54 protein-coding genes and 2 pseudogenes are annotated in these 56,365 nt (G+C 71.3%); 10 read left to right on the top strand and 46 right to left on the bottom strand.

Going from position 1 to position 56,365, the window contains the following annotated elements:
* Positions 1-261 precede the first annotated feature (261 nt).
* The 5 genes from AB0M27_RS29410 to AB0M27_RS29390 all read right to left on the bottom strand — a co-directional run bounded on the left by AB0M27_RS29410 (position 262) and on the right by AB0M27_RS29390 (position 4,061).
* Positions 262-585, bottom strand: coding sequence for a hypothetical protein (locus tag AB0M27_RS29410; protein WP_365725868.1), 324 nt, complete (start codon positions 583-585; stop codon positions 262-264).
* A gap of 14 nt (positions 586-599) precedes the next feature.
* Complete coding sequence (locus AB0M27_RS29405; RefSeq protein ID WP_365725866.1) at positions 600-1,430, bottom strand: hypothetical protein; 831 nt, start codon at positions 1,428-1,430, stop codon at positions 600-602.
* A 604-nt stretch (positions 1,431-2,034) separates the two neighbouring features.
* Positions 2,035-2,628, bottom strand: coding sequence for a hypothetical protein (locus tag AB0M27_RS29400; protein WP_365725865.1), 594 nt, complete (start codon positions 2,626-2,628; stop codon positions 2,035-2,037).
* Between the two features lie 696 nt (positions 2,629-3,324).
* Positions 3,325-3,543, bottom strand: a complete 219-nt coding sequence (locus AB0M27_RS29395) for a hypothetical protein (RefSeq protein WP_365725864.1) — start codon at positions 3,541-3,543, stop codon at positions 3,325-3,327.
* Positions 3,540-4,061, bottom strand: a complete 522-nt coding sequence (locus tag AB0M27_RS29390) for a hypothetical protein (RefSeq protein ID WP_365725862.1) — start codon at positions 4,059-4,061, stop codon at positions 3,540-3,542. Before AB0M27_RS29390 ends, AB0M27_RS29395 begins: the two co-directional genes overlap by 4 nt.
* A 132-nt stretch (positions 4,062-4,193) precedes the next feature.
* On the opposite strand from AB0M27_RS29390, the gene AB0M27_RS29385 reads away from it, so the two are divergent.
* Positions 4,194-4,457: a sigma-70 family RNA polymerase sigma factor gene (locus AB0M27_RS29385; RefSeq protein WP_365725860.1), complete on the top strand. Its 264-nt coding sequence runs from the start codon at positions 4,194-4,196 to the stop codon at positions 4,455-4,457.
* A 46-nt stretch (positions 4,458-4,503) separates the two neighbouring features.
* Here AB0M27_RS29385 and AB0M27_RS29380 read toward each other — a convergent pair whose 3' ends face one another.
* Positions 4,504-6,084, bottom strand: a complete 1,581-nt coding sequence (locus AB0M27_RS29380) for a recombinase family protein (RefSeq protein WP_365725858.1) — start codon at positions 6,082-6,084, stop codon at positions 4,504-4,506.
* Positions 6,085-6,105: 21 nt separating this feature from the next.
* Between AB0M27_RS29380 and AB0M27_RS29375 the strand changes: the two are divergent.
* A pseudogene (locus AB0M27_RS29375) lies at positions 6,106-6,483 on the top strand (DUF5995 family protein); the annotation flags it as partial.
* A gap of 104 nt (positions 6,484-6,587) precedes the next feature.
* Positions 6,588-7,517, top strand: a complete 930-nt coding sequence (locus tag AB0M27_RS29370) for a TIGR03619 family F420-dependent LLM class oxidoreductase (protein ID WP_365725856.1) — start codon at positions 6,588-6,590, stop codon at positions 7,515-7,517.
* A 40-nt stretch (positions 7,518-7,557) separates the two neighbouring features.
* Here the strand turns inward: AB0M27_RS29370 and AB0M27_RS29365 are convergent, their stop codons facing one another.
* Entirely contained in the window at positions 7,558-9,270 is a 1,713-nt protein-coding gene (locus AB0M27_RS29365) for an NAD(P)/FAD-dependent oxidoreductase (protein ID WP_365725854.1), read from the bottom strand.
* A 55-nt stretch (positions 9,271-9,325) separates the two neighbouring features.
* Complete coding sequence (locus AB0M27_RS29360; protein ID WP_365725852.1) at positions 9,326-10,114, bottom strand: carbon-nitrogen hydrolase family protein; 789 nt, start codon at positions 10,112-10,114, stop codon at positions 9,326-9,328.
* 361 nt (positions 10,115-10,475) lie between these two features.
* On the opposite strand from AB0M27_RS29360, the gene AB0M27_RS29355 reads away from it, so the two are divergent.
* A complete protein-coding gene (locus AB0M27_RS29355; protein ID WP_365725895.1) occupies positions 10,476-11,027 on the top strand; it encodes a Repetin in 552 nt (183 codons plus the stop codon).
* A gap of 6 nt (positions 11,028-11,033) precedes the next feature.
* Here AB0M27_RS29355 and AB0M27_RS29350 read toward each other — a convergent pair whose 3' ends face one another.
* The 9 genes from AB0M27_RS29350 to AB0M27_RS29310 form a co-directional block, all read right to left on the bottom strand.
* Complete coding sequence (locus tag AB0M27_RS29350; RefSeq protein WP_365725850.1) at positions 11,034-11,663, bottom strand: DUF4232 domain-containing protein; 630 nt, start codon at positions 11,661-11,663, stop codon at positions 11,034-11,036.
* A 117-nt stretch (positions 11,664-11,780) separates the two neighbouring features.
* Complete coding sequence (locus AB0M27_RS29345) at positions 11,781-12,161, bottom strand: DUF742 domain-containing protein (protein ID WP_356307476.1); 381 nt, start codon at positions 12,159-12,161, stop codon at positions 11,781-11,783.
* Between the two features lie 7 nt (positions 12,162-12,168).
* A complete protein-coding gene (locus AB0M27_RS29340; RefSeq protein ID WP_365725848.1) occupies positions 12,169-12,606 on the bottom strand; it encodes a roadblock/LC7 domain-containing protein in 438 nt (145 codons plus the stop codon).
* On the bottom strand, positions 12,596-15,409 hold the full coding sequence (locus tag AB0M27_RS29335) for a nitrate- and nitrite sensing domain-containing protein (protein WP_365725847.1): 2,814 nt from the start codon (positions 15,407-15,409) through the stop codon (positions 12,596-12,598). Before AB0M27_RS29335 ends, AB0M27_RS29340 begins: the two co-directional genes overlap by 11 nt.
* Positions 15,410-15,505: 96 nt before the next feature.
* A complete protein-coding gene (locus AB0M27_RS29330) occupies positions 15,506-16,972 on the bottom strand; it encodes an HAD-IA family hydrolase (RefSeq protein ID WP_365725845.1) in 1,467 nt (488 codons plus the stop codon).
* A gap of 14 nt (positions 16,973-16,986) precedes the next feature.
* Positions 16,987-18,063, bottom strand: a complete 1,077-nt coding sequence (locus AB0M27_RS29325; RefSeq protein WP_365725843.1) for an ABC transporter ATP-binding protein — start codon at positions 18,061-18,063, stop codon at positions 16,987-16,989.
* 8 nt (positions 18,064-18,071) lie between these two features.
* Positions 18,072-18,893 (bottom strand): ABC transporter permease subunit, encoded by an 822-nt coding sequence (locus AB0M27_RS29320; RefSeq protein ID WP_365725842.1) that lies wholly within the window; start codon positions 18,891-18,893, stop codon positions 18,072-18,074.
* Positions 18,878-19,777, bottom strand: a complete 900-nt coding sequence (locus AB0M27_RS29315; protein WP_365725840.1) for an ABC transporter permease subunit — start codon at positions 19,775-19,777, stop codon at positions 18,878-18,880. The genes AB0M27_RS29320 and AB0M27_RS29315 overlap by 16 nt, the downstream gene beginning before the upstream one ends.
* Positions 19,774-20,934: an extracellular solute-binding protein gene (locus AB0M27_RS29310; protein ID WP_365725838.1), complete on the bottom strand. Its 1,161-nt coding sequence runs from the start codon at positions 20,932-20,934 to the stop codon at positions 19,774-19,776. The genes AB0M27_RS29315 and AB0M27_RS29310 overlap by 4 nt, the downstream gene beginning before the upstream one ends.
* 203 nt (positions 20,935-21,137) lie before the next feature.
* On the opposite strand from AB0M27_RS29310, the gene AB0M27_RS29305 reads away from it, so the two are divergent.
* Both AB0M27_RS29305 and AB0M27_RS29300 read left to right on the top strand, forming a co-directional pair.
* Positions 21,138-21,878 carry a GntR family transcriptional regulator gene (locus AB0M27_RS29305; RefSeq protein ID WP_365725836.1) on the top strand — a complete coding sequence of 247 codons (741 nt, stop codon included), beginning with the start codon at positions 21,138-21,140 and terminating at the stop codon, positions 21,876-21,878.
* A gap of 20 nt (positions 21,879-21,898) precedes the next feature.
* Positions 21,899-22,195 (top strand): hypothetical protein, encoded by a 297-nt coding sequence (locus AB0M27_RS29300; protein WP_365725834.1) that lies wholly within the window; start codon positions 21,899-21,901, stop codon positions 22,193-22,195.
* A gap of 55 nt (positions 22,196-22,250) precedes the next feature.
* Here AB0M27_RS29300 and AB0M27_RS29295 read toward each other — a convergent pair whose 3' ends face one another.
* The 5 genes from AB0M27_RS29295 to AB0M27_RS29275 all read right to left on the bottom strand — a co-directional run bounded on the left by AB0M27_RS29295 (position 22,251) and on the right by AB0M27_RS29275 (position 26,840).
* Positions 22,251-22,703, bottom strand: a complete 453-nt coding sequence (locus tag AB0M27_RS29295; protein WP_031174468.1) for an Lrp/AsnC family transcriptional regulator — start codon at positions 22,701-22,703, stop codon at positions 22,251-22,253.
* A gap of 27 nt (positions 22,704-22,730) precedes the next feature.
* Complete coding sequence (locus AB0M27_RS29290; protein WP_365725831.1) at positions 22,731-24,221, bottom strand: amino acid permease; 1,491 nt, start codon at positions 24,219-24,221, stop codon at positions 22,731-22,733.
* A gap of 301 nt (positions 24,222-24,522) precedes the next feature.
* Positions 24,523-25,965, bottom strand: a complete 1,443-nt coding sequence (locus AB0M27_RS29285) for a GuaB1 family IMP dehydrogenase-related protein (protein ID WP_365725830.1) — start codon at positions 25,963-25,965, stop codon at positions 24,523-24,525.
* 132 nt (positions 25,966-26,097) lie between these two features.
* Positions 26,098-26,436: a barstar family protein gene (locus tag AB0M27_RS29280; protein ID WP_365725828.1), complete on the bottom strand. Its 339-nt coding sequence runs from the start codon at positions 26,434-26,436 to the stop codon at positions 26,098-26,100.
* Positions 26,433-26,840: a ribonuclease domain-containing protein gene (locus AB0M27_RS29275; RefSeq protein WP_365725893.1), complete on the bottom strand. Its 408-nt coding sequence runs from the start codon at positions 26,838-26,840 to the stop codon at positions 26,433-26,435. Before AB0M27_RS29275 ends, AB0M27_RS29280 begins: the two co-directional genes overlap by 4 nt.
* Before the next feature lie 94 nt (positions 26,841-26,934).
* Here AB0M27_RS29275 and AB0M27_RS29270 point away from each other — a divergent pair, with 94 nt between their 5' ends.
* Positions 26,935-27,315: a hypothetical protein gene (locus AB0M27_RS29270; protein ID WP_365725897.1), complete on the top strand. Its 381-nt coding sequence runs from the start codon at positions 26,935-26,937 to the stop codon at positions 27,313-27,315.
* A 263-nt stretch (positions 27,316-27,578) separates the two neighbouring features.
* Here AB0M27_RS29270 and AB0M27_RS29265 read toward each other — a convergent pair whose 3' ends face one another.
* The 4 genes from AB0M27_RS29265 to fmt form a co-directional block, all read right to left on the bottom strand.
* On the bottom strand, positions 27,579-28,622 hold the full coding sequence (locus tag AB0M27_RS29265) for a sugar-binding domain-containing protein (protein ID WP_365725826.1): 1,044 nt from the start codon (positions 28,620-28,622) through the stop codon (positions 27,579-27,581).
* A gap of 90 nt (positions 28,623-28,712) precedes the next feature.
* On the bottom strand, positions 28,713-29,399 hold the full coding sequence (rpe, locus tag AB0M27_RS29260) for a ribulose-phosphate 3-epimerase (protein ID WP_365725825.1): 687 nt from the start codon (positions 29,397-29,399) through the stop codon (positions 28,713-28,715).
* 155 nt (positions 29,400-29,554) lie between these two features.
* A complete protein-coding gene (locus tag AB0M27_RS29255) occupies positions 29,555-30,973 on the bottom strand; it encodes a transcription antitermination factor NusB (protein WP_365725822.1) in 1,419 nt (472 codons plus the stop codon).
* A 79-nt stretch (positions 30,974-31,052) separates the two neighbouring features.
* Positions 31,053-31,985 carry a methionyl-tRNA formyltransferase gene (gene fmt / locus AB0M27_RS29250; RefSeq protein ID WP_365725819.1) on the bottom strand — a complete coding sequence of 311 codons (933 nt, stop codon included), beginning with the start codon at positions 31,983-31,985 and terminating at the stop codon, positions 31,053-31,055.
* A 675-nt stretch (positions 31,986-32,660) separates the two neighbouring features.
* Here fmt and AB0M27_RS29245 point away from each other — a divergent pair.
* On the top strand, positions 32,661-33,209 hold the full coding sequence (locus AB0M27_RS29245; RefSeq protein WP_365725818.1) for a hypothetical protein: 549 nt from the start codon (positions 32,661-32,663) through the stop codon (positions 33,207-33,209).
* Positions 33,210-33,417: 208 nt separating this feature from the next.
* Here AB0M27_RS29245 and AB0M27_RS29240 read toward each other — a convergent pair whose 3' ends face one another.
* Entirely contained in the window at positions 33,418-35,577 is a 2,160-nt protein-coding gene (locus AB0M27_RS29240) for a primosomal protein N' (protein WP_365725816.1), read from the bottom strand.
* Positions 35,578-35,697: 120 nt separating this feature from the next.
* On the opposite strand from AB0M27_RS29240, the gene AB0M27_RS29235 reads away from it, so the two are divergent.
* The gene (locus tag AB0M27_RS29235) at positions 35,698-36,486 is read left to right on the top strand and encodes a S1 RNA-binding domain-containing protein (protein WP_365725814.1); all 789 of its coding nucleotides are present in this window, start codon (positions 35,698-35,700) and stop codon (positions 36,484-36,486) included.
* A gap of 68 nt (positions 36,487-36,554) precedes the next feature.
* Here AB0M27_RS29235 and metK read toward each other — a convergent pair whose 3' ends face one another.
* From metK to pyrR, 13 genes are all read right to left on the bottom strand, one after another.
* Positions 36,555-37,763: a methionine adenosyltransferase gene (metK, locus tag AB0M27_RS29230; RefSeq protein WP_365725812.1), complete on the bottom strand. Its 1,209-nt coding sequence runs from the start codon at positions 37,761-37,763 to the stop codon at positions 36,555-36,557.
* Between the two features lie 261 nt (positions 37,764-38,024).
* A complete protein-coding gene (gene coaBC / locus AB0M27_RS29225; protein ID WP_365725810.1) occupies positions 38,025-39,227 on the bottom strand; it encodes a bifunctional phosphopantothenoylcysteine decarboxylase/phosphopantothenate--cysteine ligase CoaBC in 1,203 nt (400 codons plus the stop codon).
* A 125-nt stretch (positions 39,228-39,352) separates the two neighbouring features.
* Entirely contained in the window at positions 39,353-39,625 is a 273-nt protein-coding gene (rpoZ, locus tag AB0M27_RS29220) for a DNA-directed RNA polymerase subunit omega (RefSeq protein ID WP_003982715.1), read from the bottom strand.
* 52 nt (positions 39,626-39,677) lie between these two features.
* Positions 39,678-40,235, bottom strand: a complete 558-nt coding sequence (gmk, locus tag AB0M27_RS29215; RefSeq protein WP_365725809.1) for a guanylate kinase — start codon at positions 40,233-40,235, stop codon at positions 39,678-39,680.
* Between the two features lie 60 nt (positions 40,236-40,295).
* Positions 40,296-40,619 (bottom strand): integration host factor, encoded by a 324-nt coding sequence (locus AB0M27_RS29210; protein WP_003977346.1) that lies wholly within the window; start codon positions 40,617-40,619, stop codon positions 40,296-40,298.
* Positions 40,620-40,886: 267 nt separating this feature from the next.
* Complete coding sequence (gene pyrF / locus AB0M27_RS29205) at positions 40,887-41,732, bottom strand: orotidine-5'-phosphate decarboxylase (RefSeq protein ID WP_365725806.1); 846 nt, start codon at positions 41,730-41,732, stop codon at positions 40,887-40,889.
* On the bottom strand, positions 41,729-42,835 hold the full coding sequence (locus tag AB0M27_RS29200; RefSeq protein WP_365725804.1) for a quinone-dependent dihydroorotate dehydrogenase: 1,107 nt from the start codon (positions 42,833-42,835) through the stop codon (positions 41,729-41,731). Before AB0M27_RS29200 ends, pyrF begins: the two co-directional genes overlap by 4 nt.
* 51 nt (positions 42,836-42,886) lie before the next feature.
* Positions 42,887-46,195 (bottom strand): carbamoyl-phosphate synthase large subunit, encoded by a 3,309-nt coding sequence (carB, locus tag AB0M27_RS29195; protein ID WP_365725802.1) that lies wholly within the window; start codon positions 46,193-46,195, stop codon positions 42,887-42,889.
* A complete protein-coding gene (carA, locus tag AB0M27_RS29190; protein ID WP_365725798.1) occupies positions 46,188-47,330 on the bottom strand; it encodes a glutamine-hydrolyzing carbamoyl-phosphate synthase small subunit in 1,143 nt (380 codons plus the stop codon). The genes carB and carA overlap by 8 nt, the downstream gene beginning before the upstream one ends.
* Entirely contained in the window at positions 47,327-47,887 is a 561-nt protein-coding gene (locus AB0M27_RS29185) for a hypothetical protein (protein ID WP_365725796.1), read from the bottom strand. The genes carA and AB0M27_RS29185 overlap by 4 nt, the downstream gene beginning before the upstream one ends.
* Positions 47,884-49,170 carry a dihydroorotase gene (locus tag AB0M27_RS29180; RefSeq protein WP_365725794.1) on the bottom strand — a complete coding sequence of 429 codons (1,287 nt, stop codon included), beginning with the start codon at positions 49,168-49,170 and terminating at the stop codon, positions 47,884-47,886. Before AB0M27_RS29180 ends, AB0M27_RS29185 begins: the two co-directional genes overlap by 4 nt.
* Before the next feature lie 5 nt (positions 49,171-49,175).
* Positions 49,176-50,153 carry an aspartate carbamoyltransferase catalytic subunit gene (locus AB0M27_RS29175; protein WP_365725792.1) on the bottom strand — a complete coding sequence of 326 codons (978 nt, stop codon included), beginning with the start codon at positions 50,151-50,153 and terminating at the stop codon, positions 49,176-49,178.
* Between the two features lie 90 nt (positions 50,154-50,243).
* Positions 50,244-50,825, bottom strand: a complete 582-nt coding sequence (gene pyrR, locus AB0M27_RS29170) for a bifunctional pyr operon transcriptional regulator/uracil phosphoribosyltransferase PyrR (protein ID WP_365725790.1) — start codon at positions 50,823-50,825, stop codon at positions 50,244-50,246.
* 253 nt (positions 50,826-51,078) lie between these two features.
* Here pyrR and bldD point away from each other — a divergent pair, with 253 nt between their 5' ends.
* On the top strand, positions 51,079-51,582 hold the full coding sequence (gene bldD, locus AB0M27_RS29165; RefSeq protein WP_014671524.1) for a transcriptional regulator BldD: 504 nt from the start codon (positions 51,079-51,081) through the stop codon (positions 51,580-51,582).
* Positions 51,583-51,735: 153 nt separating this feature from the next.
* Here the strand turns inward: bldD and nusB are convergent, their stop codons facing one another.
* The 6 genes and pseudogenes from nusB to AB0M27_RS29135 all read right to left on the bottom strand — a co-directional run.
* Complete coding sequence (gene nusB, locus AB0M27_RS29160) at positions 51,736-52,170, bottom strand: transcription antitermination factor NusB (RefSeq protein ID WP_365725788.1); 435 nt, start codon at positions 52,168-52,170, stop codon at positions 51,736-51,738.
* A gap of 2 nt (positions 52,171-52,172) precedes the next feature.
* The gene (gene efp, locus AB0M27_RS29155) at positions 52,173-52,739 is read right to left on the bottom strand and encodes an elongation factor P (protein ID WP_365725785.1); all 567 of its coding nucleotides are present in this window, start codon (positions 52,737-52,739) and stop codon (positions 52,173-52,175) included.
* A 56-nt stretch (positions 52,740-52,795) separates the two neighbouring features.
* The gene (locus tag AB0M27_RS29150) at positions 52,796-53,926 is read right to left on the bottom strand and encodes an aminopeptidase P family protein (RefSeq protein WP_365725783.1); all 1,131 of its coding nucleotides are present in this window, start codon (positions 53,924-53,926) and stop codon (positions 52,796-52,798) included.
* Between the two features lie 186 nt (positions 53,927-54,112).
* Positions 54,113-54,997, bottom strand: coding sequence for a Pro-rich N-terminal domain-containing protein (locus AB0M27_RS29145; protein WP_365725780.1), 885 nt, complete (start codon positions 54,995-54,997; stop codon positions 54,113-54,115).
* Positions 54,998-55,160: 163 nt separating this feature from the next.
* The gene (gene aroB, locus AB0M27_RS29140; RefSeq protein WP_365725778.1) at positions 55,161-56,252 is read right to left on the bottom strand and encodes a 3-dehydroquinate synthase; all 1,092 of its coding nucleotides are present in this window, start codon (positions 56,250-56,252) and stop codon (positions 55,161-55,163) included.
* Positions 56,249-56,365 (bottom strand): annotated as a pseudogene (locus AB0M27_RS29135) (shikimate kinase); the annotation flags it as partial. The gene aroB and the pseudogene AB0M27_RS29135, both read right to left, overlap by 4 nt.

Genomic DNA, 56,365 nt, shown 5'->3' with positions numbered 1-56,365 from the left:
TTCGTGGGCCCGGGGCAACCATGCCTTCTCCAATCGCCCCGCCCTGGGGCCGTGTTGACTGCTAATGTGTTGGTTGACGGGGGTCAAGGACGCATTGTGCTGCCCACGTTTTCTGAGGTCGTCAGCGCCTCCCCCATCGTTGTTGTCGCGTGCTACCTGATTGACCGACTCACGATCATCGTTCTCACTCGCGGCACCACGCCGTCACAGCGAGCGGCCATTGTCCGTGCGTGGCGGGGAGGTGAGAGGTAGCGGGGAGCGTCAGCGCTCCAGCGTGTATCCGCCGTGCTGGAACTTCTGTCCCTCCGGGTGCTTCGCGCGGTACCGCGCTTCGCCGGCGCCCATGCTGCCGTGTGCGGAGCCAACGTCGGAGCCGGATCCGGACGGAGGGCGGACGGTGCTGACGTTCAGCTCCGCTGCAAGCGTCCGTGCGTCGGCCGTCAGCTCCTCGTCAGTGGCGCCCTGAAGCCGGGCGCTCTGCTCCGGTGTCAGGCCGGCTGCCAGGCCAGCCTTCAGCCGGGCAAGCTCCAGTCGCGTCGACTCCAGCTCCACTCGGGTGGAGGCGAGTTCAGTCTCGAAGTCCATTGCCGTCATTCCTCTCAGTAGCGGGGCACGCGCGGCGTCGGGTCGCCGACCGTCGCGTTAGGGGTTGGCTTCGGTGGCGTGGGCGACGAGGCGTCGAGGTGCGGCGCCGTGCTGTGCTCGAAGGTCTTCGACGGCTCGTAGCCGCGCGCGGGCAGTTCGGCCGGTGTGATGTCCACGGCGTCGCCCCCAAAGGCGTCTGGTCGCGACGCTGCGATGTCCGCCTCAATCTCGTCGTCCGACCGTGGCACGTAGGCGCCTTCCTGCGACGCCGTCCAGCGCAGGAACTCCAGCGTCACGCGCCCCGTGATGATGGCGTCCCGTACGAACGCAGGAGCGTCGGCAGCGTTCAGTCCGCGCACATGGCCGGCAGCCGCGCGACGCCAGACGTGAACACGGGAGTCAGCGTTCCCCGCTCCGTGCCCCGGGGTCCGCGGTGCCAGCAAAGACCACTGCGCCTGGCGGATGTTCTCCAGATCCTGCGTCAGCTCACGGAGCCGCGTCCAGGCCGCTACGGCGTCGCCTCCCGCCTCGATGACGTCTTCCGCCGTGCGGGCTCCGCCGATGGCCTCAACGGCCGTCCTGGCGGCGCTCAGGACGTCGTCGAGGCGCTTGCCGAGATACGCAAGGGCCTTGCCGGCGTGGTCGCTCAGGGCGTCGTGGAGGAGCCATTCCGCCTTCGTGACGGCACGCTGCCTGGCCTGGCGCTCGACGAGTACGGCGTCAGCGTCGGCGTAGGTCTTCGCTGCCTTCGTTCCGACGTCCTTCGGCCAGGATCCGCCGGACAGGGAGCGTCTTCTCCGCGGCAGCGATCTCCGGTACCGACGCGCGTGCGGCGTCGAGTTCAACGTTCGTGGTCATACTTAGTCCTCTGTCTTCTCTGGAAATGAGTGAGGCCCCTGCCCACGCGGGGCAAGGGCCTCTCTGAAGTGAGCGGTGCGCTCCGCGTAGCGTTGCCGCATCCGTGCGCGCGTCGGCTCAGGGTCACGCGCGTAGGCTTCGCGTCGCTTAGCGCGATAGCACGTCAGGCAGTGGGGGCGTGTTCCGCCTCGTCCAAGGGGGTCACGGGGCCAGTAGTCGAGCGTGACGGGGAACGCTTCGCCACACGTGAGACAGGGCCGCGCGCCCGGACTCGGCACGTCAAGTGCGTGCATCGTCTCTCCGTCCGGTCGTCTTCGGTCTTTGTGTCGAATCGAGAGCATGGAAAATGGCTCCCGTCCGTGGAGTAGCGGCGCGGAGCAGCACGGCCAGAGGAGTAACCGGCGCTTCGACGCGCCCTTGAGAGGCACGGACGGGAGCCCTTCGGCGTGACGCCGCAGGAGGGAGACGCAGCGTCACGCGGTGCGTGGACCGTCAACGGTGAGAGGCACTCTGGGACCGGAGGTCACACGACGTAAGTGGGGAGGGAGAGGGGCAACCCCCTCCCCTCCCTTATGTACGTGCGCACAGGCGTCAGGCGGCGTCCTCGTCCGCCCGCACGGCGCGCATGCGCTCACGGTTCGCCGTTCGGCGTCGCTCCGTCGCGCACGCCGCCGAGCACAGCCGGCGCCACTTCCGACGCTGCGACGCGGGGCGGCGCTGCGTGAATTCCTTCCCGCACTCGATGCACGACCCAGCCCACTCCTTGAAATCCCCGACGACAGTCACTTGCCCACCGTCGACGACCCACGCCGGCCCCTCCGTCGCCTGCGCCTGGCTCTCCGCGAAGCGGCGGGCAATTTCCGGGTCTACCCGGACGGCCACCGGGGCGACGTAGGGCGGCTCGATGTCCATCGCGCGGCCCGTCGGCCGACGTCGCTGCGGGCGCTCCGGGTCGTCCTCGTCGTACATGCCGTCGTGCCAGTCCTCGAACATCCGCTCCCCGAACTCCTCGTCAGGCACGTCGTCGTACGGGTCGTGCCCGCTCAAGCCGCGCCACGGCGCGCGCCCACGACTCACGTAGGCCTCGTGCTCCGCCTCCAGCTCTAGCGCGAGATAGCGCAGCTCCTCCGCTTCGTCCGTCAGCCGCGCGCGGCGTCGGATCGGTGCTCCGTTGTCGTCGTACATACCCCTGCCCCTTGTCGTCAGGGGGCCGCGCCCTCCGCGCGTGCCCCCACACCTTCGTTATGGGGCGGCACACCGACGATGTGACGCCCTACTAGAGTTGTGGGGGAATTCATGGCGGATGTTCGGGTGCAAGTTGACGTCGAGCCGGACGGCACAGGACAATGATCACTTAGCGTGATTATCGATGGGTGCGGGCTCCTGACGCTGAAACAAGTGGCTTACCTGCGAGAAGCCCTGTACGGTCCTCTGCCGGTTTCCTGGCTCCCCGCGTACCCCGGAGGCGAGATAGGCGCCCAGATGGGCGCTCAGGGCTCTTCTCGGGCGCCCTCCATCTCACACCCTCCCCGTCAGCCGCCGTCCGCCTCCGTCAGATGGGCGCTCGACGTCCTCCCGGACAGACTTAGTGCCAAAGTGTCAAACTAACCCCCTTCTCAGCTTTCCTCTAACACGCGTTAAGGAGAGTTAGAAGTAGGGGCCTAATTTGACACTCTGGCCATAGTTGCAGCTCAGAGGCTCGCGGAGGAAGGTCAAACTCGACGAGGGCCGGAGCGGAAGGAGCGCGGAGTAACGAGCCTCGTAGGCTGTTACTCCTTACATGTCACGGAATAGAGCACTCCGATTCCCTCGCGCCATCTTCAGACAGCACGGAGGGCCCGCACCGGTCGATGCCGGCGGGGCCCTTTCCGTTACGTTGCGTTACTTGTTCCTGGCTTCCTCGGCCTCGATCTTCCGACGGAGATAGTCCGTGTTCCACCCGAGATCCGACGGGTCGTCGTCGAGCGCTCCATGGATGGTCACCCGCGCCCACAGTGCACGGTCCGCGATGCGACGGTTGTAGACGTCGCCATCCGGCACCGTGAGCGCCTCACAGACAGCTTCGAGGAGGGCGCGGAGGTCGCGCGCCTCGTCGCTCACTTGCCTGCCTCCAGGGCGACGAGGAAGCGGCTCGTCGACGTCGCACGGCGCAGCCCATCCCGGCAACCGGCGTGAAGCGGCACCCATGTGTCACCGCTCTCGACGATCTCCATCTCCTCCGTGTCGCTCCACTCGAAGCACCACGCGCAGGCGGACTCTCCGCGGCACTCCGCGCACCACACAGTCCCGTTCTCGTCGACGTCAGGGCGGGTGAAGTGGTGGACGAGGCCACAATCGCAGGTAACAGCCTCGTCGGCCGCGAGCGGCTCGTGGACGTCGATGCCGGCGGCGAGCGCTTCACCGACGAGCACGAGCGTCGACGCGTCGCGGAGCGACGTCACGTCGCCCGTGAGGTAAACCGCCGCAAAGTCGGTGACGCGGTAGTCGGCGTGTGAGGCGAAGGTGGCCGGCGCGCCAAGCTCATACGAGATGTTCCACGCCACGTGGCGGAGGTGCTCGACGTCGGAGGGGGTGGCGATGGGGCCGAGGACGAGAGCGCGAGCGGGGGAGGCGTGCATACTGGTGTCCCTTTCACAGGAGCGTCAACCCCGTCTTCGTCTGCCAGGACCGGCGGGGTTTTCGCTTGCGGGCGATGACTCAAACGTAAGGGGTCCCCTTGCACATGTCAACCCACCCCTTACACTGAGGCCATGACGACACCACCGGACCCGTTCGCCAACCTCGGCCGCCTGGCGGAGGAGAGCGACGCCACCCAACGCGCCAAAGGTGCCAGCACTGCACTCCAGGCCATTCCTGAGCTTCAACGATGGCTCCGTGAGATCCGCCAGGGTGCCGTGCAGGAGCTGCGCTCAGCCGGCATGAGCCACGCGCAGGTAGCCGCAGAGCTTGGAATTAGCAGAGCGCGTGCGCAGCAGATTGCCGAGGGACGAGCCACAGGCAAGCGCGCGGAGTAGCGAGGAGCCCCCGCCAGTGTCCCGGCGGGGGCTCCGTCGTGATCGGCTACAGCGACGCTTGATGGCGCGCTTCCTCCAGAGCGTCCGCCTCAGGGTCGGGGCGCGCAATCTCGAAGGTGAGACGCTCCTCGATGGGACGTCGCCACCCTGTGGGTGGCCATACGGTGACGCGTACGGATAGGGCGAGCATCATCTGTCGACGTTCCTCGTCGTTCGCCTCCCGGAAGGCGTCGCCCCACGTCGTGTCTAGCTCCACCTCCTGCACCTTCGGCGGCTCCACGGGGATGCTCCGGAGTTCCGTCAGCCTGGCGTCAATGCCGTTCATCTGACGGACGACGACGTCAGCAGCGGCGCCGCGAAGCTGCGCGAGCCGGTTGCCTAGCTCTTCGAGGTTGGACTCAAGCTCGGCAATCTCCGGCCGATGGTCCACGCCAGGCGTGCGGACAATCTGGGTCTGACGCATGAACCCGAAACGGCGCACGAACTCAGAGTGAACCCACTCCGTTGTGGTCGCTCGCGTCACCGTGGGTTTCGGTATTCCCCTGTCGTGGCGGGCGCTGTTGCACCGGAAGATACCGGCCCGCGTGCCGTCGTGCTCCGTGCGGTAGGCGGTGTGCAGGTTGCTCCCACACTCGTGGCACACGAGGATGCCGAGCAGCTCGTGTGCATCGCGCCGGCGCGGGGCCTGCAGCGCCTCCACTGCCCGGCTCTTCAACGCCTCTTGCAGCTCTCGCCACGTCTCATCGCTGATCAGGGCTACACCCTGCAGCACAGGGCTGCCGTCGGCGTTGCGTACCGTCGAGCCCTCCCGGGTGACGAGGTGCCCGCGATTCAGGGCGGACATGAGCATTGACCTGACGGTCGTCGCCATCCACACGTTGCCCGGGTCCTCGTCACGCCCTGCGAGCCGCGCCCGGTGGTTCGTCGGCGTCACGGCACCTGACGAGTTCAGCCAATCCGTGATCTCGTTGAACGACTGCCCGGCAATAGCACGCGCAATGGCGGCGCGACGGATGTCGGCCGTCTCCTTGTGCTCCCCCAGCCACCACCCCTCGTTGCCATCGGGGAACGTCTTGCGCTCAGGCTGGAATCCGTATGGCACCGGGCCGCCAGCCCAACGGCCTAGCGATTGGAGACGGGCCGCAGCACCCTGATTCCGCTCGACGATTGTCTGTCCTTCGAGCTGTGCCGCGAAGGCGAGAATGAGCATGATCAGCTCTGACATCGCTGAGCCGAAGTCGAGCTCTAGCATGTCGCCCCCGGGGCCGGAGGCGAATACCAATCTCTTCCCGTGTTTCTTAGCGAACCTGCCTAGATTCGCCATGTCGGCCATAGACCGTACGGCACGGTCCATGCGTTGCCAGACCATGACGTCCCACTCGTCTGGTCGTTCTAGCCAATGAAGGAGTTCTTCCCGTTCCCATGGGGACGTCTTCAGTGCGGATACGTCGATGTCCTTCGCCCATCCGACGAGGACACCCCCGATCCGGTGGGCGGCAAGAGTGATCATCTCATCTTGCACCTCTGGCGAGGTGGTTGAGTCGTGGTACCGGCTGAGCCGGATAGCCCCCACGACGCGCGGCGCTTGCCGGGGCAGTAGCCCCGTACGCCCGGTCAGTTGCGTCATGGAATGCGATGTTACTCCGAACGGTTCGCGCTGGCGGGCATCAACGCGCACATCGGGCACGACCTGGCGCTCGCCGTGGTGGACGCCTGCCGAACGCTCGGCTGCGAACCGCCCGAGCTGGAGGACGAGTTCGACCGCGTGGGCGAGCTCCTCGTCGCGCTGGAGGAGCGCATCCGCGAGGATCTGATGCCGGGCCCCGATCTGCTGCAGATCGCCGACCCGCTCACCCATCTGCTGGGCTCCTGGAGCCTGGAGCGGGCCCGCGACGCGGCCTGGGTGGCGGCACGGACCCTGTGGACGCTGCGTCGCTGCGCCGACATGGCCGAGGAGTTCGCCGAACGGCTGGACACGGCGGTGGGTTTCGCGGGGCGGATGCTGCTGACGCCGCTCGCCGAATGAACCCTGGCCGGATTCCGCCCCTGCGCGCGCCGCCTTCGGAACACCCCGGTGATCGCCATACGTTTGCCTGCGAGTATCCGTTCCGATCACAGAGGAGCAGCGGTATGGCGACCCGCCTCGGCCTGAGTCTTCCCCAGATGCGGCAGTACTCCATCGGCACGGACGTGCCCACGGTGGCACGCGCCGCCGAACGGATCGGCTACGACAGCCTGTGGGTCTTCGAGCGCGCTCTGTTCCCGGAGCCCGCGACCCAGGGTCTGTACGGCGTCGAGGGCCTGCCCTGGCCCGACCAGTACCGGAACGTGGCGGACCCGCTGGTCACCCTCGCCCTGGCCGCAGCGGCCACCGAGCGGGCGGAGCTGGGCTCCAGCGTCCTGGTGGCGCCGCTCCACGTGCCGTTCCAGCTCGCCAAGGCCCTGGCCTCGCTGGACGCGGCGAGCGGGGGCCGGGTCATCGCCGGCCTCGGCACCGGCTGGTCCCTGGACGAGTACGCGGCCTCGGCCGTACGGCCGTTCGAGGAGCGGGGCGCGGCCCTGGACGAGATCATCGCGGTGTGCCGGGCGGTGTGGGGTCCGGATCCGGTCGTGTACGAAGGTGAGTTGACCAGGATCGCCTCCGCCGTGGTCGGACCCAAGCCCGCCCGGCCGATCCCGATTCTGCTCGCCGCGGGCAACCGGCGGGCGTGGCGGCGGCTGGTGGACCACGCCGACGGATGGCTGCCGGTGGGCATGGGCGCCGACCAGGTGGCCGCGCAGTGGCGCCAACTGCGGGAGCTGGCCGAGGAGCGGGGACGCACCCAGCCGATCCGGACGGTCCTGCGGGCGAACACCGCCCGCCTGCCCAAGGCGTACGAGGGCGCGGACCGCCGAGCCTTCCAGGGCAGCGTGGACCAGATCGTCGAGGACCTGGTGGAGCACGCGCGGATCGGCCTGGACGAGATCCTCGTCGACCTCCAGGACACCGCGCGGGACGCGCAGGAACTGACGGACGTCGCCGCGGAGGTGTTTGAAAAGGCGCGGGCGGCCGGAGTCTGAGGCCGGCCGCCCGCGCCTTTGTCCTTGCTCGCTCTTCTGGTCAGTCCTCGGGCAGCTCCACAGGGGCGATCTCGTCGTACACGTCACCCGGGCCGGGGTTGGCCGGGTCGGTCTCGCCACCGAAGTGGTGCATGACGCCCCAGACCGCGTTCAGCGCGGTCTGGATCGCGCCCTCGGCCCAGCCGGCCGTCCAGGAGATGTCGTCGCCGGCGAGGAAGACGCCCCGCTTGTCCTCGGGCAGCCGGTCCTGCATGAAGTGGGTGAACAGGCGCCGCTGGTAGCGGTAGTGGCCGGGCAGGTTCGCCTTGAACGCGCCCATGAAGTAGGGCTCGTTCTCCCAGGAGACCGTCACCGGGTTGCCGATGATGTGCTTCCTGATGTCGACCTTCGGGTAGATCTCGCCCAGCGACTTCAGCATGACCTCCATCCGCTCGTTCGCGGACAGCGGCAGCCACTTCAGGCTGTCGTCGCACCAGGTGTACGACAGGCAGATCACGGCGGGCTTGTCCGGGCCGTCGTCCAGCAGGTAGGTGCCGCGGGTCATGCGGTCGGTGAGCGTCATCGACATGACGTCCCGGCCGGTCGGATTTCCCCTGTCGTCGACGGCCTTGTCCAGCCAGAACGGCCGGTCCACGGGCACGAAAAGCTTGCTGGACTCCATGTAGTGGGTGCGCTCGATCGCCGTCCAGTGGTCGATCGGAAAGAGCGAGTCGTCACAGGCGATCTTGGACAGCAGCATCCAGGACTGGGCGGTGAAGATCGCCGCCTGGTAGGTGCGGATGTCGCCGTTCGCGTCCGTCACGGTGATCTGGTTGCCCGCGGTGCGGTGCAGCCGGGTCACGGCCGGGCGCGGCTCGCCGTCCACGTGCAGGGACTTCAGCGAGGTGCCGTACGGCCAGTGGACGATCTTCTCCGGCTCGCGCTCCCACAGGCGCAGCGGCAGCTGCTGGGAGCCGCCGACGATACCGCGGTGGTGGTCGTCGGCCTCGGTGTAGACGACACGCAGGATCTCCAGGATGGAGTTCGGGAAGTCGGTGTCCCAGCCGCCGGTGCCGAAGCCGACCTGGCCGAAGATCTCGCGGTGCCGGAAGGACTTGAAGGCCTCGGAGTCACAGAGGAAGCCGTAGAAGGTCTGGTTGTCCAGCTTCTCGACCAGCTTGGCCCAGATCTCGCGGATGCGCGGGACGTCCCGCTCGCGCATGGCGCGGTTCATGTCGGAGAAGTCGGCGCCCTCGTCCAGGCACTTGTTCCAGGCGTCGGCGACGTCCCGGTACACCTGGGGCAGGTCGTCGATGGTCTCGGCGTAGTGCGACTCGCCCTTGAGGTCCACGACGGTCGAGGGGGTGGCCTCGGCCAGCGGGTTCGGGAAGGGCCTGGTCTGCAGGCCCACCATGTCGATGTAGTGCTGGAGGGCGGTGGAGGACGGCGGGAAGCGCATCGCGCCCATCTCGGCCGTCAGGGACTCGTCGCAGCCCTCGAAGCCGACCGTGCGCAGCCGGCCGCCGATCTGGTCGGCCTCGTAGACGACGGGCTTGAGGCCCATCTTCATCAGCTCGTAGGCGGCCACGATGCCGGACAGGCCACCGCCGATGATCGCGACCTCGGTGCCGTGCTCGGTCGCGGGTATCTGACCGAGGCCCGCCGGGTGGGCGAGGAAGTCGTCGTAGGCGTAGGGGAAGTCCGGGCCGAACATGGTGATCGGCGGCTGTTGCCCGTCGGTGTGCTCGACGGCGTTGGGCACCGTGGACGTCATGGGGTACGGACTCCTTGCGCGTGGTGAAACAGGGGGGAGGCTTTTTGGCGGCGGCTCAGCCGAGCGACCCGTACAGACCGGGGCGGCGGTCCTGCAGGTACGGGTTGGCCTCGCGGGAGGCGGCCAGGAAGGCGGGGTCGGCGTCGGCGACCACCAGTTGCTCGGCGCGCCCGGCGCGGGTGCGGGCGACACCGTCGGGACCGGCGAGGACGGAGAGGCCGACGAACTCGAACTCCCCCTCCTGGCCGACCCGGTTGACGTACGCGACGTACATCTGGTTCTCCCAGGCGCGCACCGGCACCAGGGACTCGGCGACGAACTGGAAGGGGTGCATCTGCGCGGTCGGGACGACGAGGAGGTCGGTGCCGGCCAGGGCGTGGGCGCGGACGTTCTCCGGGAACTCGACGTCGTAGCAGATCATCAGGCCGACGGTGAGGCCGTTCAGCTCGGCCTGGACGACCGGCTGCTCGCCCGGCGTGAAGTGGTCGCGCTCGAAGCAGCCGAAGAGGTGGGTCTTGCGGTAGTTCGCGAGCCGGGTGCCGTCGGCGGAGATCAGCTGGGCGGAGTTGTGGACGGTCTCGCCGTCGCGCTCCGGGTAGCCGTAGACGATCGCCACGCCGTGCCGATGGGCCAGCTCGGCGATCGCGTCCGCGCTGTCGCCGTCGGCGGGCTCGGCGAGGCGGGCGATGTCGTCGCCGATCGCGTACCCGGTCAGGAACATCTCCGGTGCGGCGAGCAGCGCGGCGCCCGCGGCGGCGGCACGGCCCGCGGCCTCGTCGAGGACCTTGAGGTTCTCGGCGATCGAGCCGGGGCGGCCGGAGCTCTGGAGCAGGGCGGTGCGCATGCGGGTCCTCACCGGAAAGTGGCTTCGGGGGCGGCCCTCGACGTTTTTGGGGGCCACGAAGAAGGTACGGTCGGCGCGCTCGGCCGGACAAGAAGGAGCCGTTGCGCGTCCGTGCGCGGTTCATTGCGTCGAGTGCGGGACGGGCGGCGATTCGTTGCGCGCCCCCGGGTCCGGTTCCTGTCCTCCGCGAGGCGCAGGTCACGGCCGGGGTGCCCCGCCGGACGGGGGAGGCGGTGTCCCGCCCGCGGAGCGATGTGCGGGCGGGCGGCTGCCGGGACAGTGGTGATCGCTCAGTTCGCGCCCCTGGCCTGTGGAGAGGACCGTCATGAAGTCCGTCGTGAAGTGCGACATGAACGTCGTCATGAAGCGCCGTACGAAGATCGCCGCCGTGACGCTCGGCGCCGCCCTGCTGCTCACCGCCGGTACGGCCGGCGCGGCGCTGGCCTCGGGCGGCGGGGTGCACCACCCCGTGCGCGAGGCCGCGTCACTGACCGGTACGGCCAAGCTGTACCGGTCGGCCGGGGACGACATCACCTTCACCTTCGACGCGCATCTGGCGGCGAAGGACACCAGGAACCCGCGCAAGGCCACCGGCACCTTCGCGTTCAGCCACTACCTGCACGGTCGGGGGGCCTGGGCCGGGGCGAGGGTCGACTGCCTGGTCACCGGTGGCGAGGTCGCCGTCGTCTCCGGGGTGATCACGGCATCCGACCTGCCGGGGGCGAAGGGCAGGCGGGTCGGTGTCACGGTCCACGACCTCGGCCGGCACGACCGGCTGGGCTACAGCTGGGCCGGGGTGGGCAGTCCCACGGACACCGGGGACCTGCCGCCGTGCGTGTCCTCCGCGCCCTTCGAGAAGGTGAAGAAGGGCACGGGTGACTTCACGGTCGTGCCCTGGCAGCCGAGGCTCTAGGTCCGGCTACTTGCCGGTGCCGACCGGGTCGACGGTGACGGCGGGGCCGCTGCCGTCTGAGACCGGCACGTTGATGCTGACGGTCAGCGTGCGGGAGTGCGTCTCGTTCGGTGGGGTCACGACGAGGCTGGTGAAGGTCTCGCCGCTGCCGCCGGAGTTGTTCGGCGGGTAGTGCAGGGTGAAGCGGGTCTCCTCGCCGGGCTTGACGCTGACGGCGACCGGGGCGACCGTGCTTCGCTTGGCGCTGACGGTGCCGTCCTTGCTCTTGAGGTCGGCGCCGGGGAAGCCCTTGAGGCTGCAGGTCGCGGAGCCGGTGTTCTTCAGGTTGACGATGAGGGTGCCCTCGCCCATGCCGCCGGAGGTGCTGAACGCGAGCTGGGACGTGGTGCAGGTGGACGTCATGGCACTGCCCGTGCGGGACGCGGTGGGGGCGCCCTTGCCGCCGGACGCGCCGCTGCCGTCGGAGGCCTGGGAGCCGGAGCTCTGGGAACCGGAGCCCTGGGACGCGGAGCTCTGCGAGCTCGGCGAGGAGGAGTCGCTCGCGTCGGACGAGCCCTTGTCACCGCCCTGGCAGGCGGTGAGCGACAGGCCTGCGACGGCGGCGACGGCGAGCAGCGAGAGCTTCTGGACGCGCATGGTTCCCCTTCAGCGGTACGGGTTCGGCGGTGCGGGTGACGTGCTGCCCCATGAGACAGCGACCGCGGTGGGCGCGTTCCGATCGACACCGCTCTCGTACGCGGCTGTGACAAACGGCTAGATCTCCCGTAGCCGTCGCACGATCTCCCGCAGCAGCCCCGGGTCGGTGGCCGGGCCGCCGGCCGGGTGGCGACGGGGCTCGTCGATGCGGATCAGGCCCGCCTCGGCCAGGTCGCCGAGCAGGACCCGCAGGACGGTCAGGGGCAGGTCGGCGTCCGCGGCCAGCTCCACCACGGGCCGCGGGCCGCGCCGGATCAGGTCGAGCAGGGCGGCCCGGGCATGGTCGACGTCCGGTCCCGGAGCGTCGGCGTCCAGCGCGGTGACCCGGGACATCAGGTCGATGGCGTGGGCGCTCGCGGGCCGGGTGCGGCCACGGGTCACGGTGTAGGGGCGCACCATCGACCCGGTCTCGTCCTCGTACCAGTGCTCGTCGCTCACCGCGGGATCATTCGGCGGTGCGGGCGGCCGCGTCCAGGTGGCGCCCGAGGCGGCGGACGAGCAGGGCCATCTCGTGGGCGAGCTGGCCGACGTCGGTGCCGGCCTCGCTGAGGACGGCGAGCCGGCTGCCGTGCCCGGCCGGGGTGATGAAGAGATAGGCGTCCTCCAGCATCACCATGGTCTGCCGCACCTCGCCCGCGGCGAACCGCTCCCCCGCGGAGCGGGCCAGGCCGTGGAAGCCGGAGCAGACGGCGGCCAGATGCTCGATGTCCCGCCGGCGCATCCCGTCCGAACTGCTGAGCGGGAGACCGTCGGCGGTCAGCAACACGGCCTGCCGGACGTGCCCGGTGCGCGCCACGAGGTCGTCCAGCAGCCAGCCCAGGTCCGTGCCGGGCGCCCCGGCGGGCGGGTCCTGCGGCTCCGGGGTCTGGTCGTCACCGTTCATGATCGGTGTCGGTCCCTTCGTCGGCGTGGCTGGTCAGGGGGTCGGGGGCGGCGTCAGTGAGCGCGTCGTGGGCGTGGGCGGGTGCGGGTGCCGGTACCTGGTCAGGTGCGAGTGCGGGTGTGTGGTCGGGTGCGGGTGCGTGGGGGCCGGTCGCGCCGTTCCTCGCGCCCCTTGGAAGCCGGCGTTCCGTCGGCTTCGTGGTACCGGAGCTCCGGGCGGTCGCGTCGGTCGGCGCTTGTCCGGTCGCCGGCAGGCCCTTGCGGCCGCGGTCGAGGCCGCGCTGGAAGGCGCCGAAGATCGCGCGCATCTCCTCGGCGTCGGCCTCCCGGCCGGGTGCCGTGTCCGGCGGGGGCGGGTCTTCTCGCAGCTCCCGGGCGAGCGAGGCCTGGCGGACCCGGGTCGGGAGGGTGGGGGCCTCCGGGTCGGGAGCCGAGGTGTGTGCCGGTTCCGGCCCGGCAGGCGGCTCGGGGGCGACAGCACTCCCCGGGTCGCCGGAAGGCCGGGTTCCGGGCCGCCTCCGCGTGGGCAGCACTCCCGCACCGGGAACGGAACCGGCCCGCTCTCCCGACGGTGAGTCGGCCACATCCGCGGGCACCTCGGACCACCCGACGGACGGCACCTCCGCCACCCCCGCGGACGCCTCGGACCGGCCTCCCGGCGGCGAGTCCCCCGCATCCGGAGCGACTGCGGGCCGGCCCCTCGACGGCAGCTCCCGGACGGTTGCGAGGCCGTCGGCGCGCCCGTGCGCGGGCAGCGTCCGGCCTTCCGGGGTGCCTGCCCCAGGCCGCGCGTATCCGGGCCGAGCGTCCTCTGCCCCTACGGTCTGCCGTACGCCACTTCGCCCCGCCCGTTCCCCCGTCCCCGCCGCAGCGGGCTCGACGGAGCCGGCGGACTCCACCTCCGCCAGCACCCCCTCCGGCAACAGCACCACCGCCGTCGTGCCGCCGTACGGCGAGTCTCCGAGGCTCACCTCGATGCTGTGGCGGGCGGCGAGGCGGCCGACGACGTAGAGGCCGAGGCGCTCGTGGCGGGTGGGGTCGAAGGCGTCGGGGTCGGTGAGGGTGGCGTGGGCCTGGGCGCGGGCGTCAACGTCGAGACCGAGGCCCCGGTCGTCGATCTCCAGCACGAACCCGCTGCCGACCCGCCCGGTGCGCAGCGTGACCTGGGTGTGCGGGGGCGAGAAGACCGTGGCGTTCTCCAGGAGTTCGGCGATGAGATGGACGACGTCGGCGACCGCGTCCGCCGCCACGCCCACCTCCGGCATCGGCGGCACCACCACGCGCGCGTAGTCCTCGATCTCACCGACGGCCGAGGCGACGACGTCCGCGATCGGCACGGGCCGGCGCCAGCGGCGGCCGGGCGCGGCGCCGGAGAGGATGATCAGGCTCTCCGCGTGCCGGCGCATGCGCGTGGTCAGGTGGTCGATGCGGAACAGCTCGCGCAGGACGTCGGGGTCCTCGGTGCGCCGTTCCAGGGTGTCGACGAGCTTCAGCTGGCGGTGCACCAGCGCCTGGTTGCGGCGTGCGATGTTGAGCAGCACCGCGAACAGGCCCCGGCGCAGCCCGGCCTGCTTGACGGCGGCCTCGACGGCGGCGAGCCGCGCGCTGTTGAAGGACCGGCCGACCTGCCCGATCTCGTCGTCGCGCACCTCGTCGGCGGCCAGCGGCGGCGCCTCCGTCACCGCATCGACCTCCTCGCCGGCGCTCAACCTCCGCATGACGTCGGGCAGTTGCCGCTGAGTCAGGACGTCGGACGCGTCCCGCAGGGTCTCCAGGCGCCGCGAGATGCGCCGGGCACCGCGCACCGCGAACCACAGCGACAGCGCCACGGCGGCGAGCCCCACCACGCCGACGACGGCCGACTTGGTCAGCTCCCGGTAGGCGAAGGCCCGCCCGCGTGCCGCGGAGTTCTCGGCGGACCGGGTGCACAGCTGCATGTACCGCTTCACGGCCCGGTCGGTGGTGGATCGCCAGGTGTCCGCCGCGACGGCCTCCCCGGCGCCCGCGGCACCGGCCCTCAGCAGCGCGTCCTCGCCGCGCACCAGCGAGCCGTACAGGTCACCGCGCTGGAAGTCCTCGAACAACGCACGCGAGTCGCCGGGCAGGTCCGGCACGTACGTCCGCTGGAACACCCGCCGGTCCTCGATGGTCGCGGTCAGCGTGTCGTACTGGCGGTCGGTCAGTGTGCCGGCCGCCCGCGCCCCGGCGACCAGCGCGTCCTCCCGCGAGACGAACTCCCGTACCCGCACCAGCTCGCTGACGACCTGCGCCTCGCGGGCGAGCTGTCCGGCCTGGAGGGCGGTGAGCGTGGACTGCACGTCGAAGCCGGGCTCGACCAGCGCGCTGTACTCCTGCACGGCCCGGTCCCAGGTGATGTGCCGGGACAGCACGCGCGAGCGCAGCCCGTCCAGCTTCCCGGTCGCCGCGTCCATGGTGTCCAGCGCCTGCCGCTGCCGGGCCGTGAGCCGGTCGCGGTCGCCGCCCCGGATCGCCTGCCGCATGGCGTCCACGGCCCGGTCGGTACGGCGCTGCTGTTCGAGCAGCCGACCGGCCGTGGCCGTGTCGAGGGGGGCGCCCAGGTAGGCGGCGGACATCCGGCGCTCGATCTGGATCTGCCCGATCGCGGTGTCCACGGGGGTGCCGAAGTCCTCGTACACCCCCTGGAGCCGGATCAGCCCGCGCAGTTCCGCGGTGACGGACACCATGGCGAAGCTCCACAGCGCCATCAGCGCGACGGCCGGGGCGAGCGCGAGCGCCACGATCCGCGCACGGACGGTGGTGGGACGGCCGAGGGGCCAGCGCATGGAGTACCTGCCGGGGTTACCAGTCAGTAGAAAGTGCGGGCACAACCTACGGGACGGTCACCCCGGACCGCAATGGTGACCTGCGGTAACCCCCGGTCACGTCCTGGTCAACGCGAATGTGGTGACGACCGCCGCGTGGTCGGAGGGCCAGTCGTTGTCCGCGACGTCCGGCCAGGGCCGAGGGCTGCCGGTGACGAGGGTCCGCGCGTCCCGGACGGTCAGACCCCGGTGCAGGACGTAGTCGATCCGGTCCTGCGGTTCGGGCCGTCCGCTGCCGTCCTCGTGCACCGGGTGGATCGGCGACCAGGTGTGGCCGGGCTCGGCCGCCGGGTCCGGGTGGGCGTCGCGGTAGGAGTCGGCGAAGGCCGCGTCCTCGGCGGCCTTGGTCACCGGCCAGGCCACGTCCGGCCAGTCCAGGTGCGAGGGGCAGTTGAAGTCGCCGACCAGGACGACCGGGACGCCCTCGGCCGAGGACTCGGCGATACGCGCCAGCGCGTCCCGCATCTGGGCCAGCCGCAGCTCCTCGTGGGCGATCAGCTCCTGCGCCGGCAACCCGTCGAAGGCGGCCTCGTAGGGGCCGTACGGCGTGTAGTGCAGATGGGCGGTCCACACGTCCACCTCGTGGCCGGGCGCCACCGCGATCCGGACGCCCGCGGCGCCGTAGAAGCCCACGTCCGGGTCGCCGAAGCGCGCGGTGATCGGGTGGCGGCTGATGACGCCGAGGTTCTCGCCGGCCCGGTGGTGGTGCCAGCCGAGCGCCTCGGCCAGTTCCTGGGCCGCGGTGCCGCCCGTCTCCTGGAGTCCGACGACGTCGGCGCCGCTCTCCAGGATGACCTTGAGCTGTTTGGCGCGGTGGTCGTCTACCTCGCTGCCGCCCAGCCACAGGTTCCAGCTCATCACCCGCAGCTCGGGCGTCACCATGCGCCGCAGTTCCTCGAGCGTGACCCCGGTGAGGCTGTCCCGTACGGTCCGGCCGGGCGCGGTGCCGATCGGCGCGAGGGACGGTACGGCGAGGACGGCGCAGCCGGCGGCCTCGGCGGAGGCGACGCCGGTCTCGGTGTCCTCCACGGCCACACAGGCGGCGGGGTCGACGCCGAGGGCCCGGCAGGCGGCCCGGTAGGGGTCGGGGGCCGGCTTGGTGCGGGTGGTGTCGTCGGCGGTGACGGAGGCCGCGAACCGGTCGGCGCCGAGGGCGTCGAGGACGACGTCGGCGACCGCGCGCGGGGACGCGGTGACCAGGGCGGCCGGGACGCCTGCGGCGGCCAGCGCGTCCAGCAGGTCCAGCGCGCCGGGCCGGGGGACGATCCCGGTGCGGACGCGGGCGGCGAACTCGTGGTGCAGCTCGGCCGCGAGGTCCGCCTCCGGCCGGCCCGTCGCCGTACCGAGCCAGGCGGCGGTGTGCTCGACCGGGCGGCCGAGCACGTCGGGCTGGTCGGCCTCGGTCAGCGGGCGGCCGGCGACCTGCTCGACCGCCTCCCACCACAGCCGCTCGGTGTCGACGAGCGTGCCGTCCATGTCGAACAGGACGGCCTGCAGCGGGCGTTGACGGGTGTGGGGGGTCACGTTCGGGAAATTCCTCACTTCTGGATACGTTCGGCCACGAGCACCGCTCGCTCGGGCAGCGACACGCCGACGCCGGTTCCGGCGCCGAGCCCGGTGGCCTCGTGGGCGGGCAGGTCGGCCTTGACCTCGGTGCCGTCGGCGAGCCGTACGGTGACCCGGACGACCGCGCCGAGGAAGGCGGTGGCGACGATCCGGGCGGTGCCCTGCTCGTCGGCGCCCACCCGGACGGCCTCCGGCCGCACCAGCACGTCCACCGGGCCGGCCGGCACCTCGCCGTCGGCGGGCAGCCGCTGCCCGAGCACCTCGACCGTGCCGTCCCTCAGCTCGCCCGGGATCCGGCTCATGGTGCCGACGAACTCGGCGACGAAGGCCGTGGCGGGGCGGCCGTACAACTCGGCCGGTTCGGCGCACTGTTCGAGGCGTCCGGCGCGCATCACGGCGACCCGGTCGGCGACCGACAGGGCCTCTTCCTGATCATGCGTGACGAACAGGGTGGTGATGCCGAGCTCCTGCTGGAGCCGGCGGATCTCCTCGCGCAGGGTGAGCCGCACCTTGGCGTCCAGCGCGGACAGCGGCTCGTCGAGCAGCAGCACGCGCGGGCGCAGGGCGAGGGCGCGGGCCAGCGCGATGCGCTGCTGCTGGCCGCCGGAGAGCTGGTGCGGATAGCGCTCGCCCTTGTCGGCGAGGCCGACCAGCTCCAGCAACTCGGTGGCCCGGGCACGCCGTTCGGCCGTTCGGACGCCGCGCATGCGCAGGCCGAAGGCGACGTTGTCGACGGCGTTCAGGTGCGGGAAGAGGCTGTACGACTGGAAGACCATGCCGGCGTCGCGGCGGTGGGCCGGGACGTGCGTGATGTCCTCGCCGTCCACCAGGACGGCACCGGAGTCGGGGTGTTCGAACCCGGCGAGCATGCGCAGCGCGGTGGTCTTGCCGCAGCCGGACGGGCCGAGCAGGGCCAGGAACTCCCCCGGGCGGACGGTCAGGTCGAGCCCGTCGAGAGCGACGGTTGCCCCGAACTCCCGGCGCAGCGACCGGAATTCGACGGTGGCGGCCTTTTCTGCGACGGCCTTCTCAAGCGTGGTGGCGGTCATGGTGTGTGTCATCCCCGGGAGTTGGCGGTTCGGTTGCGTCCGCCGCCGGCACCGGCGAGCGCGAGGAGCAGGGCCCAGGTGACGAGCAGGCTGAGCACGGACACGGCGACGGACATCTGGGCCTGCTCGCCGCCGACGTTGTAGATCCACACGGCGAAGGGCGCGTATCCCAGCAGATGGGAGACCGTGAACTCGCCGAGGACCAGGGCCAGCGTGAGGAAGGACGCGTTCAGCAGGGCCCCGCGCAGGTTGGGCAGCACGGCCCGGACGAGCGCCTTGGGCCAGGAGGCGCCGCAGCTGCGGGCCGCCTCGACCAGGGTCCGTACGTCCATGGCGCGCAGGCCGGCGTCCAGGGCCCGGTAGACGAACGGCAGGGCCATCACGACGTAGGCGAGGACCAGCACGACGGGGAACTGGTCGTTCTGGATCACCACGAACGTCTCGAACAGCGGGGTGCGGGACAAATGCTCCGGGCCCCACTTGAGGACGGTGGCGATGCCGGCGACGAACGCGATGGGCGGCACCACCAGCGGCAGCGAGCACACCACCTCCACCACCGGCCGCAGCCGGGGCGAGCCGAGCCGGAGCGCGACCACGGCGGGCACCATCAGCAGCAGCACGACGGCGATGGTGGCGACGGCCAGCTCCAACGAGAGCAGCAGGCTGGAGAGGAAGCCGTCGGCGGAGAGGATCTTGGTGTAGGCGTCGAAGGTGAGGCCCTGGCCGGGTACGTCGACCGTGAAGATCACGGAGGCGGCGAGCGGCACCAGGAAGTACAGGGCGGCGAGGCCGAGGACGACCCACCGCCACAGGGTCAGGCGTCGAGCCATCGGGCACTCCGTCGCTGAAGGGGCAGGTACACGGCCATCACCAGGCCCGCCACCAGCACCATGTCGAGGCTGAGGGCGAGGGCGACGTTCTCCTGGCCGACCAGCACGTTGCCGGACAGGGCGTCGGCGATCTGCAGGGTGACCAGCGGGACCGCGCTGCCGACCATGGCGGCGGCGGTGGCGTAGGCGGCGAAGGCGCTGCCGAACAGCAGCACGAGACCGCCGAGCAGCGAGGGCGCGAGCACGGGCAGGGCCACGTGCCGCCAGTACTGCACACCGGTGGCGCCGTTGTTCAGCGCGGCCTCACGCCACTGCGCGCGCAGGCCGTCCAGCGCGGGGGTGATGGTGAGGACCATGAGCGGGATGAGGAAGTACAGGTAGACGAGGACCAGGCCCCAGAAGCTGTAGAGGTCCCAGCCGGTGCCCTTCAGGCCCAGGTGCACCGTGAGCACGCCCGCGTTGCCGAGGGTGGCGACGAAGGCGAAGGCCAGCGGGACACCGCCGAAGTTGGCGAGCACGCCGGAGGCGGTCAGCACGGCCTCGCGCAGCCAGCGCGAGCGGGAGCTGACCACGGCCTGGGCGAGCGGCAGCCCGAACAGGGCGCCGAGCGCGGCGGAGATCGCGGACAGCTTGACGCTGCCGAGCAGGGCGGTGAGGTACGGGCCCTGCAGGGAGGTCGTCATGTTGGCGCCGGTGTAGGTGGTGGCGCCCGTGGTGGCGTCGTCGACCGAGAAGGCGCCGTTGACGACGGCCAGCGCGGGCAGGCCGAAGGCGACGGCCGTGAACACCAGCAGCGGTACGACGGCGAGCCAGCCGGGGGCGCGGCGCCGCCGCTTCAGCGAAGCGACGGGCGCCACGTCCGCGCGCGGGAGAGCGGCGGTCATCCGGAGACGGCCTTCCCCCAGCCCTGGGCGAGGACCGTCTTGGCCTTGCTCTGCTGGTCCTCGGTCGGGAAGGACGGGGTCCCGGTGACCTTGGGCAGCTTGGCGGCGGCCGTCTTGTCGAGGGTGCCGGCCTTGTCCATGGCGGTCATCAGGGCCGGGCGGGCGTAGCCCTTGAGCCACAGGTTCTGGCCCTCGGTGCTGTACAGGTACTCCTGCCACAGACGGGCGGCCGCCGGGTGCGGGGCGTCCTTGTTGATGGCCTGGGAGTAGTACTGGGCGTACTGGCCGTCGCTCGGGATGACGACCTTCCAGTCCAGGCCCTTGGACTTGAACTCGTCGGCGTAACCGGCGTTCAGGTAGTCCCAGTCGATGGAGATGGGCGTCTCGCCCTTCTCGACGGTGGCCGGGGTGGACTCGACGGGCGTGTAGTTGCCGTTCTTCTTCAGCTTGGCGAAGAAGTCCAGACCGGGCTGGATGTTGTCGAAGGAGCCGCCGTTCGCGAGCGCCGCGGCGTAGACGCCGCCGAAGGCCGAGCCGGACTTGGTGGGGTTGCCGTTGAGGGCGACCTGGCCCTTGTACTCGGGCTTGAGCAGGTCCTTGAAGCTGGTCGGGCAGGTCTTCACGCGCTTGGCGTCGCAGCCGATGGACACGTAGCCGCCGTAGTCGTTGTACCAGCGGGCCTGCGGGTCCTTCTGGGCCTCGGGGACGTCGGCGTAGGAGGCCACCTTGTAGGGCGCGAGCAGGCCCTGCTGGGCGGCGCTCAGCGCGAAGGAGGAGCCGAGGTCGAGGACGTCGGGGGCGCGGTCCTGGCCCTTGCGGGTGGTGACGGCGTTGATCTCGTCCTGGCTGGAGCCGTCGGGGCTCTCGTCCTCGATCTTGATGCCGTACTTCTTCTGGAAGCCGTCGATGATCGCGCCGTAGTTGGCCCAGTCGCGGGGCACGGCGATGATGTGCAGCGTGCCTTCCTTCTTGGCCGCCTTGACCAGGGCGTCCATGCCGCCGAAGTCGGCAGCGGAGGTGGCGGTGGCGGCGTTCTTGCCGTCCTTGGTGGTGGTCGACGCCTTGTCGGGGGCGGCGCCGCAGGCGCTCAGCGCGAGCGCGGCGACGACGGCGATGCAGCCGCCGAGGACGGCGTTTCTCGGCAGGGACACGGTCACGGTCTCTCCAGGGGGACGCATGAGGGTTCGGAGGACTTGTCTGAACAAGTTGGTCACAGTACGCCCGCTCGCGGTGTCCTGTCTGTAAACGGGAGCGAAACTTTGGGCCCTGGTTGGCTGCACAATCCAGACCGTTTCAAATCACGCTCAGGTCTCGATTAGGCTGGTCACGCTGTGCACAGTGATCCGAGCAGAGGGGAAGCATGACCGCGCGACACGAGGAGATCGCCGACGAGCTGCGGCGGGCGATCGACCGCGAGGAGTACACGGTCGGCAGCCGACTGCCCTCGGAGTCGGAGCTCGCCACGGCATACGGAGTCTCGCGCGGCACGGTCCGCCAGGCCGTCGCGGCGCTGACCTCCGAGGGGCTCATCGGCTCCCGCCAGGGTGCGCGGCGCGTCGTGCTCGCCAGCCGCCGCAGCCAGAGCTTCGAGGAACTGCGCAGCTTCGCCCAATGGGCCCGCGCGATGGGCCGCGAGGCCACCGGCCGGGTGGCGTCCCAGGAGTACCGCCCGGCGACCCACGAGGACGCCGTACGCCTCCAACTGCCCATCGGCACCCAGGTGTTGCACGTGCTCCGGGTGCGCGGCCTGGACGGTGAGCCGGTGTTGCTGGAGCGCACGGTGTACGCCGACTGGATCTCCCCCGCGGTCGAGCCGATCGAGCCGGACTGCCCGTCGGTCACCCAACGCCTCTACGACGACACGGGGTTGGTCTTCGCCTACGGCGAGCACATCATCGACGCCGTCGCGGCGGGCGCGCAGGACGCCGAGCTGCTGGGTGTCCGCCGTACGAGTCCGCTGCTGCGGGTCCGCCGGGTGACGACGACCCGCGAGGGGCGCCCGGTGGAGTGGTCGGACGACCGGTACCGCTCGGACGCGGTGAGTTTCAGCGTGCACAATTCCATCGGGAACAACGCGTTGGCTCGCAAGACCGCGGACTGAGGCCACCGAAGGCGGATCACATGGCCTTCGTCCGGACCGTGCCGCTGCCATACGTGGACATCCACACGACCGTCGTCCCGGCGGGCGTGGACGTCGTCTGGCGCACGATCGGCGAGGTCATGGGCCGGTCCTTCGCCGGACGCCCGGGGGCCGCCTGCGCCCGCCTGGTCGGTGTCCCCGACCGGACCGCGTCCGGTCGGCGGCCCCTGCCCGTGGGCTCCACCGCCGGCGGTTTCCGCGTGACGGCGGCGGATCCGGAGCGGGAACCGGCCCTCACCGGCCGCCACCGCGACTCAGCGCTCGCAACCGCGCAGTAGAGCTCGGGGCGCACTTACCCGGCACACGACAGGGCGCCCCGGGCTGCAATCCGAATCAGCCCGGCGCGCCCGAGGAGAACCGTCGCAGCAACGGCGACAGAACCAGCACCGACTTGGTCCGCTCCACAAAGGGCTCCCCGGCGATCCGCTCCAGGACTCGCTCGAAGTGCCGCATGTCGGAGGCGAAGACCTGGGCGATCGCGTCCGCGTCCCCGGTGACGGTGGACGCGGCCACGACCTCCTGATACCGCTCCAGCCCCCGCTGGATGGTGTCCGGCGAGGTGTTCCGCCGGCAGTAGATCTCGATGTACCCCTCGGTCTCCCAGCCGAGCGCCGCAGGATCCACCCGCACGGTGAATCCGGTGATCGCTCCGGTGGCGCGCAGCCGGTCCACGCGCCGCTTCACGGCGGGCGCGGACAGTCCGACCATCTGCCCGATGTCCGCGTAGGAGCGGCGGGCGTCCTCGGCGAGGGCGTGCACGATGCGTTCGTCGAGATCGTTCAGCACAGGGGGTGGTTCACTTCTTCGGTTCGGTCACTTCTCTGCCGTCACCGCGAGGTCGTCACCGGTCGCGAGACGGGAACGGCGATAGCCGTACACGAAGTAGAACACGAGCCCGACGGCCATCCAGACACCGAACACGATCCACGTGACGGTGGACAGACTGCCCATCATCCAGACGCAGAAGGCGAAGCCCAGCGCGGGCAGCACCGGCGACAGCGGGACCCGGAAGGAGCGCGGCATGGTCGGGCGGGTCCGGCGCAGCACCACGACGGCCACGTTGACCAGCGCGAAGGCGAACAGCGTGCCGATGCTGGTGGCGTCCGCCAGCTGGCCCAGCGGAATCGCGGCGGCGAGCACACCGCAGAACAGCGACACGATGACGGTGTTGGCGCGCGGGGCACCGGTCTTCGGGTGGACCTTGGCGAAGACCTTGGGCACCAGGCCGTCGCGGGACATGGCGAACAGGATGCGGGTCTGGCCGTAGAGCACGGTCAGGACGACGCTCGCGATGGCGATGACGGCGCAGAAGGCCAGCAGCGTGCCCCAGAAGCTCTGCCCGGTGACGTCCTTCATGATCTGGGCGAGCGTGGCCTCGGAGTCGTTGAAGCTCCGCCACGGCCTGGCACCGACGGCGACGGCGGCGACCAGCACGTACAGGACGGTCACGATGACCAGCGACAGCATGATCGCGCGCGGCAGGTCGCGCTGGGCGTCCTTGGCCTCCTCACCGGCCGTGGAGGCGGCGTCGAAGCCGATGTACGAGAAGAACAGCGTGGCGCCGGCGCCGCTGACGCCCGCCATGCCGAGCGGCATGAAGTGGGAGTAGTTGCCGGATTTGAAGCCCATGAAGCCGATCGCGCAGAACAGGATCAGCGCCGCGATCTTCACGCACACCATGATGGTGTTCGCCCGCGCGGACTCCTTGGCGCCGCCCAGCAGGAACACCATCGCGAGGATCACGACGATCAGGGCGGGCAGGTTGAAGACGCCGCCGTCGACGCCGGGCGGGTTGGCCAGGGCGTCCGGGATGGTGACGCCGATGGTGCCGCTCAGCAGCTCGTTCAGGTACTCGCCCCAGCCGACGGCCACGGCGGCGACCGAGACGCCGTACTCCAGCAGCAGGCACCAGCCGCAGACCCAGGCGATCAGTTCGCCCATCGTTGCGTATGCGTACGAGTACGAGGAGCCGGAGACCGGGATGGTGCCCGCCAGCTCGGCGTAGGACAGGGCGGAGAACAGCGCGGTGAGACCGGCGATCACGAAGGAGAGGGTGACGGCCGGGCCCGCCTTCGGGACGGCCTCGCCGAGGACCACGAAGATGCCGGTGCCGAGGGTGGCCCCGATGCTGATCATGGTCAGCTGCCACAGGCCGAGGGACCGCCGAAGCGAGCCTCCCTCGCCCTGGCCGCCCTCCGCGACCAGGCGTTCCACGGGCTTGCGCCGCATGAGGCGCGCGGCGAGGCCCTGGGGTGCGGGGGCGGTCGCTGTGCGGTCGTGCGGGGGTGCGCCTTGGTCGAGCACGCGCTGGCTCCTTAATCCTGCCGGTCATTGCGTTCGGGGACCGGTGGCAGCCCTGCCAGGGCAGGAACCCACCGAGCGGGGTCCCCGCCACGTCACGTACAGACGAGCACCCTATGAGGCAGGCCTTCACGGGCGTAATGCAGCAACCTTGCGCGCCTGCGCAAGATCATTGCGTTCCCGTCCCTGGGGCGCGGATTCGTTGCGCGGTACCTGCCGCGCCCCCGAAGGGGCGCGGGGCCGCATCCATATGCGGCGCGCGGGCGCGACACGAGGCCCCCAACGGCGAGCCCCAGCGGCGCGCCTAGCTCCAGCTGGCGTGCAGCGGCTTGCCCTCGGCGTAGCCGGCGGCGCTCTGGATGCCCACGATGGCCTTCTCGGCGAACTCCTCCAGGGAGGCCGCACCGGCGTAGGTGCAGGAGGAGCGGACACCCGCGATGATCGAGTCGATCAGGTCCTCGACGCCCGGGCGGGCCGGGTCGAGGAACATGCGCGAGGTGGAGATGCCCTCCTCGAACAGCGCCTTGCGGGCGCGGTCGTAGGCCGACTCCTCCGACGTGCGGTTGCGCACCGCGCGGGCGGAGGCCATGCCGAACGACTCCTTGTAGGCGCGGCCGCTCGCGTCGTGCTGGAGGTCGCCAGGGGACTCGTAGGTGCCGGCGAACCAGGAGCCGACCATCACGTTGGACGCGCCGGCCGCGAGGGCCATGGCCACATCGCGCGGGTGGCGGACGCCGCCGTCGGCCCACACGTGCTTGCCGTACTTCTTCGCCTCCGCGGCGCACTCCAGCACCGCGGAGAACTGCGGCCGGCCCACGCCGGTCATCATGCGGGTGGTGCACATGGCGCCGGGGCCCACACCGACCTTGATGATGTCAGCGCCTGCGTCGATCAGGTCCTTCACGCCCTCGGCGGAGACGATGTTGCCCGCGACGATCGGCACCTGCGGGTCGAGGGCGCGCACCAGCTTGATGGCGCTGATCATCGACTCCTGGTGGCCGTGCGCGGTGTCGATGACGAGCGTGTCCACGCCCGCGTCGAGCAGCTGCTTGGCCTTGCCCGCGACGTCGCCGTTGATGCCGACGGCGGCGGCGATGCGCAGCTTGCCGTTCGCGTCGACGGCCGGGGTGTACAGCGTGGCGCGCAGGGCGCCCTTGCGGGTCAGGATGCCGGCGAGCTTGCCGTTCTTGTCGACGGCCGGGGCGTAGCGCCGGTTGTGCGCGTCGAGGGTGTTGAAGGCCTCGCGCGGGTCGATGTCCGCGTCCAGCAGGAGCAGGTCCCTGGACATGACCACCTCGAGCTGGGTGAAGCGGTCGACGCCGGTCAGGTCCGCGTCGGTCACCACACCGACGGGCCGCTCGTTCTCGTCCACGACCACACCGGCGTTGTGCGCCCGCTTGGGCAGCAGCGCCAGGGCGTCGGCGACGGTCTGGTGCGGGGCCAGCACGATCGGCGTGTCGAGCACCAGGTGGCGGCTCTTCACCCAGGAGACGACGTCGGTGACGACGTCGATCGGAATGTCCTGCGGGATGACCACCAGACCGCCGCGGCGGGCCATCGTCTCGGCCATACGGCGGCCGGCGATGGCGGTCATGTTGGCCACGACGAGCGGGATGGTGGTGCCCGTGCCGTCCGGCGCGGCGAGGTCCACGCCCTGACGCGAACCGACCGCGGAGCGGCTCGGCACCATGAACACGTCGTCGTACGTCAGGTCGTACGCGGGCTGGATGTCATTGAGGAAACGCACGTGCTGCACATCCCAGTCGATCAGAGGCGACCCCCCGACAGGTGTGCCGGGGGGAAAGAGCACGTACTTCATTGTCCCATGTCGGGACAGCTGTCACGCCCTCACGGAACATCCAGGGTGAGCGGCGATCACCTAGGAGGATCCTCCAAGCACGAGGGCGACGGACAGGGCGGGCGTGTGGTCCGCCGCCTCGGCGAACACCTCCTGGGCGATCCGCCATTCGTCCGGCCTGGCCTCGGCGTACGGCCGCCAGCCGCGGACGACGATCAGCAGTCCCTGTTCGACGGCCCCCTCGGGCCACACGGTGTGGTCGGTCAGGGAGTCGGCCAGCGCGTCCCAGTTGCGGCCGAACCAGTCGGGCAGCGTCAGGGCCCGGGCGGTGCGGTCCATCAGTCCGGCCTTGTCGGTGACACCGTTCAGGTCCAGGGTGACGACGAGCCGCCCTCTCAGGTCGGTCGGGTCTTCGCTCATCTCAGCACCGCCCGGAACGAGTTGTAGTGATCATCGGTGTAGTAGATCTCCCCGCCCTGACCCGTGACGACGCGCCGGGCCCCGCGATCGTGCGAGCCGGGAGTCCGGACCGTGTACTCGTGGTAGTAGCCGCGCGGGTGCTTCGGCAGATGCCCCTCGAAGTTCCCGAACACGACGCCGTCCCTGGCGTACGGGAAGGGCCCGCCCTTGTCGATCAGGACCAGCGTCCTGCGCGCCTCGGCCGGAAGCCGGGACTCCCTGACCGTGTCCATTCCGTGCGCCCACGCCGGGACGGACGCACTCGTGCCGGACGTTCGCCCACCCGTGCCCGCCCCGGCGCCGGAACCCGGACCCGAACCGGACGAGCATCCTGCGAGCAGAACGGAGAGGACGAGGGCCAACAGCCCCGCGAGCGCTCGGGCGGGCGTCCGGGCCCACCCGCGTGCCGAGGCCCGTGACCGTCCGGGGGTACGGGGTGGCGTCAGGGGCGGTCTGGGCGTGTGGGGCGAGGTCGCGGGCTCTCCGGCCGTACAGGACAGCGTCGACGGCCGTCCGGCGGCGCGTGGCGGCGCCAGGGGCGGTCTGGGCGTGTGGGGCGAGGTCACGGGCTCCCCGGCCGTACAGGACAGCGTCGACGGCCGTCCGGCGGCGCGTGACGGCGCCAGGGGCCGTCTGGACGTGTGGGGCGAGGTCACGGGCACTCCCGGCCGTACAGGACAGCGTCGACGGCCGTCCGGCGGCGCCAGGGGCCGTCTGGACGTGTGGGCGAAGAGCCGGGGCGACATGCCGACGATGCTGCCACGGCCGCTCCGCTCCTCCGCCGCCGCGACCCGCCGGGACCCACCGGGACCCACCGGGACCCGCCGCAGCCCACCATGACGCTTCGTGCCGGTCGATGAGCTGCGGCTGCTCACAGGTCCCCCGCACGACACGCGGGCGCGCCGGCGGTCGGCGATGCGCCGATGGTCACCGCCCACCGGGACCACCTCGACGCGCCACGACCGCCGGGCCTCGCCATCAGACCGCCCGCCCCGCGGACCCACCATGCGGTCGGCCCACAGGAGCCCGACCCCGGCGCACGCCTTGCGACCAGCCCCCGGGGACCCCGCCGCGAGAACACCTGCGCCCCGCCGCGGAGCCCCTCAGTGCCCGTCGGGGTCCGCGCGGCCGAGCGTCGGCTTCGGCGTCGGCCCGGCCGTCATCAGGTAGTCCGCGGCGGAGGTGTCCGTGACCAGGCTGGTGACCAGCCCCGACCGCAGCACCGCGTCGATCGCGGCCGCCTTGCGCTGACCGCCGGCGATCGCCACGACCTCCGGGATACGGCGCAGTTGGTCGGCCTTGACCGTGATGCACCGCTCCCCCAGGTCCCGCCCGATCCGGCGCCCCTCGGCGTCGAAGAGGTGCGCGGCCATCTCGGCGGCGACACCGAGCGAGGCGTAGTGCGCCCGTTCCTCGTCGCTGAGCATGTCGTGCACCGTCGAGATGCCCGGCTCCCAGGAGCCGATGGAGACACAGGCGACCGTGACCTTGTCGAAGTACTCGAAGGCCCGGGCGATCCCGGTCTGGTTGCGCAGCGCGGCCGCGGTGGCCGCGTCCGGCAGCAGCATCGGCGCGTAGATGGGGTGGGCGTCGCCGCCCGACACCTGGGCGGCACGGCGCACGGCCTCGACCGAGCCGCGCTCCGAGGTCCCGGCGTCGTACACGCCCGTCAGCTGCACCACCGTGCACGGCGGCAGCCGGTCGAGCGCCGCCGCCATGTGGATCGTGGACCGGCCCCAGGCCAGTCCGAGCACGTCCCCCTCGTCGACGAGCTCGCCGAGCAGGTCGGCGGCCACTTCCCCCAGGTTCTCGGGGTCGGGGGTCTCCTCGGCCTCGGCCGGGGACTCGACCACGACAGCGTGCCTCAGGCCGTAGCGGGCGCGGAGCGCGTCGGAGCGCTCGGCGTCCAGCTCGGCCGGGACACGGATCTCGATGCGTACGAGATCCCGTTCGAGGGCGGTCTCCAGGACCCGGGCCACCTTGAAGCGGCTGACGCCGAACTCCTCCGCGATCTGGATCTTGGACTTGCCCTCGAGGTAGAAGCGGCGGGCCATGGCCGCCGCCTGCACCAGCTCAGCGGGTCCCATCCGCATGGCTGACCGGCCCGCCGACATACCCGACACGGCGATCTCCTCACTGCTGTTCACACTCTGGATTCGCCGTTCATCCTTGCAGATTCGGCGCTACGGATCCGCCCTGATAGGGGCCGTTGACTCAACCGTTCACGTACCTGTGGCTCAGTGGTCGCATGCCCAGGACGCCTGGGAGGTAGCCGTCTCGGCCTGCGCGCGCAGGGCACGGACCGCCTCCGCCGGGTCCGTCGCCCCGTACACGGCCGAGCCTGCCACGAACACGTCCGCTCCCGCGTCCGCGCACCGCTCGATCGTCGAGGCCGAGACACCGCCGTCCACCTGGAGCCACAGCTGCAGACCGTGCTTGCCGATCAGCTCACGGGTACGGCGGATCTTCGGCAGCATGATGTCGAGGAACGCCTGCCCGCCGAAGCCGGGCTCAACCGTCATGACCAGAAGCATGTCAAGTTCCGGGAGAAGGTCCTCGAACGGCTCGATCGGCGTCGCCGGCTTGAGCGCCATGGAGGCGCGGGCGCCCTTGGCGCGGATCTCCCGGGCGAGCCGCACGGGGGCGGCGGCCGCCTCCACGTGGAAGGTGACCGAGGAGGCGCCCGCCTCGACGTACTGGGGCGCCCACCGGTCGGGGTCCTCGATCATCAGGTGGCAGTCCAGCGGGGTGTCCGTCGCACGCGCCAGGGACTCCACGACCGGCACGCCGAGCGTGAGGTTCGGGACGAAGTGGTTGTCCATGACGTCGACATGGAGCCAGTCGGCGCCTTGGACCGCCTTGGCCTCCTCCGCGAGGCGGGCGAAGTCGGCGGACAGGATGCTGGGGTTGATCTGCACGGCCATGCCCCAAGCCTGCCATGTCGCTGCGCTTGGCTGTAACGGCGGTCCTTGCGGTTGTGTGTCGTCCGCGGGCCGGTGGGGGCTTGTCGCGCCCCGCGGCGGACCCGCATATCGATACGGCCCCGCGCCCCTTGCAGGGGTGCCGGCCCCAGCGGCGTTCAGCCGGTTCTGCGGATCAGGGCCAGGTACATCGCGTCCGTGCCGTGCAGGTGGGGCCAGAGCTGTACGTCCGGGCCCTCGCCCAGCGCCGGGACCCCCGGCAGTAGCGGACGGGCGTCGATCAGTTCGGTGCCGGGGTGCTGCTTGAGGACGTCGGCGACGACCGCGCGGGTCTCGGCGAGATGCGGGGAGCAGGTCGCGTAGCCGACGATCCCGCCGACGCGCACCGAGTCCAGCGCGGTACGCAGCAGGGCGCGCTGGAGGGGTGCGAAGTTGTCCAGGTCCTCGGGGCGCCGGCGCCAGCGGGCCTCGGGACGCCGGCGCAGCGCGCCGAGCCCGGTGCACGGCACGTCCATGAGCACGCGGTCGAAGGTGCCGGGCCGCCACGGCGGCCGGGTGCCGTCGGCGGCGATCACCTGGTACGGCCCCGGGTTGCCGGCCAGCGCCTTGGCGACGAGACCCGCCCGGTGCGGCTGCTTCTCGGAGGCGAGCAGCGTGGCCCCGCGCTCGGCGGCGAGGGCGGCCAGCAGGGCGGCCTTCCCGCCGGGCCCGGCGCACCCGTCGAGCCACTTGCTGTCGGACCCCTCCAGGGGTGCGTTGGCGAGTGCGAGGGCGACCAGCTGGCTGCCCTCGTCCTGCACTCCGGCCCGCCCCTCGCGCACGGCCTCCACCGCGCCCGGCTCACCGCCCTCGGCGAGCCGCACGGCGTACGGCGACCAGCGTCCCGGTACGGCGGCCTCCTCGCCGAGCAGCTCCTCGGCGGTGGCCCGCCCCGGCCGCGCGACCAGGGTCACCTCGGGCCGTTCGTTGTCGGCCTCCAGCAGGTCCTCGATACCGGCACGCCCGCCGCCGAGGGAGTCCCACAGCGCGGAGACGACCCAGCGGGGATGGGAGTGCACCACGGCGAGGTGGTCCTCCGGGTCCTCGTCGTACGGCGGCGCGACCTTCGCCAGCCACCCGTCGAGGTCGTCCTGGGCCACCTTCCGCAGCACCGCGTTGACGAACTTGGCGCGCCCGTCGCCGAGTACCACCCGCGCCAGCTCCACGGAGGCGGACACGGCGGCGTGCGTCGGGATCCGCGTCCCGAGCAACTGGTGCACACCGAGGCTGAGCACGTCGAGCACCGGCGGGTCGACCTCGCGCAGAGGCCGGTCGACACAGGCGGCGATCACCGCGTCGTACGTCCCCTGCCGGCGCAGCGTGCCGTAGACCAGCTCGGTGGCGAGGGCGGCGTCCCGCGCGTCGAAGTCGCCCTTCTCCCGTGCCTTGCGCAGCAGCGGGGGCAGCACGAGGTTGGCGTACGCGTCCCGCTCGTCGACCGCGCGCAGCGCCTCGAAGGCAAGGATGCGGACGGGGTCCTTCTGGGGACGACGGTAGGGCTTGGCAGGCTTACGAGGCCGCCGGGACTGCTCGCTCACGAAAAAGGTGCTCCGGATGTGAAGAAGGGCTGCGGTGTCCAGCCTACGTCGGCGCACCGCCGCCTCCGCCGCCCGGGGCTCAACCGCCGAGCGTCTCGCCCTCGGCGATGCGCACGCCGCGCGCCCAGTCGGCCGCCCGCATCGGCTTCTTGCCCTGGGCCTGCACCCAGAGCAGCTCGACGGCGTACGAACCGGTGCCCACGTGCACGCTGTTCTTGCCGACCGCCATCCGCCCCGGCGCGAGATCGGTGCGCTCGGGAACGGGGGTGGCCTGGATGAGCTTGAGCCGCTCGCCGCGGAAGGTGGTCCAGGCGCCGGGCGCCGGGGTGCAGCCGCGCACGACCCGGTCGACGCGCAGCGCGGGCGTGGCCCAGTCGACCTGGGCGTCCTCGACGGTGATCTTCGGCGCGAGGGTGACGCCCTCGGCCGGCTGCGGTACGGCCTTCAGGGCGCCGTCCTCGATCCCGTCCATGGTGGCCGCGAGCAGGCCCGCACCGGCGAAGGCGAGCCGGGCGAGCAGGTCGCCGCTGGTGTCGGTGGGCCGGATCTCCTCGGTCACGGTGCCGTAGAGGGGGCCGGAGTCCAGCCCCTCCTCGATGAGGAAGGTCGACGCCCCGGTGATCTCGTCGCCGGCCATGATGGCGTGCTGCACGGGAGCGGCTCCCCGCCAGGCGGGCAGCAGCGAGAAGTGCAGGTTGACCCAGCCGTGGGCGGGGATGTCGAGGGCCACGCGGGGCAGCAGGGCTCCATAGGCGACGACGGGGCAGCAGTCCGGCGCGATCTCCTTCAGCCGCTCCAGGAACTCCGGGTCCCGCGGCCTGACCGGCTTCAGCACCTCGATCCCGGCCTCCTCCGCCCGCTCGGCCACGGGTGACGCGACCAGCCTGCGCCCACGCCCGGCCGGCGCGTCGGGCCGCGTGACGACGGCGGCCACCTCGTGCCGCCCGGAAGCGATCAGAGCGTCCAGAGCGGGAACGGCGACCTCAGGGGTACCGGCGAAGACGAGCTTCATGGGCGGGATCGGGCCTCTCGGGCGGGGGTTGGACGGGCAGCGCACCAGTCTATGACCAAGGACCGACAGACACTCCATGCTCCCGAACGGACGCGCAAACGCACGCCGGACGGACGCGGGGCGGCGAAGGCCGTACGCACGACGGACCCCACGGACGCGCAAGCGGACGGCAGATACGGCGGCGGCCATGCGCCCGGGCGGACGGCAAACACGCAGGCGGACAGGGGAAGCCCGGGGGCAGCGGTCGCCCAGGCGGAAGGCGGACGCCAGACGGACAGCGCAATGCGGCGGACACGCACACGGACGGCAGACGGCAGACGGCAGACGGCAGACGGCAGACGGCGCAGTCCAGACGCGACGGACGGGCGGAGGCCAGGCGGACAGCGGACGCACACACGGACGGCGAAGGCGAAACAGACGCGCGGACGCCGACGGCGAGCAGCCCCCACAGGTTGTCCAGCCTCTCGGCCGACTGGAAACGGGTGGTGCGCGGGTGGGAGAACAAAAGACCCGAACCACACATGGCGCGCACCCGCACGACCGGCGTACGAATATGCCCGTACGCCCCCAGCCCGTGACCAGCGGAGCGCACACGCGTTGGTCAAGGAAGAGTTGACCACATAGGGCCGCTTTCGCGGCCCAATTCCTTTCAACGCCGGTTCGAGAGGCTTGTTCATGGCCGACCACGCAACCCACGACGCCCAGGCCCGGGCCAGCCTGCACTTGCTGGTGCGGGACATCGAGCGAGTCCGCCGGCAGGTGGACGCCCTGCGCACGCTCACCGCCCAGCTGGGCAACGTCTACCGCCCGCGCCGCTCCGGCCCCTCCACGGGCTTCGTCGTCTACGGACGCGCCCCCGCCCCCACGGTGCGCCTGGCCCAGGAGCTCCGGGACAGTGTCGAAACCCTGGTCACGGCCGCGGTGGACTTCGACCGCTCACTCGGCTTCTCGTGGGACGCGGTGGGCTCCGCGCTCGGCGTCACCAAGCAGGCGGTGCACCGCCGCTACGGCGCCCGCCGCGCCGCGGCCCAGGCGGCCGCCGAGGCCGAGCGCACCACGGAGCCGTCCGGCACCCGCACGCTCAATGTGAACACCGGCCTGCCCACGGTCCCGACGGTCCCCGCGGCCCGCTCGATGCCCACGCAGCCGACCGCGGGCAGCCCGGCCCTGCGCGACCGCGACGACGCCCGCCCGACGGCCTTCCCCGGCCCGCGCAACTGCTGAGCAACGGCCGAGCCGCGGCTGACTTCCGCCCTGCCCTCCCGGACGGACACCCGGGAGGGCAGACACGCGCTCGGACCGACGAACAACCGGCGCGACTGCACAACCACCGAACAGCCGCCGACGGCGAGCAATCCCCACAGGTTGTCCAGCCTCACAGCCGACTGGAAGCGGGCGGTGCGCGGGTGGGAGAACACCCGGAACACCACCGTCACCCAATGTCCGGCGGATCGATCCGCACCCGCACCGCCTCCCCGCTCCCCCGCGCCATACGAGCGGCCTGGGCGGTCTTCAGCGCGGCAGCCAGCGCCGCCCCGCTGCCCGGCGGCACCCGGACCAGCGCCCGGTCCCAGTGCTCGCCCGGCGGCGGCTCTCCGGGTCTACGGGGCCGGCCGGGCGGCGTCGCAGACATCGGCACCGGCCCCAACACCTCCGCGTCCGGCGGCAGTTCGACCGAGGCCAGGAATTCGGCGACGGCCGCGGGCGCACCGGACACCGCCGCCATCCGCGACACCGGCGGGAAGCCCAGCTCGGCCCGCTCCGACAGTTCCCGCACCGCGTGCCCGACGGGGTCCCAGCGCACCAGCGCCTGCACCGGCCGCAGGGTCGGCTCGGCCACCACGACCACCGTGCCCCCCTCGGTCTGCGGCCGTACCAGCGCGCCCGCCCCGATCCACCGGCGCAGCGCGTCCTCGCCGGCCCGCAGGTCGGGTCGTACGAGCATGGCCCAGCCGTCCAGCAGCAAGGCCGCCGCGTAGCCGCCCTCGGCAACCGGTTCGGCCCCCGGCGTGCTCACGACCAGCGCGGGCGTACCCGGCACCGTGTCCAGCACCTGCTCGCGCCCCGAGGTGCGCACCGGGACGGCCGGGAAAGCGCGCCCCAGCTCCTCGGCCGTCCGCCGCGCCCCCACAACCTGGGCCCGCAGCCGGAAGCCGCCGCACTCCGGGCAGTGCCACGCGGTCTCCTCGCGCCCGCACCAGCCGCATCGCAGAACCCCCGCGTCCTGCCCCTGGAGCGGCCCGGAGCAGTGCCGGCACCGGGCGGGCGCCCTGCACTGGGCGCAGGCCATGCGGGGCGCGTAGCCGCGCCGCGGCACCTGCACGAGCACCGGTCCGTGCCGCAGCCCCTCGCGGGCCGCCTGCCAGGCGAGCGTGGGCAGCCGGGCGGCGCGGGCGGCCTCGTCGCGTGCGAGATCGTCGTCCCCGACCGTGCGGACCAGGGGAGCGGCGCGCCGCACCTGCTCCCGCCCGGCGACCAGCGGCCGGGCCCAGCCGCTCTCGACGAGCTGGGCGGCCTCCACGGTGCAGCTCCAGCTCCCCAGCAGGAACGCGCACTTGTCCAGCGCGGCCCGCAGCAACAGCACGTCCCGGGCGTGCGGCTGCGGGGCGTGCTGCTCGCTGTGGCTGTCGTCGCCGTCGTCCCAGATGGCGACGAGCCCCAGGTCCTGCACGGGCGCGAACATGGCGGCCCGGGTCCCGACCACGGCCCGTACGGATCCCCGGCTTACCGCGAGCCACTGCGCGTACCGCTTCTCGGGTCCCGCGTCGGCCGTGAGCAGCACGTGCCGGCCCGTGCCCAGCAGCGCGGTGAGCGCGGCGTCGACCCGCGCGGCGGCCCGCCCGTCCGGTACGACGACGAGGGCGCCGCGTCCGGAGGCGAGCGTGGCGGCGACGGCGCGGGCCAGCTCCTCGCTCCACAAGGGGCCCGGCAGCGCGTTCCAGACGGCCCTGGGCGCCCCGCCGGAGGCGAGGGCGTGGAGGAATGCCTCCCCGTGCTCATACCGCCCCCAGGAGGCCGCCTCCGGCACCTTCGGCGCAGGCAGGGGCGCGGGCGACGGCCGCTGCTCGGCCCGGGCGCTGCGCGGCGGCACGGCCAGCTGGAGCACGTCGGCGAGGCTTCCGGCGTACCGGTCGGCCACGGCCCGAGCGAGGCCAAGCAGCTCCTCGCTCAGCACCGGCTCCGGCGACACGACCTGGGCCAGCGCGGCCAGCGGCCCGGAGTAGTCGGACTCGGCCCGCCGCTCGACGAGGAACCCGTCGATGAGCCCGCCGCCCTCCCGGCGCCCTTCCCGCACCCGGCCCCGCCCGGCCCCGAACCGCACCCGGACCCGCACGCCCGGCTGGGCATCGGCGTCCAGCTCGGCGGGCACGGCGTAGTCGAAGTACCGGTCGAGGTGCAGCACGCCCTTGTCGACCAGCACCCGGGCGACGGGCAGCCGCGGGGCGAGTTCGGCCCCCCGCCAGGTCCGCGGCTTGGCCCGCGGCACCTTCGCCTTGCGCACGCTGTCCCGGATGAGCGCGAGCTGCTCCGGCGACGCCCCTTCGGCCCCGCCGTCCCCGTGTTCCCGGGGTGCCCCGTTCTCGCTGCTCACGCTTGCATTCTTACCAAACGGCACTGACAGCCGACGTCCGCCCGAGATGCGGATCGGCCCGGCCGGCCCCGCCAGTCAATTCGGTACCGGGGGCGGGACGGCGGACCTAGGCTCGCGGCCATGACCGAGCCGACGCCGAACCCGCTGGCACGCCTACGAGAACGCCTGGCAGTCCGTGGGGAGGTGAGGTCCGGCACGGTGGCCGGGTTCGACGGGGACGACGTGGTCGTACGGCTGGACGGCGATCCGGACGTCCCGTCCGGCCGCGTTCCCCGGTACGAGCTGTCCTGGCGCCGGGTGGAGCACCCGGCGGAGATCTACGGAACGGGGCAGCGGATCACGGGCGAGGTGATGGGGGCCGACGGACAGGGCCGGGTGCTGCTGTCCGCGAAGGCTTGTGAGGACGAGCCGCTGCGCCGCTTCCTGCTCGGGTTCGAGCGCGGCAGCGTGGTCACGGGGACGGTGTCCTCGGTGCACCCCTTCGGTGTCTTCGTCCGGATCGACGGCGAGTCCGCGCACCCGGTCCACGACGGAACCGGCTTCATCCGCATCCCGGAACTGTCGTGGTCACGCTTCGGTCATCCGGCGGAGGTGGTGCGGCCGGGGCAGCGGGTCACCGGCGAGGTGCTGGTCGCGGACACCCGGCACGGCCAGGTCTCGCTCTCGCTCAAGGCCCTTCAGCAGGACCCCTGGGACCGCCTCGGCGCAGACGTGGGAGACGTCGTGCCGGGTGTGGTGACCAAGATCGTGCCCTTCGGTGTCTTCGTCCGGGTCGGCGAGGACGCGGAGGGCCTGGTCCACGTCGACGAACTCGGCGGAAGGGCCGTCGAGGAGGGGCAGGACATGAGGGTCGGGATCGTGGAGATCGACCGGCCGCGGCGCCGGATCCGGCTGGCACCGGTCGACTGACCCCGACACGCCGGGGCCCGGCCCCCCGAGAAGGGGAACCGGGCCTCGGTGAGAAGGGCGCTCGGGCCTTACAGGCCCACGGCGGCGCGCAGGGCGTCGACGCGATCCGTGCGCTCCCAGGTGAAGTCGGGCAGCTCGCGGCCGAAGTGGCCGTAGGCCGCCGTCTGGGCGTAGATCGGCCGGAGCAGGTCGAGGTCCCGGATGATCGCGGCCGGGCGGAGGTCGAAGACCTCGTCGATCGCCTTCTCGATCTTCTCGGTCTCGACCTTGTTGGTGCCGAAGGTCTCCACGAACAGACCGACCGGCTCCGCCTTGCCGATCGCGTAGGCGACCTGGACCTCGCAGCGGGAGGCCAGGCCCGCCGCCACGACGTTCTTGGCGACCCAGCGCATGGCGTACGCGGCCGAGCGGTCCACCTTGGACGGGTCCTTGCCGGAGAACGCGCCGCCGCCGTGGCGGGCCATGCCGCCGTAGGTGTCGATGATGATCTTGCGGCCGGTCAGGCCGGCGTCGCCCATCGGGCCGCCGATCTCGAAGCGACCGGTCGGGTTGACCAGCAGGCGGTAGCCGTCGGTGTCGAGCTTGATGCCCTCGTCCAGGAGCGCCTTCAGCTCCGGCTCCACGACGAACTCGCGGATGTCGGGCGCCAGCAGCGACTCCAGGTCGATGTCGGAGGCGTGCTGGCTGGAGACGACCACCGTGTCGAGACGGACGGCCTTGTCGCCGTCGTACTCGATGGTGACCTGCGTCTTGCCGTCGGGGCGCAGGTAGGGGATCGTGCCGTTCTTGCGGACCTCGGACAGGCGCTTGGACAGGCGGTGCGCCAGGAAGATCGGCAGCGGCATCAGGGTCGGCGTCTCGTCGGACGCGTAGCCGAACATCAGGCCCTGGTCACCGGCGCCCTGCTTGTCCAGCTCGTCGTCGTCGCCCTCGACCCGGCTCTCGTACGCCGTGTCCACGCCCTGCGCGATGTCCGGGGACTGAGCGCCGATGGAGACGGACACACCGCAGGAGGCGCCGTCGAAGCCCTTCTTGGAGGAGTCGTAGCCGATGTCGAGGATCTTGTTGCGGACCAGGGTCGCGATGTCCGCGTAGGCCTTGGTCGTCACCTCGCCGGCCACGTGCACCAGGCCGGTGGTGATCAGCGTCTCGACGGCGACCCGGGAGGTCGGGTCCTCGCGCAGAAGCGCGTCGAGAATGGTGTCGCTGATCTGGTCAGCGATCTTGTCGGGGTGACCCTCGGTCACGGACTCCGAGGTGAACAGGCGACGGGACACAACGCTCCCTGTGGTTGCAGCGGCTGCTGGCTGATCATTTGCGGCGACGCGCGGGGCTGCGCCCGGCGTCGACCGTGAACAGTTTATCGGTCGCACTCGGCCGATGGGCCACCCGTCTCGCCTCTCGGGAGCGCTGTGACCTGCGGCACGGGCATTCTGCACAATGCCGGGCGGCCTTGGCCAGGGTCGCCACACCAGATTTGATCGGTCCGACGGGCCCGCCGTCAACGGGCCCTCGCGTTCGGGCAGGGACGCGCCGGGTCAGCCGAGCCGCCGTACGACCAGGTCCCAGACGGTGTCGGCCAGGGCTTCCTTGGGGCCGTGCGGCACGGGTGTCTCGCTGCCGTCGGCGCCCAGCACCAGGGCCTCGTTCTCCTCGGAGCCGAACGTCTTGCGCTCCCCCACCTCGTTGACGACGAGCAGGTCGCAGCCCTTGCGGGCCAGCTTGGTGCGGCCGTTGGCGAGGACGTCGTCGGTCTCGGCGGCGAAGCCGACGACCACCTGTCCGGGGCGGGCGCGCTCGGCCGAGATCTCCGCGAGGATGTCCGGATTGCGGACCAGGACGATCGGGTCGGGGTCCTGGCCGTCCTTCTTCTTGATCTTGCCGGCGGCGTAGGCCGCCGGGCGGAAGTCGGCGACGGCGGCGGCCATGACGACCGCGTCGGCGTCCGCCGCCGCCTTGAGGACGGCCTCGCGCAGCTGGACGGCCGTGCCGACGGGCACGACGTCCACCCCCGCCGGGTCGGGCAGTCCGGTGTTGGCCGCGATCAGCGTGACCCGGGCACCGCGGGCGGCGGCGGTGCGGGCGAGGGCGTAACCCTGCTTGCCGGAGGAGCGGTTGCCGAGGAAGCGGACGGGGTCGAGGGGCTCTCGGGTGCCGCCGGCGGAGACGACGACGTGCCGCCCTTCGAGGTCGGGCTCGGTGACGCCGCGGGCCAGCACCCGGCGGCAGACCTCGAAGATCTCCACCGGGTCGGGCAGCCGGCCCTTGCCGGTGTCGACGCCGGTGAGCCGGCCGACCGCGGGCTCGATGACGACGGCGCCGCGGCGGCGCAGCGTGGCCACGTTCTCCTGGGTGGCCGGGTGCTCCCACATCTCGGTGTGCATGGCGGGCGCGAAGACGACCGGGCAGCGGGCGGTGAGGAGGGTGTTGGTCAGCAGGTCGTCGGCGAGACCATGGGCGGCCTTGGCGAGCATGTCGGCGGTGGCGGGTGCGACGACCACCAGGTCGGCGTGCTGCCCGATGCGGACGTGCGGGACCTCGTGGACGTCGTCCCAGACCTCCGTCGAGACGGGGTTGCCGGACAGGGCGGACCAGGTGGGAGCACCGACGAAGTGCAGCGCGGAGGCGGTGGGCACCACGCGGACGTCGTGGCCCGACTCCGTGAACCTTCTCAGCAGCTCACAGGCCTTGTAGGCGGCGATGCCGCCGCTGACCCCCAGAACGACCTTCGGCTTGTCCACGTTCACTCCCCGGACTCGGAACCCTGCACACCCAATGACACACCACAGGCCCGGCAGTATGACTGCCGGGCCTGTGGATACGTCGTTCGCAGTCTGAAAGTACTACTGCGCAGTACTACGCGGTACTACTGGGCGGGGCCCTCGACGGCCTCGGAGGTCAGCAGACCCGCGTTGATCTCACGCAGGGCGATCGAGAGCGGCTTCTCGTGAACGTGGGTGTCGACGAGCGGACCGACGTACTCGAGGAGGCCCTCGCCGAGCTGCGAGTAGTACGCGTTGATCTGGCGGGCACGCTTGGCCGCGTAGATCACGAGGCTGTACTTCGAGTCGGTGGCCTCGAGAAGCTCGTCGATCGGCGGGTTGATGATGCCCTCGGGCGCGGTGATGGAAGAGGACACGCTCTACCTTCCGATGGGTGGGAAAAGATCAGTCGTGATCACACACTCGTGATCACACAACATCCACCAAGGCTAGCAGCTCGCGCGCCACATCCTCGACGGAGGTGTTGACCAAGGTCGTATCGAACTCCGGCTCGGCCGCCAGCTCGGTCCTGGCCGCCTCGAGGCGGCGCTCGATGACCTCGGGCGGCTCGGTGCCCCGGCCGGTCAGCCTGCGCACCAGCTCCTCCCAGGAGGGCGGAGCCAGGAACACCAGCCGAGCGTCGGACATCGACTCCCGGACCTGCCTGGCGCCCTGGAGATCGATCTCCAGCAGGACCGGCTCGCCCTTCTCCAACCGCTCCAGCACGGCCGCGCGGGGCGTGCCGTAGCGGTTGCCGGCGAACTCGGCCCACTCCAGCAGCTCGCCGTTGGCGATCAGCTTGTCCATCTCGTCGTCGGTGACGAAGAAGTAGTGGACTCCGTGCTTCTCGCCGGGGCGCGGCTTGCGGGTGGTGGCCGACACCGAGAGCCAGACCTCGGGGTGTTCCTTGCGCATATGGGCGACGACCGTGCTCTTGCCGACCCCCGAGGGGCCGGAGAGCACGGTCAGCCGCGGACGTTCACTCATGCAGCGATTATTCCAGCAATCCCGGAGTGCCCGGGACTCCCGGTCCGGCTGCGCCCGGACTCAGGAGCCGGTGCTGCCGAACTCACGCTCCAGGGAAGCGATCTGGTTGGAACCGAGACCGCGCACCCGGCGGCTCTCGGAGATGCCCAGACGCTCCATGATCTGCTTGGCGCGGACCTTGCCCACGCCCGGCAGTGACTCGAGCAGTGCGGAGACCTTCATCTTGCCGATGACGTCGTTCTCCTGGCCCTGCTTGATGACCTCGTGCAGGGAGGCGCCGGAGTGCTTGAGTCGATTCTTGACCTCGGCCCGCTCCCGGCGAGCCGCGGCGGCCTTTTCGAGCGCGGCTGCGCGCTGTTCGGGGGTAAGGGGCGGAAGAGCCACGCCTACGTCACCTCGGATGTCGAACTGTCGGATACGGACCGGTGAGGAACCTAGTCGCCCCACACCTGGGGAGCTACGAGCAACACGCTTCGCCCGTTCACTCTGCTCGGAGACTAGCGGTCAAGTCCGCCAGAGTCAGCGAGAACAGCGGAAAAGTCCTGGTCAGCCTCCGCCAGGCCGGACATTTCAGACATAATGCCCCCGATTTGAGGATGTATTCACACTCAAGTCTCCGCCTCGCCGCTCTCCGAAGCCCCCGCGGAGGACTCAGGCGCCCGCGACGGCGGCCTGGATCTCCTCAGCGAAGCGCTCCGCGGACGCGCGCAGGCCCGCCACGTCGGGCCCGTGCCGCAGCACACCCCGGCTGACGTTCGGCACGACGTTGCGTACGGCCGACCCGAACACCGCGGGAAGGTCGGCCGCGGTCGCCCCCTGCGCCCCGACGCCGGGCGCGAGGAGCGGGCCGTTGATCGCGAGGTCGTACGACGACAGATCGCCGACCGTGGCGCCGACCACGGCACCGAAGGAGCCCAGCGGCTCCTCCCCCGCGTTCTCGGCGGCCAAGTGGGCCAGCATGGTCGCGCCCACGGTGCGGCCGTCGGCGCGGACGGCGTGCTGGACCTCGGGACCCTCGGGGTTGGAGGTCAGCGCCAGCACGAACAGGCCGGCGCCGCTCTCCCGGGCCAGCGCGACGGCCGGGCTGAGCGAGCCGTAGCCGAGGTAGGGCGAGACGGTCAGGGCGTCGCAGAACAGCGGGGCGTCCTTGTGCAGGTAGGCCTCGGCGTACCCGGCCATGGTCGAGCCGATGTCGCCGCGCTTGGCGTCCATCACGACGAGGGTGCCGGCCGCGCGGGCCTCCTGGACGACCCTCTCCAGGACGGCGACGCCACGGGAGCCGAAGCGCTCGAAGAAGGCGCTCTGCGGCTTCATCACGGCGACCCGGTCGGCCACCGCCTCGACGACCGTGCGACTGAACCGCTCCAGACCGGCCACGTCGTCGTTCAGGCCCCACTCGGCGAGAAGGGAGGCGTGCGGGTCGATGCCCACGCACAGCGGGCCGCGCTCGTCCATGGCGCGGCGCAGCCGGGCGCCGAAGGGCTCGTACGAGGTCATGCGGGCTTCCTCACGTCGGCGCCGACCGCGTCGGCGAGGGTGGCGTACGGGCTGGTGCGCAGGCGCGCGGCGAGGCCCTTGTGAATCGCGCGGGACCAGAAGGGGCCCTCGTAGATGAAGGCGCTGTAGCCCTGGACCAGCGTGGCACCGGCCAGAATGCGCTGCCAGGCGTCCTCGGCCGTCTCGATGCCGCCCACCCCCACCAGGGTGATCCGGTCGCCCACGCGCGCGTACAGTCGGCGCAGGACCTCCAGGGAGCGCGCCTTGAGCGGGGCGCCGGACAGCCCGCCGGTCTCCTTGACCAGCAAGGGTTGGGATTTCAAACCGAGCCCCTCGCGCGCGATGGTGGTGTTGGTCGCGATGATGCCGTCCAGGCCCAGCTCCACGGCCAGGTCGGCGACGGCGTCGATGTCCTCGTCGGCCAGGTCCGGGGCGATCTTCACCAGCAGCGGGACGCGCCGGCCCGCGACCGTGCGGTCGGCGGCCTCGCGGACGGCGGTCAGCAGCGGTCGCAGATGGTCCACCGCCTGGAGGTTGCGCAGGCCGGGCGTGTTCGGCGACGAGACGTTGACGACCAGGTAGTCCGCGTACGGCGCGAGGCGCTCGGCCGACTTCACGTAGTCGCCGACGGCCTCCGCCTCCGGGACCACCTTGGTCTTGCCGATGTTGACACCGACGACCGTCTTGAAGACCGGCTCCCGGGTGGCGAGGCGGGCCGCCACGGCCAGCGAGCCGTCGTTGTTGAAGCCCATGCGGTTGATCAGCGCTCGGTCCGCGACGAGCCGGAACAGCCGCTTCCTGGGGTTGCCGGGCTGCGCCTCGCCGGTGACCGTGCCGATCTCGACGTGGTCGAAGCCCAGCATGGACATGCCGTCGATCGCGACGGCGTTCTTGTCGAAGCCGGCGGCGAGCCCGAAGGGGCCGTGCATGCGCAGCCCGAAGGCCTCCGTGCGCAGCTCCTTGAAGCGGGGCGCGAGGGCGGCCGCGACGAAGGTGCGCAGCACGGGGATGCGGACGGCGAAGCGGATCCAGCGGAAGGCCAGGTGGTGGGCCTTCTCGGGGTCCATGAGCTTGAAGACCAGGGTGAAAAAGATCTTGTACATGGTGTCCTCATGAAGAGGGGGACACCGTTTCCGGTGTCCCCCTCAGGGCTGCTAGTCGCGGGCCGCGGTCAGGTGTTCCGCGTGTTCCTGGAGCGAGCGGACGCCCACGTCACCGTGGTTGAGGGCGTCGATGCCCTGGACCGCCGCGGCGAGCGCCTGGACCGTGGTCAGGCACGGCACGGAGCGGGCCACCGCGGCCGTACGGATGTCGTAGCCGTCGAGGCGGCCGCCGGTGCCGTACGGGGTGTTGACGATGAGGTCGACCTCGCCGTCGTGGATCAGCTGGACGATCGTCTTCTCGCCGTTCGGGCCGGTGCCCTCGGACTGCTTGCGCACGACCGTGGCGTTGATTCCGTTGCGCTTGAGGACCTCGGCGGTGCCGGAGGTGGCGAGCAGCTCGAAGCCGTGGGCGACCAGCTCGCGCGCCGGGAAGATCATCGAGCGCTTGTCGCGGTTGGCTACCGAGATGAAGGCGCGGCCCTTGGTGGGCAGCGGGCCGTAGGCACCCGCCTGCGACTTGGCGTACGCCGTGCCGAAGACGGAGTCGATGCCCATGACCTCGCCGGTGGAGCGCATCTCCGGGCCGAGGACGGTATCGACGCCGCGGCCGTGGATGTCGCGGAAGCGCGACCACGGCATGACGGCCTCCTTGACCGAGATCGGCGCGTCCAGCGGCAGCTCGCCGCCGTCGCCCGTCTTCGGCAGCAGGCCCTCGGCGCGCAGCTCGGCGATGGTCGCGCCCAGCGAGATCCGGGCGGCGGCCTTCGCCAGCGGCACCGCGGTCGCCTTGGAGGTGAAGGGGACCGTACGGGAGGCGCGCGGGTTGGCCTCCAGGACGTAGAGGATGTCGCCGGCCATCGCGAACTGGATGTTGATCAGGCCGCGCACGCCGACGCCCTTGGCAATGGCCTCGGTGGAGGCGCGCAGCCGCTTGATGTCGAAGCCGCCGAGGGTGATCGGGGGCAGGGCGCACGCCGAGTCGCCGGAGTGGATGCCGGCCTCCTCGATGTGCTCCATCACGCCGCCGAGGTACAGCTCCTCGCCGTCGTAGAGCGCGTCGACGTCGATCTCGATCGCGTCGTCCAGGAACCGGTCGACGAGCACCGGCCGGGACGGGCTGATCTCGGTCGACTCGGCGATGTAGGCGGCGAGGCGGGTCTCGTCGTAGACGATCTCCATGCCGCGCCCGCCGAGGACGTACGACGGCCGGACCAGGACCGGGTAGCCGATCTCGTCGGCGATGGCCTTGGCCTCCGCGAAGGTGGTGGCCGTGCCGTGCTTCGGGGCCGGCAGGCCCGCCTCGGCGAGGACGCGGCCGAAGGCGCCGCGGTCCTCGGCCGCGTGGATGGCCTCGGGGGACGTGCCGACGATCGGCACGCCGTTGTCCTTCAGGGCCTGCGACAGTCCGAGCGGGGTCTGGCCGCCCAGCTGCACGATCACGCCCGCGACCGGACCGGCCTGCTGCTCGGCGTGGACGATCTCCAGCACGTCCTCCAGCGTCAGCGGCTCGAAGTACAGCCGGTCGGAGGTGTCGTAGTCGGTGGAGACGGTCTCCGGGTTGCAGTTGACCATCACGGTCTCGTAGCCCGCGTCGCTCAGCGCGAAGGAGGCGTGGACACAGGAGTAGTCGAACTCGATGCCCTGGCCGATCCGGTTGGGGCCGGAGCCCAGGATGATGACGGCCGGCTTCTCGCGGGTCGCGACCTCGGTCTCCTCGTCGTAGGAGGAGTAGAAGTACGGCGTCTTCGCGGCGAACTCGGCGGCGCAGGTGTCGACCGTCTTGTAGACCGGGCGGATGCCGAGCGCGTGCCGGACCTCGCGGACGACGTCCTCGCGCAGGCCGCGGATCTCACCGACCTGCTGGTCGGAGAAGCCGTGCCGCTTGGCCTCGGCGAGCAGCTCGGCGGTGAGCTCGGGCGCCTCGGCCAGCTCGTCCGCGATCTCCTTGATCAGGAAGAGCTGGTCCACGAACCACGGGTCGATCTTCGTGTACTCGAAGATCTCCTCGGGCGTGGCGCCCGCGCGGATGGCTTGCATGACCGTGTTGATCCGGCCGTCGGTGGGACGCCGGGACTCCTCCAGGAGCAGCGACTTGTCCCCGGGCACACCCGTGAACGTGAACTGGCTGCCCTTCTTCTCCAGCGAGCGCAGGGCCTTCTGGAAGGCCTCGGGGAAGTTGCGGCCGATGGCCATGGCCTCGCCGACCGACTTCATGGTGGTGGTCAGCGTGGAGTCGGCCTGCGGGAACTTCTCGAAGGCGAAGCGCGGGGCCTTGACGACCACGTAGTCGAGCGTGGGCTCGAAGGAGGCCGGGGTCTCCTGGGTGATGTCGTTCGGGATCTCGTCGAGGGTGTAGCCGACGGCGAGCTTGGCGGCGATCTTGGCGATCGGGAAGCCGGTGGCCTTGGAGGCGAGCGCCGAGGAGCGCGACACGCGCGGGTTCATCTCGATGACGATCACACGACCGTCCTCGGGGTTCACCGCGAACTGGATGTTGCAGCCGCCGGTGTCGACGCCGACCTCGCGGATGACGGCGATGCCGATGTCGCGCAGGATCTGGTACTCGCGGTCGGTCAGCGTCATCGCGGGTGCGACGGTGATCGAGTCACCGGTGTGCACGCCCATGGGGTCGAAGTTCTCGATGGAGCAGACGACCACGACGTTGTCGTGCTTGTCGCGCATCAGCTCCAGCTCGTACTCCTTCCAGCCGAGGATGGACTCCTCCAGGAGCACCTCGGTGGTCGGGGAGAGCGTGAGGCCCTGGCCCGCGATACGGCGCAGCTCCTCCTCGTCGTGTGCGAAGCCGGAGCCGGCGCCGCCCATGGTGAAGGACGGGCGGACGACGACGGGGTAGCCGCCGAGCGTCTCGACGCCCTTGAGGACGTCGTCCATGGAGTGGCAGATCACCGAGCGGGCGGACTCGCCGTGGCCCGTCTTGCGGCGGACCTCCTCCACGACGTCCTTGAACAGGTCGCGGTCCTCGCCCTTGTGGATCGCCTCGGGCTTGGCGCCGATCAGCTCCACGCCGTACTTGGCCAGGACGCCGTTCTCGTGCAGCGAGATGGCGGTGTTCAGGGCCGTCTGGCCGCCCAGGGTGGGCAGCAGGGCGTCGGGACGCTCCTTGGCGATGATCTTCTCGACGAACTCCGGGGTGATCGGCTCGACGTAGGTGGCGTCGGCGATCTCCGGGTCGGTCATGATCGTCGCCGGGTTGGAGTTGACGAGGACGACGCGCAGGCCCTCGGCCTTGAGCACGCGGCACGCCTGGGTGCCGGAGTAGTCGAACTCGGCGGCCTGGCCGATGACGATCGGGCCGGAGCCGATGACCAGGACGGACTGGATATCGGTGCGCTTAGGCACGCTGGCCCTCCATCAGGGAAACGAAGCGGTCGAACAGGTAGGCGGCGTCGTGCGGACCCGCTGCCGCTTCGGGGTGGTACTGGACGGAGAAGGCCGGCTGGTCGAGCAGCTGCAGCCCCTCCACGACGTCGTCGTTCAGGCAGACGTGCGAGACCTCGGCGCGGCCGAACTTGGTCTCGCTGACCTTGTCGAGCGGCGCGTCCACGGCGAAGCCGTGGTTGTGCGCGGTGACCTCGACCTTGCCGGTCGTACGGTCCTGGACCGGCTGGTTGATGCCCCGGTGGCCGTACTTCAGCTTGTACGTGCCGAAGCCGAGGGCGCGGCCGAGGATCTGGTTGCCGAAGCAGATACCGAACAGCGGCGTCCTGCGCTCCAGGACGGCGGTCATCAGCGAGACCGGGCCGTCGGCGGTGGCCGGGTCGCCGGGGCCGTTGGAGAAGAACACGCCGTCCGGGTCGACCGCGTAGACCTCGTCGGCCGTGGCGGTGGCGGGCAGCACGTGCACCTCGATGCCGCGCTCGGCCATCCGCTGCGGGGTCATGCCCTTGATGCCGAGGTCGATGGCGGCGACGGTGAAGCGCTTCTCGCCGATCGCGGGGACGACGTACGCCTCCTTGGTCGCGACCTCCTCGTAGAGGCTCGCGCCCTTCATGTGCGGCTGGGCCAGCACGCGCGCGAGGAGCTCGGACTCGGCGGCGATGGCCTCGCCGGAGAAGATGCCGGCGCGCATCGAGCCGCGCTCGCGCAGGTGGCGGGTGAGGGCGCGGGTGTCGATGCCGGAGATGCCGACCACGCCCTGCCGCTCCAGCTCGTCGTCCAGGGAGCGCTTGGCACGCCAGTTGGACGGCACGCGCGCGGGGTCGCGCACGACATAGCCGGAGACCCAGATGCGGCTCGACTCGTCGTCCTCGTCGTTCCAGCCCGTGTTGCCGATCTGCGGCGCGGTCGCGACGACGATCTGACGGTCGTACGACGGGTCGGTCAGGGTCTCCTGGTAGCCGGTCATGCCGGTGGAGAACACGGCCTCGCCGAAGGTCTCCCCCACGGCCCCGTAGGAACGGCCGCGGAAGATGCGGCCGTCCTCCAGGACGAGTACGGCGGGAACCCTGGCAGCTCCCCTTGTGGAGGTCGTCATCGTGCGCCTTCCGTGTCGTTGATCATGTGGTTCAGGGTGTCGACCCACTCGGCGTGCTCGGCGGAGTGGTCCGAGCGGAAACCGGAGTCGATCAGCTTGTCGCCGAGCTCCCAGGTCACCACCAGCAGTCCGCCCTCGGTGAGGACCTTGCCCGCGATGCCCTTGTCCAGCCGGGCTTCGCGCAGCGCGGCGGTGGGGATGAAGAAGTCGCTCGCTCCGGGACGCTCGACCTCCAGCCCTCGGTCGGTCAGGGTGAGCTCGGCCCGGCTGCGGGTGCCCAGGCCGTGGGCCACGATGCGGTCCAGCCACTGGCCGGCCGTGGTGGAGCCGTGGTAGCGGCCGCTCATGCTCAGTTTGGCCGGGCCGGTCTCCTCCGGCGCGCTGGACGGCGCGGGCAGGTCGCTCTGGAGGGTGCCGCGCCACTTCCAGCCCTCGCGCATCAGCCAGTAGACGAGCGCGATGAAGAGCGCGAGTCCGACGAGCCAGCCGATGCGGGCCGGCCAGTCGGTGACCTCGGCCGACCTCTTGGCCTCGGCCAGCAGGATTACAGGTGTCACGTGAGCTTCCCGTCGACGAGCGTGGCCTTGCCCCGCAGCCACGTGTGCGTCACACGGCCCGGCAGCTCACGCCCCTCGTAGGGGGTGTTGCGGCTGCGCGAGGCGAAGCCCGCGGGGTCCACCTGGCCACGGTATTCCGTGTCGACGAGGGTGAGGTTGGCGGGCTCACCAGCCGAGACGGGACGGCCGTGCCCGGTGGCCTGTCCGATCTGCGCGGGCTTGACGGACATCCGGTCGGCGACGCCGGCCCAGTCCAGCAGGCCCGTGTCGACCATGGTCTCCTGGACCACTGACAACGCGGTCTCCAGACCCACCATCCCCATGGCGGCCGCGGCCCATTCGCAGTCCTTGTCCTCGTGAGGGTGCGGGGCGTGGTCGGTGGCGACGATGTCGATCGTGCCGTCCGCCAGGGCCTCGCGCAGGGCGTGCACGTCCCGCTCGGTGCGCAGCGGCGGGTTGACCTTGTAGACGGGGTTGTAGGTCCGCACCAGTTCGTCGGTGAGGAGCAGGTGGTGCGGGGTGACCTCGGCGGTGACCTGGATGCCGCGGGACTTGGCCCAGCGGACGATCTCGACGGACCCGGCGGTCGACAGGTGACAGATGTGGACGCGGGAACCGACGTGCTCGGCGAGCAGCACGTCCCGCGCGATGATCGACTCCTCTGCGACGGCCGGCCAGCCGCCCAGGCCCAGCTCGGCGGAGACGACGCCCTCGTTCATCTGGGCGCCCTCGGTCAGGCGCGGCTCCTGCGCGTGCTGGGCGACGACACCGCCGAAGGCCTTCACGTACTCCAGCGCGCGGCGCATGATCACCGCGTCGTCCACGCACTTGCCGTCGTCCGAGAAGACGGTGACCCCGGCGGCGGATTCGTGCATGGCGCCCAGCTCGGCGAGCTTGCGGCCCTCCAGGCCGACGGTGACGGCGCCGATGGGCTGCACGTCGCAGTAGCCGTGCTCCCGGCCGAGCCGCCAGACCTGCTCGACGACACCGGCGGTGTCGGCGACGGGGAAGGTGTTGGCCATGGCGAAGACGGTGGTGAAGCCGCCGGACGCGGCCGCGCGGGTGCCGGTCAGGACCGTCTCGGAGTCCTCGCGGCCCGGCTCGCGCAGGTGGGTGTGCAGGTCGACCAGGCCCGGCAGCAGCACCTTGCCGCCGGCCTCCACGACCTCGGCACCCTCGGCCGACAGCCCGGTGCCCACCTCGGCGATGGTCTCGCCGTCGATCAGCACGTCCTGCGGCTCGCCGCCGAGCACCTTCGCACCACGGATCAGGATCTTGCTCATGGGTCTTACTTCTCCTCGGTACGAGAGTGGGTGACGGCGGGCTCGTTGCCACCGAGCAGCAGGTACAGCACGGCCATCCGGATGGACACACCGTTGGCGACCTGCTCGATGGCGGTGCAGCGGTCGGAGTCGGCGACCTCGGCGGTGATCTCCATGCCGCGCACCATCGGGCCGGGGTGCATCACGACGGCGTGCTCGGGCAGCCTGGCCATGCGGTCGCCGTCGAGGCCGTAGCGGCGGGAGTACTCGCGCTCGGTCGGGAAGAACGCCGCGTTCATCCGCTCGCGCTGGACGCGGAGCATCATCACCGCGTCGCACTTGGGCAGCGTGCTGTCGAGGTCGTACGACACCTCGCACGGCCAGGTCTCGACCCCGACCGGCACCAGGGTGGGCGGCGCGACCAGGGTGACCTCGGCGCCGAGCGTGTGCAGCAGGTCCACGTTGGAGCGGGCGACCCGGCTGTGCAGGACGTCACCGACGATGGTGATCCGCTTGCCGGACAGGTCCTGGCCGAGCCCGGCGTCCCGGCCGATCAGCCGGCGGCGCATGGTGAAGGCGTCCAGGAGGGCCTGGGTGGGGTGCTGGTGGGTGCCGTCGCCGGCGTTGATGACCGCCGCGTCGATCCACCCGGAGTTCGCCAGGCGGTACGGGGCCCCCGAGGCGCCGTGCCGGATGACGACGGCGTCGACGCCCATGGCCTCCAGGGTCTGGGCGGTGTCCTTCAGGGACTCGCCCTTGGAGACGCTCGACCCCTTGGCGGAGAAGTTGATGACGTCGGCGGACAGTCGTTTCTCGGCGGCCTCGAAGGAGATCCGCGTGCGGGTTGAGTCCTCGAAGAAGAGGTTGACGACGGTGCGGCCGCGCAGGGTCGGCAGCTTCTTGATCGGCCGGTCGGCGACCCGGGCCATCTCCTCGGCGGTGTCGAGGATCAGGACGGCGTCGTCGCGGGTGAGGTCGGCGGCCGAGATGAGATGGCGCTGCATCTGTCAGGCTCCGTAAGGCAGTTCAATCGGGAGAATTCAGGCAATCCGCTACGCATGTGGGCACGCCGCAGCGGCCCTGCGCCGGATCTGCTACTGGCCGGTCTGCTTCACACCGAGCAGCACGGTGTCGCGACCGTCCTCCTCGGCGAGCTGGACCTTGACCGTCTCCCGCAGCGACGTGGGGAGGTTCTTGCCGACGTAGTCGGCACGGATGGGCAGTTCACGATGGCCGCGGTCGACCAGGACCGCGAGCTGGACCGCGCGGGGGCGCCCGATGTCGTTCAGGGCGTCGAGGGCGGCGCGGATGGTGCGGCCGGAGAAGAGCACGTCGTCGACGAGGACGACCAGCTTGCGATCGATGCCGTCACCGGGGATCTCGGTGCGGGCCAGCGCACGCGGGGGGTGCATGCGCAGGTCGTCGCGGTACATGGTGATGTCGAGCGAACCGACCGGCATCTTGCGGTCGGTGATCTGCTCCAGTTTGACGGCGAGCCGCTGGGCGAGGAAGACGCCCCGGGTCGGAATGCCGAGGAGCACCACGTCGTCGGCGCCCTTGGCGCGCTCGACGATCTCGTGGGCGATACGGGTCAGCACCCGCGCGATGTCGGGGCCCTCGAGAACGGGCCGCGCATCGGACGCGTGCGGGGTGGCGGGCGAGTCCTGCTTGTCCATACGAAAAGGACCTCCTTCTCCGCCTCACGGGACGGACCTTAAAGGACGTCTGATTTGCGCCATCAACCCTAGCAGGTCATGAGGAGGCCCCCGATCACCCCCCTGGCCCAGTCGGCCATCACTACCACGGAAGAGTCGGTGTGGACCATTCGGCTTGACGGGCAAGAGTCACGCTGCGTAACCTCACAGTGAGTTACCAGCCGCGCGGCGGGAACCCAGTCCGGCCGCGTCGACACAGTGTCCGGGGAGCTATATGTCCAGCGAATACGCCAAACAGCTCGGGGCCAAGCTCCGGGCCATCCGCACCCAGCAGGGCCTTTCCCTCCACGGTGTCGAGGAGAAGTCCCAGGGTCGCTGGAAGGCCGTGGTGGTCGGGTCCTACGAGCGTGGCGACCGTGCGGTGACCGTACAGCGGCTCGCCGAGCTGGCCGATTTCTATGGCGTTCCGGTGCAGGAGCTGCTGCCGGGCACCACGCCGGGCGGCGCCGCCGAGCCGCCGCCGAAGCTGGTCCTGGACCTGGAGCGGCTGGCCACCGTGCCGGCCGAGAAGGCGGGTCCCCTCCAGCGCTACGCGGCCACGATCCAGTCCCAGCGCGGTGACTACAACGGCAAGGTGCTCTCCATCCGCCAGGACGACCTGCGCACACTCGCCGTCATCTACGACCAGTCCCCCTCGGTCCTCACCGAGCAGCTGATCAGCTGGGGTGTCCTGGACGCGGACGCCCGCCGCGCGGTGGCCACGCACGAAGAGGCCTGAGCCGCTCGACATCTGAGCAGAAACGTGCCGCCGGGGGGGCCGGAACTTTGCGGTTCCGGCCCCCCGGCGGCGTTTTCACGGTCATCGGAAGAACGCCGGAGGGCCCGCAGCACAAGCGTGCTGCGGGCCCTCCGGCGATGGCGTACCGGGCGGTTACGCCTGGTCCCGGCGCAGGGACGGCTTGAGTTCCTTCAAGCGGCCCAGCAGGCCGTTCACGAACGACGGCGACTCGTCGGTGGAGAACTCCTTCGCCAGTTGCACCATCTCGTCCAGGACGACGGCGTCCGGGGTCTCGTCGACCCAGATCAGCTCGTACGCGCCCAGCCGCAGGATGTTGCGGTCCACGACCGGCATCCGGTCGAGCGTCCAGCCGACCGCGTACTGGGCGATCAGCTCGTCGATCCGCCTCGCGTGCTCGGCGTAGCCCTCGATCAGCTGCATCGTGTACTCGCTGACCGGCGGCTGCCGGGTGTCGGACCGGGACAGCCGGATCCAGTCCGCGAGGACCGTCAGGACGTCGGCGTCGCGCTGGTCGCCCTCGAAGAGGATCTGGAAGGCGCGCTTGCGGGCCGTGTTGCGGGCAGCCACGGTTAGCTGTTCACCCGGCCGAGGTAGTCGCTCGTACGGGTGTCGACCTTGATCTTCTCACCAGTGGTGATGAAGAGCGGGACCTGGATCTGGTGGCCGGTCTCCAGGGTGGCGGGCTTGGTACCACCGGTGGAGCGGTCGCCCTGGACGCCCGGCTCGGTCTCGGCGATGGTCAGCTCGACGGCGGCGGGCAGCTCGACGAAGAGAACCTCGCCCTCGTGCTGCGCGACGGTGGCGGTGAAGCCCTCGATCAGGAAGTTCGCGGCGTCGCCGACGGACTTCCGGTCGATGTGCAGCTGGTCGTAGGTCTCCATGTCCATGAAGACGAAGTACTCGCCGTCCATGTACGAGAACTGCATGTCGCGCTTGTCGACAGTGGCGGTCTCGACCTTGACGCCGGCGTTGAAGGTCTTGTCGACCACCTTGCCGGACAGCACGTTCTTCAGCTTGGTGCGCACGAAGGCCGGGCCCTTGCCGGGCTTGACGTGCTGGAACTCGACGACGGACCAGAGCTGGCCGCCTTCGAGCTTGAGCACCATGCCGTTCTTGAGGTCGTTCGTGGAAGCCACGGTTGCGGAATCTCCTGGACTGACGTACGACCCCGGGGCATGCGCACAGCGCGAGGCTAGAGCGCGAGCAGCTCCTTGGTCGTGATGGTGAGTAGCTCGGGTCCGCCGTCCGCCTCGGGGCGTACGACGAGCGTGTCATCGATCCGGACACCGCCCCGGCCCGGGAGGTGGACCCCGGGTTCGACGGTGACCGGCACGCAAGCGTCCAGTTTACCCATGGCGGCGGGGGCCAACTGCGGGTCCTCGTCGATTTCGAGTCCGACGCCGTGTCCGGTCAGCGGTGGCAGGGCCTCCGCATAGCCGGCGGAGTCCAGTACGTGGCGGGCCGCCCGGTCCACGTCGCGGTAGGCGGCGCCGGGTGCCAGGGACTCGCGTCCGGCGCGCTGGGCTGCGAAGACGAGGTCGTACAGCTCGATCTGCCACTCGGCGGGCGAGGTGCCGATCACGAAGGTACGGCCGATCTCGCAGCGGTAGCCGCGGTAGGTCGCGCCCAGGCACACCGAGAGGAAGTCGCCCTCCTCCACCCGCCGGTCGGTGGGGCGGTGCCCGCGGCGGCCGGAGTTCGGGCCGGTGGCGACGGAGGTGGGGAAGGCCGGCCCGTCGGCGCCGTGGTCGACCAGGCGGCGCTCCAGCTCCAGCGCGAGGTGCCGTTCGGTGCGGCCGACCAGGATGGACTCCAGCAGCTCACCGAGGGCCTGGTCGGCGATCTCGGCGCCGATGCGCAAACAGGAGATCTCCTCCTCGTCCTTGACCACCCTGAGCTGTTCCACGGCTCCGCCGAGGTCGCCGAGGCGGAGCGTGGGGGCGGCCGAGGCGATCGCTCTGTGCCGGGTGACCGTGAGGTGGTGTTCCTCGACGGCCAGGGAGTCGGCCTCCTGGGCCACGGCCAGGCCCGCCGCCACGACCGAGGCGTCGCCACCGATGCCGCTGCCGACACCGACGCCGTTCGGCGGGAGGACATGGAGGCGCAGGTTCTCGTCCGGGCGGCCCTCGGCGGGGCGGTCGTCGGGCTGGCCGATGCATACGAGGAGGTCCTCGCGTTTGCCGAGCAGCAGCGCGGAGCCCTGCGGGGCTGCGGCGGCGAGGTAGCGCACGTTGGCTGGGCGGGTGACGAGCGCTGCCGCGGTGCCGGCCGCGGTGAAGTGGTCTCTCAGCCGGGATCGGCGGGTCGCGTACACCTCTGACATGAGATGAGCGTAGGAGTTTTATGGCGGTTATGCCGATTTGTGGGGGCCGAGTGGGGTCGCGGGGCAGGTGGGGCATGGTGCCGTTGCGTTGCCGGGTGCCGGTGGGTGGTGGGTTCTCGCGCCCACGCGGCGGATCCGCATATCGACAGGGCCCCGTGACCCTTACGGCACTGCAGCTCCCGCTGCTTACCAGCTCGGTGGGCTCGCTATGGCTCTCGCCAGGACCTCGTCCAGAACGCGGGCCGTCCCAGGGATGTCCAGCTGGGAGTTGTCGATGATCGGCAGGCCCGAGCCGTACCAGCCGGCCATGCGGCCGTGGATACGGGCCACCTCCTCGTCGGTGAGGCGGCGGTTGCCGGTGCGTTCGGCGTTGCGCTCCAGGACGATGTCCAGGCCGGGGAGGAGGACGACGGGCAGCAGGCCGGGGCCCACATGGCGTTTCCAGCCGCCGAGGCCCACGACCGGGCGGTCCGGGAAGACCGCGTCGTCCAGGATGCAGGAGATGCCGTTGGCGAGGAAGTTGCGGGCGGCGAAGCCGCAGGTGCGGCGGGCCAGGCGGTACTGGGCCTCGGAGTTGTCGTTCCAGCCGGACTGGGGGTCGGCGAAGCCCGAGCGTACCCATTCGCGGACGTCGTCCAGGCTGATGTGAGCGGTGGGCACACGGCGGTGGTCCGCCCAGTACTTGGCCACGCTGGTCTTGCCCGCGCCGGCCGGGCCGATCAGCAGGACGGCGAGGGTGGTGGCCCCCGGGTCTGGAGCGGCGGCGGGAGCCGGGGGCGCGGTGGGCACACCGACGGGGCCGCCGGGCGGCAGCGGGACGTGACCGGTGGTGTCGGGGGGCGGCGGGGCGGCGGGATGTGGAGCCGGGGGCTGGGGCAGCGGGGGTTGCGGGGGCGTCGGCGGGACGGCGCCGGTGGGCGTGGGGAAGCCTGGTGGCGGGGGCACGGGGACGGGCCCGTGGGAGGCGCCCGGGTGCGGGCCCGGGTGGTGTGCGGCCGACGCCCAGCCGGTGTGCGGCACCTGCCCCGGCCGGTGGGGCGGCGGCAGCGGAGACCCCACTGCGTGCTGCATCCGTTGCCACTCCGTCTCGTACAGGCAATTCGTGCCGGCAGCGGGCCGCAGCCCGCTGCCTACCGAACGGTACCGTCCCCCGCCGTCGTTTGGTGAAACGGTCGGGGGCGGCCCGAAGTGCCCGCTCCGGAAAGGGAATCGGACGGACGGAACAGTCGGGGACTTACTGCCCGACCTCGCCGTACGCGGCGAGCAGGACGGCCGGGTCGGGGCCCTCCAGGACGGTCGGCTTGGCCAGGCCGTCCAGGACGATGAAGCGCAGCAGGTCGCCGCGGGACTTCTTGTCGATCTTCATCGTCTCCAGCAGCCTGGGCCACTGGTCGTAGCGGTAGTGCAGCGGCAGGCCGACCGCTTCCAGGACCGTGCGGTGGCGGTCCGCCGTCGCGTCGTCCAGCCGGCCCGCCAGACGGCCGAGTTCGGCGGCGAAGTGCATGCCGACCGCGACCGCGGCGCCGTGCCGCCACGTGTAGCGCTCGTTCTTCTCGATGGCGTGGCCGAGCGTGTGGCCGTAGTTGAGGATCTCGCGCAGGCCCGACTCCTTCAGGTCCGAGGAGACGACCTCCGCCTTCACCCGGATCGAGCGCTCGATCAGCTCCGCCGTGTGCGGGCCCTGCGGACTCCGGGCGGCCCCGGGGTCGGCCTCGATCAGGTCCAGGATCACCGGATCGGCGATGAAGCCGGCTTTGATGACCTCGGCGAGACCGGAGACGTAGTCGTTGACCGGGAGAGAGTCCAGCGCGGCCAGATCACACAGGACACCGGCCGGCGGGTGGAAGGCACCCACCAGGTTCTTGCCCTCGGCGGTGTTGATCCCGGTCTTGCCGCCCACCGCCGCGTCCACCATCGCCAGCACCGTGGTCGGGATGGCGATCCAGCGCACCCCGCGCAGCCAGGTCGCCGCCACGAACCCGGCCAGGTCCGTGCTCGCGCCGCCGCCCACGCCGACGATGACGTCGGAACGCGTGAAACCGGACTGGCCCAGCGCCTTCCAGCAGTAGGCGGCGACCTCGGCGGTCTTGGCCTCCTCGGCGTTGGGCACCTGGATCGCGACCGCCTCGTAACCCTGCCCGGCCAGGTCGGCGCGGAGCGCGTCACCGGTCTCGGCCAGCGCCTCGGGATGGATCACCGCGACCCGCCTGGCCCTGGGACCGATCAACCCGGCCAGCTCACCGAGCAGTTGACGCCCGACCAGCACCTCATAGGGGTCGGTGCCCGCCGTGCCGGCGACCTGGACCCGGGTGACTGCCTCGCTCATGCTTCCTTCAACTCCAGTGCGTCCAGGGCTGCTTGGGTGACCTCTTCGGGGGTACGGCCGTCCGTCGCCACGACGGCGGAGGCCACCTCCTCGTACAGATGCCGCCGCGCCTC

Source organism: Streptomyces sp. NPDC052107 (assembly GCF_040680215.1).
Taxonomy (GTDB): domain Bacteria; phylum Actinomycetota; class Actinomycetes; order Streptomycetales; family Streptomycetaceae; genus Streptomyces.
The sequence above is the reverse complement of the archived record's forward strand: the minus strand, read 5'-3'. Positions and strand labels throughout refer to the sequence as shown.

Coding starts and splice junctions, on each gene's coding strand:
- AB0M27_RS29410 (WP_365725868.1), bottom strand. CDS start 585: ATGGACTTCGAGACTGAACTCGCCTCCACCCGAGTGGAGCTGGAGTCG.
- AB0M27_RS29400 (WP_365725865.1), bottom strand. CDS start 2,628: ATGTACGACGACAACGGAGCACCGATCCGACGCCGCGCGCGGCTGACG.
- AB0M27_RS29390 (WP_365725862.1), bottom strand. CDS start 4,061: ATGCACGCCTCCCCCGCTCGCGCTCTCGTCCTCGGCCCCATCGCCACC.
- AB0M27_RS29385 (WP_365725860.1), top strand. CDS start 4,194: ATGACGACACCACCGGACCCGTTCGCCAACCTCGGCCGCCTGGCGGAG.
- AB0M27_RS29380 (WP_365725858.1), bottom strand. CDS start 6,084: ATGACGCAACTGACCGGGCGTACGGGGCTACTGCCCCGGCAAGCGCCG.
- AB0M27_RS29370 (WP_365725856.1), top strand. CDS start 6,588: ATGGCGACCCGCCTCGGCCTGAGTCTTCCCCAGATGCGGCAGTACTCC.
- AB0M27_RS29365 (WP_365725854.1), bottom strand. CDS start 9,270: ATGACGTCCACGGTGCCCAACGCCGTCGAGCACACCGACGGGCAACAG.
- AB0M27_RS29360 (WP_365725852.1), bottom strand. CDS start 10,114: ATGCGCACCGCCCTGCTCCAGAGCTCCGGCCGCCCCGGCTCGATCGCC.
- AB0M27_RS29355 (WP_365725895.1), top strand. CDS start 10,476: ATGAAGCGCCGTACGAAGATCGCCGCCGTGACGCTCGGCGCCGCCCTG.
- AB0M27_RS29350 (WP_365725850.1), bottom strand. CDS start 11,663: ATGCGCGTCCAGAAGCTCTCGCTGCTCGCCGTCGCCGCCGTCGCAGGC.
- AB0M27_RS29340 (WP_365725848.1), bottom strand. CDS start 12,606: ATGAACGGTGACGACCAGACCCCGGAGCCGCAGGACCCGCCCGCCGGG.
- AB0M27_RS29335 (WP_365725847.1), bottom strand. CDS start 15,409: ATGCGCTGGCCCCTCGGCCGTCCCACCACCGTCCGTGCGCGGATCGTG.
- AB0M27_RS29325 (WP_365725843.1), bottom strand. CDS start 18,063: ATGACCGCCACCACGCTTGAGAAGGCCGTCGCAGAAAAGGCCGCCACC.
- AB0M27_RS29320 (WP_365725842.1), bottom strand. CDS start 18,893: ATGGCTCGACGCCTGACCCTGTGGCGGTGGGTCGTCCTCGGCCTCGCC.
- AB0M27_RS29315 (WP_365725840.1), bottom strand. CDS start 19,777: ATGACCGCCGCTCTCCCGCGCGCGGACGTGGCGCCCGTCGCTTCGCTG.
- AB0M27_RS29305 (WP_365725836.1), top strand. CDS start 21,138: ATGACCGCGCGACACGAGGAGATCGCCGACGAGCTGCGGCGGGCGATC.
- AB0M27_RS29300 (WP_365725834.1), top strand. CDS start 21,899: ATGGCCTTCGTCCGGACCGTGCCGCTGCCATACGTGGACATCCACACG.
- AB0M27_RS29280 (WP_365725828.1), bottom strand. CDS start 26,436: ATGAGCGAAGACCCGACCGACCTGAGAGGGCGGCTCGTCGTCACCCTG.
- rpe (WP_365725825.1), bottom strand. CDS start 29,399: ATGGCCGTGCAGATCAACCCCAGCATCCTGTCCGCCGACTTCGCCCGC.
- fmt (WP_365725819.1), bottom strand. CDS start 31,985: ATGAAGCTCGTCTTCGCCGGTACCCCTGAGGTCGCCGTTCCCGCTCTG.
- AB0M27_RS29245 (WP_365725818.1), top strand. CDS start 32,661: ATGGCCGACCACGCAACCCACGACGCCCAGGCCCGGGCCAGCCTGCAC.
- AB0M27_RS29235 (WP_365725814.1), top strand. CDS start 35,698: ATGACCGAGCCGACGCCGAACCCGCTGGCACGCCTACGAGAACGCCTG.
- gmk (WP_365725809.1), bottom strand. CDS start 40,235: ATGAGTGAACGTCCGCGGCTGACCGTGCTCTCCGGCCCCTCGGGGGTC.
- pyrF (WP_365725806.1), bottom strand. CDS start 41,732: ATGACCTCGTACGAGCCCTTCGGCGCCCGGCTGCGCCGCGCCATGGAC.
- AB0M27_RS29200 (WP_365725804.1), bottom strand. CDS start 42,835: ATGTACAAGATCTTTTTCACCCTGGTCTTCAAGCTCATGGACCCCGAG.
- carA (WP_365725798.1), bottom strand. CDS start 47,330: ATGACGACCTCCACAAGGGGAGCTGCCAGGGTTCCCGCCGTACTCGTC.
- AB0M27_RS29180 (WP_365725794.1), bottom strand. CDS start 49,170: ATGAGCAAGATCCTGATCCGTGGTGCGAAGGTGCTCGGCGGCGAGCCG.
- AB0M27_RS29175 (WP_365725792.1), bottom strand. CDS start 50,153: ATGCAGCGCCATCTCATCTCGGCCGCCGACCTCACCCGCGACGACGCC.
- pyrR (WP_365725790.1), bottom strand. CDS start 50,825: ATGGACAAGCAGGACTCGCCCGCCACCCCGCACGCGTCCGATGCGCGG.
- bldD (WP_014671524.1), top strand. CDS start 51,079: ATGTCCAGCGAATACGCCAAACAGCTCGGGGCCAAGCTCCGGGCCATC.
- AB0M27_RS29150 (WP_365725783.1), bottom strand. CDS start 53,926: ATGTCAGAGGTGTACGCGACCCGCCGATCCCGGCTGAGAGACCACTTC.
- AB0M27_RS29145 (WP_365725780.1), bottom strand. CDS start 54,997: ATGCAGCACGCAGTGGGGTCTCCGCTGCCGCCGCCCCACCGGCCGGGG.
- aroB (WP_365725778.1), bottom strand. CDS start 56,252: ATGAGCGAGGCAGTCACCCGGGTCCAGGTCGCCGGCACGGCGGGCACC.